Source organism: Streptomyces sp. NPDC046197 (genome assembly GCF_040646295.1).
GTDB lineage: Bacteria > Actinomycetota > Actinomycetes > Streptomycetales > Streptomycetaceae > Streptomyces.
Genome location: NZ_JBEYZY010000044.1, coordinates 1 through 53,553, shown reverse-complemented (window position 1 = coordinate 53,553; position 53,553 = coordinate 1). Strand labels below are relative to the sequence as shown.

Genomic DNA, 53,553 nt, shown 5'->3' with positions numbered 1-53,553 from the left:
TCGGTCTCGGCGTGGGCGCCCCAGACCCCCCGGGGCTCCCCCCGACCCTGATGCCGGTGGGCCGGACCGCGGGTGCGGTCCGGCCCACCGGCATCAGGGCCCCCCGGCGTCAGCCGCCTTCGGCTCTCACGCGGCCTGTACTGTCTCACAGCCTGTGGCTGTCACACGGCCTGTGGCTCTCACACAGCCTGTGGCTGTCACACGGCCTGCACCGGCTTTCCGTCGTGCAGGGCGATCGCCCGCTGCATGGCCTTGCGGGCGCGCGGTGTGTCGCGGGCGTCGTGATAGGCCACGGCGAGGCGGAACCAGGTGCGCCAGTCCTCGGGGGCGGCCTCCGTCTCGGCCTTGCGCTGGGCGAAGACCTCGTCGGCCGAGTCGCGGTCGATGCGCCCGCTGGGCGTGCGCTTCAGCTCGTCGACGGGCAGGCCGCCCTCGGCGTCGAGTTCGGCGGCGAGCTGGTTGGCCCTGCGGACGAACTGCGTGTTCTTCCAGAGGAACCACAGACCGATCGCCGGCAGGATCAGCACCGCGATCCCGAAGGTGACCGTCACGGGGGTACCGGACTGGATGAGCATCACGCCGCGGCTGCCGACCAGGACGAAGTAGAAGACCAGGACGGCGGCCGTGACGAGGTAGGTGATCTTCGCGCGCATGACGGGGCTCTGGCTCAGTTCAGGTCGAGGAAGTGCTCCAGGCCGAAGGTCAGGCCCGGAGTGGTCACCACGCGGCGCGCGCCGAGCAGGATGCCCGGCATGAAGCTGCTGTGGTGGAGCGAGTCGTGGCGGATGGTGAGCGTCTCGCCCTCGCCGCCCAGCAGGACCTCCTGGTGGGCGAGCAGGCCACGCAGCCGCACGGCGTGGACCGGGACACCGTCGACGTCGGCGCCGCGCGCGCCGTCGAGGGCGGTGACCGTGGCGTCCGGCGCCGGGGCCGAGCCGGCTCTGGACCGGGCCTCCGCGATGAGCTGCGCGGTGCGCGTGGCTGTGCCACTGGGGGCGTCCACCTTGTTCGGGTGATGCAGCTCGATGACCTCGACCGACTCGAAGTACGGCGCGGCGATCTGGGCGAACTTCATGGTGAGCACGGCGCCGATGGAGAAGTTCGGCGCGATGAGTACGCCCGTCTCCGGGGACAGGGTGAGCCAGCCCTTCAGCTGCGCCAGGCGCTCGTCGGTCCAGCCGGTGGTGCCGACGACGGCGTGGATGCCGTGACGCACGCAGAAGTCGAGGTTGCCCATGACCGAGGCCGGCGTGGTCAGCTCGACCGCCACCTCGGCGCCGGCCTCCACGAGCGTCTCCAGCTTGTCGCCCCGGCCGAGGGCGGCGACCAGCTCCATGTCCTCGGCGGCCTCGACCGCCCGGACCGCCTCGGACCCGATCCGGCCCTGGGCACCGAGGACCGCCACGCGCAGCTTGCTCATCTCTTGTTTCCTTACGACGACGGGTTACCGAAGACGGGTGTGTCGCAGAACGGGTGTCCTGAGGACCGCTGTCAGGCCACGGCGTCCTGCAGACGGGCGGCCTGCTTGTCCTTGAGCGGGCCGATCACCGACAGCGACGGACGCCGTCCCAGGATGTCGCGGGCGACCGAGCGGACCTCGTCCGGGGTCACGGCGGCGATCCGGGCCAGCATGTCGTCGACGGACATCTGCTCGCCCCAGCACAGCTCACTCTTGCCGATACGGTTCATCAGCGCACCCGTGTCCTCCAGACCGAGGACCGTGGAGCCCTGCAGCTGGCCGATGGCGCGGCCGATCTCCTCGTCCGTCAGCCCGTTGTCGGCGACGTGGTCGAGCTCGTCGCGGCAGATCTTCAGCACGTCGTGCACCTGGCTCGGGCGGCAGCCCGCGTAGACGCCGAAGAGACCGCAGTCGGCGAAGCCGGAGGTGTAGGAGTACACGCTGTAGGCCAGTCCGCGCTTCTCCCGGACCTCCTGGAACAGGCGCGAGGACATGCCGCCGCCGAGGGCGGTGTTCAGCACGCCGAGGGCCCAGCGCCGCTCGTCGGTGCGGGCCAGGCCGGGCATGCCGAGGACCACGTGCGCCTGCTCGGTCTTGCGGCCGAGCAGTTCGACCTTGCCCGCCGTGCGGAGGGCGCGGCTGCCCGCACGCGGGCCGATCGGCTCGGCCTCGGAGGTCTTGAAGGCGCCGGCCTTCTCGAAGGCGGCGCGCACCTGGCGTACGACCTTGTTGTGGTCGATGTTGCCCGCGCAGGCGACCACGAGGTGGGTCGGGTCGTAGTGCTTCTTGTAGAAGCGGCGGATGCGGTCGGCGGTGAGGGCGTTGACGGTGTCGACCGTGCCGAGCACCGGGCGGCCGAGCGGGTTGTCGCCGAACATGGTGTGCGCGAACAGGTCGTGCACGCAGTCGCCCGGGTCGTCCTCTGTCATCGCGATCTCTTCGAGGATCGCCCCGCGCTCGACGTCGACGTCCTCTTCCAGGATCAGCGAGCCGGTGAGCATGTCACAGACGATGTCGATGGCGAGCGGCAGGTCGGTGTCGAGCACGCGCGCGTAGTAGCACGTGTACTCCTTGGCCGTGAACGCGTTCATCTCGCCGCCGACCGCGTCGATGGCGGAGGAGATGTCCAGGGCGGACCTGTGGGAGGTGCCCTTGAAGAGCAGGTGCTCCAGGTAATGCGTGGCGCCGTTCAGCGACGGGGTCTCGTCGCGGGAGCCCACGTGCGCCCAGATCCCGAAGGTGGCCGAGCGCACGGAGGGCAGGGTCTCGGTGACGATGCGCAGACCGCCGGGGAGGGTGGTCTTGCGGACCGTGCCGATGCCGTTGGTGCCCTTGATCAGGGTTTGGGTACGGGCGACGGCCCGCGCCTCCGAGGAGGGGCGGGCCGTCGCCTTGAAGCCACGGGACGTCACTGGTCCGCGTCGTCCTTCTTGTCGTTGCTTTCGGCACCTTCCTCGCCCTCGATCACCGGAATGAGGGAGAGCTTGCCGCGGGAGTCGATCTCGGCGATCTCGACCTGGACCTTCTGGCCCACACCGAGGACGTCCTCGACGTTCTCCACGCGCCTGCCGCCGGCCAGCTTGCGGATCTGCGAGATGTGCAGCAGACCGTCCTTGCCCGGCAGCAGGGAGACGAACGCGCCGAAGGTGGTCGTCTTCACGACCGTGCCCAGGTAGCGCTCGCCGACCTCGGGCATCGTCGGGTTGGCGATGCCGTTGATCGTGGAGCGGGCGGCCTCGGCGGACGGGCCGTCGGCGGCACCGATGTAGATCGTGCCGTCGTCCTCGATGGTGATCTCGGCGCCCGTGTCCTCCTGGATCTGGTTGATCATCTTGCCCTTGGGGCCGATGACCTCGCCGATCTTGTCGACCGGGATCTTGACGGTGATGATCCGCGGGGCGTGCGGGGACATCTCGTCGGGCCGGTCGATGGCCTCCATCATCACGTCGAGGATGTGCAGGCGGGCGTCGCGGGCCTGCTTCAGGGCCGCGGCCAGGACGGAGGCGGGGATGCCGTCCAGCTTGGTGTCGAGCTGGAGGGCGGTCACGAACTCCTTGGTGCCGGCGACCTTGAAGTCCATGTCACCGAAGGCGTCCTCCGCACCGAGGATGTCGGTGAGGGTGACGTAGTGCGTCTCGCCGTCGATCTCCTGGGAGATCAGGCCCATGGCGATACCGGCGACCGGGGCCTTCAGCGGCACACCGGCGTTCAGCAGCGACATGGTGGAGGCGCAGACCGAGCCCATGGACGTCGAGCCGTTGGAGCCGAGGGCCTCGGACACCTGGCGGATCGCGTACGGGAACTCCTCGCGCGTGGGCAGCACCGGTACGAGCGCGCGCTCGGCGAGGGCGCCGTGGCCGATCTCGCGGCGCTTGGGGGAGCCGACGCGGCCGGTCTCGCCGGTGGAGTACGGCGGGAAGTTGTAGTTGTGCATGTAGCGCTTGCGGGTCACCGGCGAGAGGGTGTCCAGCTGCTGCTCCATGCGGAGCATGTTCAGGGTGGTGACGCCCAGGATCTGGGTCTCGCCACGCTCGAACAGCGCGGAGCCGTGCACCCGCGGGAGGGCCTCGACCTCGGCGGCCAGGGTGCGGATGTCGGTGACACCGCGGCCGTCGATGCGCTTCTTCTCCTTGATGACGCGCTCGCGGACCAGGGTCTTGGTCAGGGAGCGGTACGCGGCGGAGATCTCCTTCTCGCGGCCCTCGAACTCCGGCAGGAGCTTCTCGGCGGCGAGCTGCTTGACGCGGTCGAGCTCGCTCTCGCGCTCCTGCTTGCCGGCGATGGTGAGCGCCTGGGCGAGCTCGGGGCGGACGGCTGCGGTCAGCGCCTCCAGGACGTCGTCCTGGTAGTCCAGGAAGATCGGGAACTCGGCGGTCGGCTTGGCGGCCTTCGCGGCGAGGTCGGCCTGGGCCTTGCACAGGACCTTGATGAAGGGCTTGGCAGCATCCAGACCGGCGGCGACGACATCCTCGGTCGGGGCCTCGGCACCGCCCTTGACCAGCTGGATGGTCTTGTCGGTGGCCTCGGCCTCGACCATCATGATCGCGACATCGCCGTCCTCCAGGACACGACCGGCGACCACCATGTCGAAGACGGCGTCCTCGAGCTCGGTGTGCGTCGGGAACGCGACCCACTGGCCGTTGATCAGCGCGACGCGCACGCCGCCGATCGGGCCGGAGAAGGGCAGACCGGCCAGCTGCGTGGACGCGGACGCGGCGTTGATCGCGACGACGTCGTACAGGTGGTCGGGGTTGAGCGCCATGATGGTGGCGACGACCTGGATCTCGTTGCGCAGGCCCTTCTTGAAGGACGGGCGCAGCGGGCGGTCGATCAGGCGGCAGGTGAGGATGGCGTCCTCGCTCGGCCGGCCCTCGCGGCGGAAGAAGCTGCCCGGGATCTTGCCGGCGGCATACATCCGCTCCTCGACGTCGACCGTGAGCGGGAAGAAGTCGAGCTGGTCCTTGGGCTGCTTGGAGGCGGTGGTGGCCGACAGCACCATGGTGTCGTCGTCCAGGTAGGCCACGGCGGAACCGGCGGCCTGCTTGGCCAGGCGGCCCGTCTCGAAGCGGATGGTACGGGTGCCGAAGGAGCCGTTGTCGATAACGGCCTCGGCGTAGTGGGTCTCGTTCTCCACTAGCGTTTTCTCCTCGTCCTCGTCCCTCCTCGCCCGTGTGGCGGGGGGACGGTGGCGGAGAAGCGCTCCATCTGGTGCGGGCCGGTCTTCGATCGAAGCACCCGGGGCTCGATTCCCCCCGGGGGCCACTACCGAGGACCGGCGGCGGCGAGGTGCGCTTCTCCTCGTTCGTCGTACGTGATGGCGCCGTACCCGGAACGGGTGGCCCGTATCACGCTGTGTCATACGTAGTGCGTTGTGCTACCACACTACAAAGCGGCGGTGACACTCCGCACGTTCGCTGAACGTACGCCAGAGCTTTCCGCACGTACAGCAAAGGGAGCGGCCCCCTGTCTCCGGGAACCGCTCCCCTCACGGCGTCTTACCTGGCGCCCGCCGCACCACGGCGGATGCCGAGGCGGTCGACCAGCGTACGGAAGCGCTGGATGTCCTTCTTGGCCAGGTACTGCAGCAGCCGGCGGCGCTGACCGACCAGGATGAGCAGACCACGGCGGGAGTGGTGGTCGTGCTTGTGGGTCTTGAGGTGCTCCGTCAGGTCGGAGATCCGACGGGTGAGCATGGCGACCTGGACCTCGGGGGAGCCGGTGTCGCCCTCCTTGGTACCGAACTCGGTGATGATCTGCTTCTTCGTAGCGGCGTCGAGCGACACGCGTACTCCTCATAGTCTGTGAGTGCCCACCGAGCGCCCCGGTCTTCTTCTCGGGGGTACTTACGCAACTCGGAAGGCGGGTCCGCTGTGCGCGGCCTCCAGGGCGTGCAGTCACTGCTGCGGGGGCTCCGGGGGTGCGTACACAAACGGCCGTCACTCAGGGTACCAGGCAGTGGCGGTCCGGTTTCCCCCGGTCCTCGAAGCGCCCTGGTGGGGAGGCCCAGCCCACTAGGGTGAGCGCCGGGACCGTACTGAGTCCGTGACTACGTCGGGAAGGGGTCGCTGCGGCATGGCGGAGACGGAAGCGGAGATCAAGGCACGCAAGGAGCGGGAGCGCGACGAGCTGTACGCCCTCGACATCTCGGACGTGGAGTGGCACTGCGCGCCGGGCACGGAGGAGCACGAGGAGCGCGTGGAGATCGCCTACCTTCCGGGCGGCGCCGTGGCGATGCGCTCGTCCCTGGACCCCGCCACGGTGCTCCGCTACACGGAGGCGGAGTGGCGGGCGTTCGTGCTGGGCGCACGGGACGGCGAGTTCGACCTGGAGCCGGCGCCGCACAACGGGGGGCTTGCCGCGGAGTGAGGCGGGCGACGGACGGGGGCGGCACGCGTGCGTGCCGCCCCCGTCCGTCGCGCGTTGGTCGGTGTCAGTGGTTCAGGCCGGCGCTGCCGATGCCCAGGACCGCCAGCACCGGGTCGGTGGGGTACTTGTCGTAGGCCTCCAGCTCGCGCTTGGCGAAGAACACCCGTCCCTTTTCGACGAGGATGTCCGTCTGCCCGACGTCCCCCAGCTTCCCGACGTCGTCCGCCGGGAGGCCGAAGAGCAGGAACGGTCTCTGGCTGCCCGTCCGCGGATTCCAGCTGACCACCGCGGAGGGTTCCACCTCGCTGTAGCTGCGCCGGAAGACCAGCAGTTCGTCGCCGCTCATCCGGATCGGGGCGAGCGGCATCGTGGAACGTCCGTCGAGCTTGCGGCCCGTCCTTCCGGTCCGGAGATCGAATGCCACGATCCAGTTCTCCGCCTGGCCCACGGCTGTGTTGTCCTTGCTGACGACGTACGCCTGGGTCCGGCCGACGACCACGCCGTCGCAGTGCTCCACGACGCCGAAGTAGTCCAGTCCGAAGTCCCGGTCGCCGCACTTCGGGTCGTACCCGTTCATGGAGATGGTGGCGAGGTGCCTGCCGTCGCCGTCCAGGGTGATCAGGTCGGTCACCAGGCTGTCGCCCGCCGCGACGGCGAGCACGGGCGGATCGGACGACGGCAGGTAGACGTCCTGGACACCGGCGGCCAGTTTGTACGTCCATCGGCTCTTGCCGGTGCGCGGGTCCAGCTTCTCGACCCGGTAGGTCTTGTCGCCCGCCTCGACGCAGTTCTCGACGACGAGCAGCGCGCGTCCGCCGGCGAAGCCCTTGTCCTCGCACTGGGACGCGGTCGTGCTGTTCCAGAGCTGCTTGCCGGTCTTCATGTCGTACGCCACCGAGCCGTCGCCCCATGCCACGGCCACGGTTCCCTTGACCAGGGTCAGGTTCGTGTTGGTCACGGTGGCCGAGGTGGCGGCGGGCATCTTCGCCTGCCACAGCTTCCGGCCCGTGTCGACGTCGAAGAAGACCACCTCGCCGCAGACGCCCGGCGTGGCCCCCTGGGCCTTCCTGGTCTGCACGGCGACCGCTGTGCGGCCGTCGACGGTGATGTGGTTGCTGGTGGCGCATATCTTGCCGTCCAGCTTGAGCGTCCAGGCCTTCTCGGGCCCCTTTTCGGCGGTGGTGAGGCCCACGATCCGGTCGGTGATGCCCTTGGCGACGACCTTGTCCGTCGCCCATGTCCCGGGGGCGTAGACCGGATCGCCCTTGGCGGTCTTGGCGAGACCGCCTTCCTTGTAGTCGATCAGCATCTGGCCCTCGGGCGAGCTGGGGGTCTTCTCGGTGTCGACCCGGATGTCGTCCGGACTCGGCGGTGCGGCGGACGACTTCGTGCCGTCCGACGCACCGCCGTCCGTCACGGACGACAGGAGCCAGCCGCCCGCGCACAGGGCGACCGCCACGACGCCGGCCCCGGCACCGAGCAGCCAAGTACGGCGGCGTTGGCGGGCCTTGTCGGCGGCGAGGGTGGACTGGGTGTAGACGGACGGTGGTGGGCCGAAGCTCACGCGAGGGGATCCCTTCGTTGGTTGCCGACGCCTGGGCGGTCGCCTGCGCGGGTGCGCGCCGGGAAGAGAGCGTGCGCATGCGTCGTCCGGGAGTCACGCACGCGTGTGCCGGCCTTCGGGCCGGGCGCACGTGCCTGCCGACCGGGGGGGGACGCACGTGCCCGTGAGGTCTCCCCGGTCGGTGCGGCCTTGTCAGCTGGTCATCGACCGGACGGTCGCGTACACGTTGAAGACGGCCAGCGCCAGCGGCACCAGCGTCAGCAGGACGAAGCCCTCGGCGACCTCCATGAAGCGTCCCCAGAACGGGCTGAGGCCGCTGCGCGGGACGATGAGCCCGATGGCGGTGACCAGGGTGGCCGCCAGCGCGACGGCCGCGACCAGCCAGATGGTCCGGATGTCGAGGTCGCCCCGGCTGCCCTGCAGGGCCTCGCGGACGAACGACCGGGGCGGGTTGAGCGCCAGGCCGAGGCCGAGCAGCACCAGGGAGGCGAGGCCCGCCGCCAGGACGGGGGCGACCTGGGCGGTGTAGCGGAAGAGCTGGGCACGCATCAGGAGTGCGACGCCGGTCGCCAGGGCGAGCAGCTGCGCCCACAGACCGTCCGAGAAGCCGAGGACCGCGCAGGCCCCGACGGCGGTCACCGCACAGCCGCCGACCAGTCCGACGAGGAGTTCGTGGCCGCGGCGGGCCTGGGCCGCGATCCGCTCGGCGTCGACCGGCTCGGGGGCGGCGGACTCGGCACCGTACGCGGGGCGGGTGCCGGTGTTCGGGGGGTCGAAGCCGATCGGCAGGCGGGCGAAGCGCATCGACAGACCGGGCAGGAAGGCCAGGGCTCCCACGGCGACCGGGGCGCACAGCGCGGCGATCTCGGCGGGCCTCCAGTGCGCGAGGATCGCCGCGAACACCGCGAGCAGGCTGAGGGCGGACGCGAAGACGAAGGCCACGAAGGGGCCGTCGCCGCTCGGCGAGCACAGGGTGAGGACGACCGAGGCCAACAGCACCGCGCCGCATGCCAGAAGAAACTGCAGCTTGCCGATGCCCTGACCGTCGGCGAGCGGGAGCAGGCCCGACCCGGCCACGCCCACGTTGGGCAGGGCGCCCAGACCGAGGGCGACGGCCGAGGCCCGGTCGTCGTAGACCCGGGCCCGCACGCAGGCCAGGACGACCAGGAGCACGCCGGTGACGGCGGCGAGGATGCCGGGCAGGCCGTGCATGTCGTGCCGCGGGTCGGCGGTCCAGGCGACGAAGGCCAGCAGGGCGGGCAGGATGCCGCCGCCGGCCAGACCCGCGGCCCGGGTCAGGTCACCGCTCCACAGGGTGTGCTCCCGCGTCACCGCGGCGGCGACCGCATCGGACACGTCGTCGAACACGGCGGGCGGCAGCGACTCGGAGAAGGGCCGCAGAGTGAGCAGTTCGCCGTCGAGGATGCGCTGAGCCGCGAAGGAGCGCGAGCTGTCGAGGACGGTTCCGTCCCGGCGTACGAGGTGGTAGCCGACCGGGGCGCCCTCGGCGGGGGCCTGCTGGGAGAGCCTGAGGATCTCCGGGTAGATGTCGGCGACCGGGATGTCGTCGGGCAGCGCCACGTCGATCCGGCTGTCGGGCGCGACGATCGTGACCCGGCAGAAGCCGAGCCCCGGGCCGGCCCCGGAGGGCGCTCCGTTGCCGGGGCCACTCGCCCCGGTGGCCGCCGTGGAGGCCGTCATGCTCACCTGCTGCTCCCCCTCAGTGATGGTTCTGCGTCTGCGCTGTGAAGGTCCTGCGCCGCTTTCCCGGGCCCGGGCCGCCGACGGGGCGGCAGGGCGACGGAAAGGCCGCAGGAGGGCCGTCGCCTGGGCGCCGTACCGCCCCGCATCGCGCGGAATGCCCCGGTTCTCCGGCCTGTTCCGCGTGTGCTCACGCGAACATCCGGCACCCTACCGCCCCTTGGTCCCTGATGAAGTCAGTAGGATCACGCGGCGGCCTGCGTCCCCCCTCTCGGGGCGGCGGCGTCCGCCTGACACGGGGTGGCGGACGGTAACTCTCGGGGCCCGGCAAGGGAATTGGTGAGCAGTGAGCCACATCGTCGTGAAGCGTCCACCTCGGGCGCTGCCGTCCGAAGTGCCCACGGACGAGATCGTCCTGCAGCCTCCGCCCGAGTTGCCGCGGGGGCACCAGGAGAGCGTGCTGATGCAGTTGCTGCCCACGCTCGGCATGGGCGGCTCCGTGGTGTTCTTCTTCACCAACGGCCAGCCGTTCATGAAGATCATGGGCATGGTGATGATCGCCTCGACGGTGGCCATGTCCATCGCGATGGTGGTCCGCTTCCGCCGCGGCTCCCAGGGCCAGCTGGCGGACATGCGCCGTGACTACCTGAGTTACCTGACGCAGACGCGCGAGACCGCGCTGGACACCGCGAGGGCGCAGCGCGACGCGCAGTACTACCTCCACCCCTCCCCCGAGCAGCTGTGGGCGCTGGTCGCCGAGGGCAGCCGGGTGTGGGAACGGCGGCCGGGCGACGAGGACTTCGCCCAGGTCCGCATCGGCCTGGGCCCCCAGGCCCTGGCAACTCCCCTGGTCGCTCCCGAGACCGGTCCGGTCGACCAGCTGGAGCCACTGACGGCGGGCGCGATGCAGCGCTTCCTCGCCGTGCACGGCACCCTGGACGACCTTCCGATGGCGATCTCCCTGCGGGCCTTCTACCACGTCACCATCAGCGGCGAGCCCAAGTCCGTACGGTCCTCCGCGCGGGCGGTGGCCGGCTCGCTGGCCGCGATGCACTCCCCCGAGGACCTGGTCATCGTCGTGGGCGCGGGCCGGGACGCCCTGCCGCACTGGGAGTGGGCCAAGTGGCTGCCGCACGCACAGGCGTCCGGAGCCGTCGACGGAGCGGGTACCCGCCGCCTGATCGACGGTGACGGCCGCGAGTTGGAGAACCTGATCTCCGCCCGGCTCGCCGGCCGCCCGCGCTTCCACCCGAACGCGGCTCCGGTCTCCGACGAGCCGCACATCGTCGTCTTCCTCGACGGTCTGTCCCTGCCGCCCGACTCCGCGCTGGCCGGTGCGGAGGGCCTTCAGGGCGTGACGGTGATCGAGGTGGTGCCGGGCGAGCCGACCGGCGCGCGCGGCGACCTCTCCATCGTCGTACAACCCGACTCCCTGCACCTGGAGTCGGGGCACGGCGCCGTCTACGAAGGGGTCCCGGACGCGCTGTCGCAGGAGTCCGCCGAGGCGCTGGCCCGGCAACTGGCGCCCCTGCGCATGGCCTCCGGGGGCGACGACGGCGAACCGCTGCTCGCCAACCTGGAGTTCACGGATCTGCTCAACCTGGGCGACGCGGCGTCGGTGGACACCAAGCGCACCTGGCGGCCACGCGCACTGGCCGAGCGGCTGCGGGTGCCGATCGGCGTCGGCGAGGACGGCCGGCCCGTGATGCTGGACCTGAAGGAGGCCGCGCAGGAGGGCATGGGCCCGCACGGCCTGTGCGTGGGCGCCACCGGTTCCGGCAAGTCGGAGCTGCTGCGCACCCTCGTGCTGGGTCTGGCGGTCACCCACTCCTCGGAGACGCTGAACTTCGTCCTCGCGGACTTCAAGGGCGGCGCCACCTTCGCCGGCATGGCGCAGATGCCGCACGTCGCCGCCGTCATCACCAACCTCGCGGACGACCTCACCCTGGTCGACCGCATGGGTGACTCCATCCGCGGCGAGCTCAACCGCCGCCAGGAACTGCTGCGCGACGCCGGCAACTACGCGAACATCCACGACTACGAGAAGGCCCGCGCGGCAGGCGCCCCGCTGCAGCCGATCCCGTCGCTCGTCCTGGTGATCGACGAGTTCAGCGAACTGCTGACCGCCAAGCCGGACTTCATCGAGATGTTCGTGCAGATCGGCCGCATCGGCCGGTCCCTGGGGGTGCACCTGCTGCTGGCCTCGCAGCGCCTGGAGGAGGGCCGGTTGCGCGGCCTGGAGACGTATCTGTCCTACCGCATCGGTCTGCGCACCTTCTCGGCGGCCGAGTCGCGCGCGGCCCTGGGCGTGCCGGACGCCTACGAGCTGCCCAACGTCCCCGGCTCCGGCTTCCTGAAGTTCGGCACGGACGAGATGGTGCGGTTCAAGGCCGCGTACGTCTCCGGGGTGTACCGCTCGGGCCCGCAGCGCTCGGCCCTCGCGGGCGGGCCGCTGCCGGTGGACCGACGGCCGGTGCTGTTCACCGCCGCCGAGGTGCCGGTGCAGTACGCGCCGGTGCCGCGGCAGCGCACCGACAGCGGCTCCCAGGTCGACGACGCGCTCGCGGACACGGTGCTCGACGTGATCGTGCGCCGGCTGGAGGCACAGGGCCCGGCGGCCCACCAGGTGTGGCTGCCCCCGCTGGACAGCCCGCCGTCGCTGGACGGACTGCTGCCCGGACTCACGGCGGTGCAGGGACGCGGCCTGACCCAGCCGGGGTACGAGGGTGCGGGCCGGCTGGTGGTCCCCGTCGGCCTCGTCGACAAGCCGTACGAGCAGCGCCGCGACCCCCTGTGGGTGGACTTCTCCGGCGCGGCCGGTCATATGCAGATCATCGGCGGTCCCCAGTCGGGCAAGTCGACGCTGCTGAGGTCGCTCGTGTGCGCGTTCGCGCTCACCCACACCCCGCACGAGGTCCAGTTCTACGGCCTCGACTTCGGTGGCGGCGGCATGGCCGCGGTCTCCGGTCTGCCGCACGTGGGCGGGGTGGCGTCCCGGCTGGACCCGGAGAAGGTACGGCGGACGGTCGCCGAGGTGTACGGCGTGATGACGCGCCGCGAGGAGTACTTCCGTTCCGCCGGGATCCCGTCGATCGCGGACTTCCGGTCGCGGCGGGCCCGCGGGGAGATCTCGGTCACGGACCAACCGTGGGGTGACGTTTTCCTGGTCGTCGACGGCTGGGGCAACTTCCGGGCGGACTACGAGGCCCTGGAACCGGTGGTCCTGGACATGGCGGCCCGGGGCCTCGGCTACGGCATCCACGTGGTCCTCGCCGCGTCGCGGTCGATGGAGGTCCGGGCGAACATCAAGGACCACCTGATGAACCGTCTGGAGCTGCGTTTGGGTGACACGATGGACTCCGAGATCGACCGCAAGGTGGCGGCGAACGTCCCCGCGGGTGTGCCGGGCCGGGGTGTGTCGCCGCAGAAGCTGCACTTCATGGCGGCGGTGCCGCGCATCGACGGCCTGACGTCCGACACGGACCTGTCCGACGCCACCCAGGCGCTGGCGACCGAGGTGTCCCGGCACTGGCAGGCGCCGGGCGCACCCGAGGTCCGGCTGCTGCCGCGCGAACTGCCGGCGGCCCAGCTGCCCCCGGGTGACCGCTTCCCGCAGCGCGGCGTCGCCTTCGCCATCGACGAGAACAACCTGGAGCCGGTCTTCGTCGACTTCGAGCAGGACCCGTTCTTCCTGGTCTTCGGCGAGAGCGAGTCGGGCAAGTCGAACCTGCTGCGCCTGCTGGTCAAGCAGCTGACGGATCGCTACTCGGGCGACGAGTGCAAGCTGTTCGTCGTCGACAACCGCAGGTCGCTGCTGGACGCCACGCCGGCGTCGCACCTCGCCGAGTACATCCCGATGTCCAACAGCATGGACCACCACATGGCCGCCCTCGCCGACCTGATGCGGCGCCGTACGCCGACCGCGGACGTGACGGCCCAGCAGTTGCGTGACCGGAGCTGGTGGAGCGGGCCGACGGTGTACGTGGTCGTCGACGACTACGACCTGGTGGCGACGTCGAGCGGAAATCCGCTGAGCGGACTGACGGAGCTGCTCCCGTTCGCCCGGGACGTCGGCGTGCGGTTCATCATCGCGCGGTCGACGGCGGGTGCGGGTCGTTCCTCCTACGAGGCCTTCATGCAGCGGATGACGGAACTCGGCGCCCAGGGGGTCGTGCTGTCCGGTGATCCGGGCGAGGGTGACCTGCTGGGCGGGGTCCGGCCGCGGCCGATGCCCGCGGGGCGGGGAGTCTTCGTGTCACGACGCAGGGGGAAGCCGTTGGTGCAGACGGGGCTCATGCCGCAGGACGCCTGACGACGGCTGCCGGAAGACGTCTGACGGACGCTGGGAACGCTGGAAGCGGCCGCGTCGGCCGGGTGCGGCCGACGCGGCCCTTCTGCGCCGAGGCGGGCTTTCTGCGCCGAGGCGGGCTTTCTGCGCCGAGGCGGCCCTTCTCCGCCGAGGCGGGCTCTTCTCCGCCGAGGCGGGCTCTTCTCCGCCGAGGCGGGCTCTTCTCCGCCGAGGCGGGCCAACGCACACAACACACCGGGGTGGGCACCTCCCGCGCGTGCCCACCCCGGTGTCCGTGTTCGGGCGATGTCACTCGAAGTAGCTGGCCGCCTTCTTGTCGCCGCCGCGGTAGTCACCGCCGGCCTGGTGCACCTTGTGGGTGATGCTCACCAGTGCCTGGTGGATGGCGCTCGTGTGGTTGTCCCACTCCCGCGACTTGCGGTTGAAGGCCTCGTACGCCTCGCCGGCCCAGCCTTCCGCCGCGTCGTGCACGCCCTTCTTGAGCGCGGTCAGGTCGCTCTCCAGTTGCTTGGCCAGGTTGCCCAGTTCGGTGGCGAGCGCGTCCAGGGTGCCGTACTTGACGGCAAGGCCTTCGTAGTGTGGCGTGCCGGTCATGTTTCCTCTTTCCTTGACGATGTGAGAAGGACCTGGCGGTCCGGTGGGAACGGCTCGGAAACCGTCAGTAGTAGTTGAGCGCCGAGGTCTTCCCGCCGGCGTCCACTTCGATGCCGGAGATCGTCGAGTGGAGTTCCTGCTCCAGCTTGTCCTTGTCCGTCTTGGTGAGGTGGACTCCCTGCAGGAAGTCGTCGAGCATGCGCCCGATACCGGCCATGTGCTCGTTGATCTCGTGCTGCTTGCTCTTGAACGCGTTGGCGCCGTGGCCCTGCCAGTTGGCCTCGATCATGTCGATGCAACCCTGGAGCTTCTGGAGCTGCTTCTTGACCGAGTCGTACCGGTCGATGACGTTCGTCTGGAGTTTCTTTACATGCTCATCTTCAAGCTTGCGGCCGTCAGCCATCTCGGCATTCCCTTTCGTGAGCGGGTCTTGTCTTGCTGGGGGCGCAACACCGACTGGTGAGGCGCCGGTTGGTCGCACGGTCCGCCGGCCGTGACCGGCGGCGGTCGTGTCGGGTCATGCGCCTCGCCGGGAGCGGATCACCGCGAAGGCCCCGCCTGCGAGCACCACCGTGGCAGCCACGGTTCCGAGAACCACCCACAGCGTGGTGTCTCCGGACGACGTGGATGTCGATCCTTCCGCTGAAGTCCGGCCGCCCGAAGTGGATTTCGAGGCTTGTGACGAGTCTGATGCGGACGTGGACGGTGAGGCGCCGGCGACGGCGGACACGCCGATGGTCTTCTTGTTGGTGAGGGGGTCGATGTCGGCGGGTCCCGGATCACCCTTCCCCTTCAGCAGGACCTGTGCCGGCCGGATGGTGCCGTATCCGAGGTACTGGCTCGGCGTGTTCTTCGGCCAGTCCCGGCCGGCGGTGTCGATCATCACGCGCAGTACCTGGTTGGCGGTCCACTTGGGGTGGGCGGCCCAGATGAGGGCGGCGGCGCCGGAGGTGATGGCGGCGGCCTGGCTGGTACCCGTGCTCTTGGCGCAGTAGGTCTTGAACGTGTTGTCGCACCACACCGGCACGTCCACGCCCGGCGAGGCCAGATCGACGTAGGCGCCGTGCTCGGAGAACTTGCCCACCTCACCGTTCTCGTCGGTCGCGGCCACGCCGACCACGCCGGGGTACTTCGCGGGGTAGCCGATGTAGTTGGCGCCCTGGGCGTCGTTGCCCACGCTGGCGATGAGCAGCTTGCCCTTGCTCTGGGCGTACTGGACGGCTTCGAGCCCACCGGGGATGGGAGCGTCCGAGCCGAAGGACATGTTGATGATCTTCGCGTCCGAGTCGGCGGCGGCACGGATGGCCTTTGCCGTGGGGTCGCCGGCCTTTGCCGTCGCGGAATCGTCCGGAAGGCGAATGGGCATGATTTTGGCGCCCGGCGCGACTCCCTTGAGGCCGTTGTCGTCACCGGTTCCCGCGATCAGCTCCGCCATTGACGTCCCGTGACTCAGGGAGTCGCCTGCCGCACCGCCCGTCTTGCCGGAGAAGTCGACGCCCGGGAGAACCTGGCCCGACAACGCCTTCGTGCCGGAATTCACTCCGCTGTCGATGACCGCCACGGTGATGCCCTTGCCCGTGCTGACCTTCCACAGCCCCTGGGCGTTCATCGCGTTCAGGTACCACTGATGCGCCTGGACGTCGTCGGCCCACGCCGCCGGAGCCGGCCCCGCGAACAGAACGGCCAAGGCTCCGAGGGCCGCGCCCACGGTTGTGACCCGTCTCGGGGCACGCCCCGCAAGCAACGCAGCGCTCATGCGGCGTCCACCACTGCCTGGCTTCATGCTTCTGTACGTCCTAGCTCGTTTCGGTCAGTCGGTCGTCGACGGCGCGTCGCCACGCCGCGCGTCACGGCGCGAGCGCTTCTTGTCCTCGGCGGAGTTGCGCGGGCGCCCTGCTTGCCGTTCCACGGCACGCTCGGGGCCGTGCTCCCCCACGGAGCCACGTGTCAGGCCAGAGCTTCCCGACGTCGCTCCGTCGCCGCCGGCGCCTACCCGGCTGGTGGGCGCGCCGCCCGCACGGTCCGCAGTGCTCGGAGCACGACGTGCAGCCTGTCCCCGGCCCGCGCCCGCCGCCGGGGTGTTCGTGCCGATCACTCCGCGCTGCCCCGGCCTTTCACCGGCCGCGCGGGCGCCCGGCGCGTCTTCACCACCGATGACCGTGCCACGCGGAACCCTGGCCCCCTTGGCACTCGGACCGGCTTCCGCGCTGGGCCTGCCCCCGACCACACCGCCGGTGCGCGCGGCGCCCGTGGCACCGGGGCCGGTCCGCACCCCGGGCTGACCGGGCACACCGTTCACTCGCCCGCCGGGCACTGCGCCGGTGCGCGGACTCGCCACGTCGGTGGCCCTCGGCATGCCTCCGGTGACACCCCGTCCCATGAGTGACCTGCCCGTCGCCGCGGCAGGCCCACGGGCGCCCGGTTCGGCGACCGTCGAAGCGCGGCCCACCGGCCCCACCGGACCTCGGCCTCCACGTCCGCCCGCAGTGGGGCCCTCCGCAGCGGTGACCCGTCCCCGAGTCGATATGGGTGCCCTGGGGCCGGCCGTCCCGACCGGGCGCCCTGCCGGCCCGCCGAAGACGGGAGGTACCACCCCTGTCCCCAGGGGCGGGAATGGTCCCGCAGACGGTCCGTGGGGGGCCGGGCCGGGAGCCGTCGGTGGAGTCACGGGTACCGGATTGACGGTCTCCGGCGGCAGCGTGCCGACGGTGTTGATCTCCGTACCGACAGCGGGTGCGTGCCGCGCGACGCCCGTGTCCGCAGCCGGATGTGCACCGGGCAGAACGTCGTTACCGAAATGGCCGCCGGAAACGGCGACATGACGGTTCTCATGTGCGCTCGTGACGGCACGGTGGTCCGGAACCGCGGTGGAACCAACGGCTCCACCGCGTGCAGCCTCCTCGTAGTTCCGGGGAGGAGGGGGCATTCCCACACTCGGCATCGCCTCGAAAACCGGCGGTTGCGCGCTCTGCAGCCGCTCGCCGGAGACCGAGTAGAAGGAGGCCAGACGATTCATCTGGTTGATCGCCTCTTGGCGGTCCTTCTCGACCCGGACCGCCTCGGCGTACTCCTTGTTGCCCGCGACCTGTTTGGGGGCGGGCAGTTGGCCCGGGCTCTTCTGGTCTGCGTCGGGGCGGGTGTCACGCGGCGGCATGGACTTGCGCACGGACGCGAGGCCTGTCGCGGCGGCCGTGACCTGCACTCCGGCGCCGTCGGCGTAGGTGGCCAGGTCTTCGGTGTGCGTGGCGAGTTTCTCTCCCCATTTCTGGAAAGCGGTGCCGGCCTCGCCCTTCCAGTCCTCACCCGCGTGCTTCAGATGCCCTCTGAGCTCCTCGGCGGCCGCCTTGATCGCAGCGCTCGCCTTCGCCAGCGTCGCACCGGCGTGCTCCAGGTCGGCGGGGTTGGCGTGCTCGACCAAGTCGATCATGTCGTTGAGCCGGTGCTCCTCGAAATCCGTGACCTGGCCGAAGTAGAGGACGCGCGTACGCTTGAGCCCGAACGCGTCATGCATCACCTCGGTCGCCTGAGTGAGCGCGTCGACCTGACCGACCTGGGCGTCGACGCGCTGCTGGTCGGTCAGTTGCTTCGGCGCCTTGTCGTCCCCGCTCACTACTGGTATCCCTTCGTGGACTTCTTGGCGTCCTTCTGCTGCTTCTGGGCCTCACCGGACTTCTTGCGCTCTGCTTCGTCGTGCTGGCGGTCGATTTCGATCTGGATCTGCCAGAAACGGCGTCGCTGGTCGTCGTCGAGGCTGTCGAAGCCGTTCTGGGCGCCCTGGGTTGCGATGCCCATGGCCTCGATCTGCAGTCCCAGCCTCTTGGAGAGCTGTGTGATCTCCTGGTGTACGCGCTCGTACTCGCTGAAGAGGGCGTCCGCCTCGTGGAAGGTGCCGTGGCCGCTCAGGGAGGTCCGGGAGACGCGGTGCTCGCCCACCTTGGACGGGCCTCCGGCCGATTCCTCGAAGTCGGACAGCAGCTTGTCGATGCGCTGCTTGAACGTCATCAGCACACCGGCGCCGACCTTGAGGTCCGCGGCGGCCTCCGGCGACACCCCGCCCGTCATGTCCGCAGGAAGCACGACGCCTCCCCTCCCCGTTCTTCGTCGCCCGTTCCGGGGCAACGGCACTGCGCCTTTCAAGCGTTCATGTTCGCAACACGATCACTCTAGCCACTCCCCATGACAGTCCCAACTGCCATATGCAACAGGTGTGTCATCACTTCGCCAAGCTTCACGCGCCCCTCACGGCCGCCCCGTGATCACCGGTGGCGGCAGCGTGATCCGAGCCTAGGCGGGGCCTGCTCGCGGGGGATGAGTACGCGTACTCAGACCGCGTGAGCACCAGACGTTGCTGTGCCGCTATTGCACACGGCCGGCCCCGTGGGACGCCTCACTCCGCTCCGGCAACCTTCCGCGCCCTGCGCCGCGCGTCCCGCATCGCCACCGCCGTGCCGCCGAGGCCGGCCACCAGGACCGCGGCGCCCACGGTCGCGTAGGTGGCGAGGCGGGCGTTGCGTTCGTCGGGGGTTTCGCCGAGTTGGAGTCTGGCGGGGGTGGGGGCTTCGGCCCGGGTGAGGCCGTCCTGCGGGTTGGGGCTCTCGAGGGGGTGGTCGTCCTCCGTCAGTGCCCGTACCGGGTCCACCACGCCCCAGCCGACGAGACGGTCGTGCCCGGCGATGGTCCGCTCCGCGGTCTGCTCGATCTGGGCGACGACCTCGCGCGCGGTCCACTTCGGGTGCTTGGCCTTGACGAGGGCCGCCACGCCCGCCACGTACGGCGCCGAGAAACTGGTGCCGTTGTCCACGCAGTGGCCGCCCTGCGGCACGGTCGAGACCATGTCGACGCCCGGGGCGGCCACGCCGACGAAGTCGCCCGACTGGGAGAAGGACGCGCGCTCGTTGTTGCGGTCGGAGGCCGCCACGGCGAGGACTCCGGCGAAGGAAGCGGGGTACGTCTTCTTGACGTTGCCGTCGACACCGTCGTTGCCCGCGGACGCCACCACCACGATGCCCTTCGCCAGGGCCAGGTCGATCGCCTGCTCGAGCGAGGGGGCCGGCTCGACCGCGTTGGACGTGTCCTGGGAGATGTTGATGACGTCGGCTCCCGCGCGTACGGCGTACTGGATCGCGTCGGCCAGCCGCTGCGCGGTGCCGTGGCCCTCGGCGTCGTTCTGCTTGATCGGGATGATCGTGGCCTCGGGGGCCAGCCCGACGAATCCGCTGCCCTTCATGGGGCGGGCGGCGATGATGCCGGCCACCTTGGTGCCGTGGCCGACGGTGTCCGTCGTGGCAGGGGCGTCGCTGCCGTCGATCTTCTTGCCCTTGGCGTCCTTGGGCGGCAGGAAGTTCTTTCCGCTCTTCGCGTCCACCGCGTCGGTGAGTTGCCGGTTCTTCACGTCCACGCCGGTGTCGATCACCGCAACGCGGACGCCCTTGCCCTTGGACCGACTCCACAGCTCGTCCAGGTTGACGCGCTGCAGGGACCATGGGCGGCCGGAGTAGACCTGCTTGCTGGGAAACGTGCACTGGTCGGTGAACGAGTCGTCGGCCGCCGCGGGAGGCGTCAGAGCGGCGACCGTGGCGACCAGGGTCGCGGCCGTGACGGTCGCGGTGCGAAGGAGGGGGGAGGTGGGCGCGTGCGGCATGCTCTTCGCCTTCCTCCTACGAGCCCTGCGGCTGGCGCGCCGCTGCCGTCGACAGCCGGGGGCCGGTGGGGAGGAACTCGGACCAGGGGGCGGGAATGGGCGCCGGAGTCACGTTGGCGTAGCCGAGCCGGGTCTGGGCCTGCTGGGCCTCCTGGGCCAGTTCCTTGCGTTCCTTGGCCGTCATGCCGATGCCCGCGTCGTTGGTGGCGCTGTCCGAGTTGGACTGCAGGACGTAGCGCAGGCCCGTGTCGGTGACCAGGAAGACGGGGCCCACCTTGGTGGCGCCTCCCTGGAACTGACGGTAGAGCTGGCCCGAGCCGGGCGTGACGTAGGCGCTGGAGGAGCCGATGGGGAGCGGCGCGGGGAAGTCGGTGCCCGCCCAGGTCGCGAGGGTGGTGTCGCCGTTGCCGGAGACGCCCAGCAGGACGTTGCAGACGGTGCTGCGGCTGCCGGTGGCGTCCGACGCGTCGTTGACGGCGACGGGGGCGGCGGTAGGCCACTTGTACCTGGCCCCGAAGGGCTGGTCAGGGTTGTTCAGCGCTCCCGCGCTGATCTCACGGGCGTGGCCGGCCTGGCCGAGCCGGGCCAGGTCCTTGCTGAACAGCAGCAGTTGGGCGACGAAGTCGGAGACGGGCGCCACCCGGTGCGGCAGCACCACGTAGTACCGCTCCTTGTCCGCGTCGGGGGCCCTGAGGACCATGCCCACCCTGTTGACCGAGTCGTCCAGCTGGCCGGGGGCGTGTGCGGGCTCGCCCGGGACGCCGTCGACCGTCGGGAACCTGATCTCGTCGCCCTGGTGCAGGGTGGTGAGCCACTCCTTGGACACCCGCTCCGGCTCGCGCCCCGAGCCGACGACGGTGCGCAGCAGCAGTTCGTTGTTCGCCTCCACCGCGTAGGCCGTGCCGCTCGCGTCCACGACGTAGCGGTTCTTGTCCGGATCCACGACATAGAGCAACTCACCGCCGCTCAGCCGTTGCCTGCCCTCGGTCTTCTTCATGTCGCGGTTGGCGAGGACCAGTGCGGCCTTCTGGATGGAGCGGCCGCCCGCGCTCGGACGCTCGCACACCGCCCACTGCTTGGCGGCGCCGGCCTCCTGGTCCGAGGGGAGGCGGTCGGGAGCGTACGGAATTCCGATGGTGACGCCGTGCGGGATCTTGCCGCTGTCCAGGACGGACTCGGCAACGGTGACGACCTCGCCCTGCCCGGGGTCGAGGAGGAGCTTGGCGGAGGCCATGTTCAGGACCGGGTGCAGCTGGACCTTGCCGTCTGTCTTCAGGACGACGTACCGAGTGGTCGACTTGCTGGCGATGATCACCTTGTCGTTGGGTGTGTCCCAGCCCTGCGGTGCGGTGGGCCTGAACATGCCCCAGGCCCCGAAGACGGCCATGACGACCACGCCCGTGAGCACGCCGGGCAGCACCCCGCGCAGCGGTCGCGGTGCCCCTTCCTCCGAGCCGCCGGGGGACGACTGGACGAAGGACGCGAGCATGCGGCGCTTCGCAAAGGTGTAGGCGTTGAGCTGGTCCCGCCGAGATGCCATCTGTGCCTGTCTCTCCCCGTGTTTCGCCTGGGCGGCGCTCGGGGGCCCGCTGTCCCCCGCCCCCCGTTGTCGGACCGGGCCCCTACTATGCCTGGTATCCGCGGGGACTTGTGGACCGGGTAGGGTACCTGCGCCCTCAAGGGCCCTGTGTGGTGCTGGAATAGCGGTGAGTTGTGAGCAAAGCGGGGGGACGCAGTGATGGCTTCGGGGACGCGGACCCGGTCGCGTGACCGGGTGCGGGCGCGGGGCGGGTCCGCGCCCGCCGCGCGAGAGGCGGAGCGGCCGGTCACCAGGGGCGCCCAGGAGCAGGTGGTGGTCGCACCGCATCTGAGGGCGCGTCAGGGGCCGGGCGGGGCGTTCCGGCTGCAACGGCTCGTCCTGGTGGAACTGGCGGCCGCGGTGCTGCTGGTCGGCTGGGCGATCGGGACCGCCGCTCTGGTACCGGCGGCCGTCGTCGCCGCCTCGCTCCTCCTGCTGGCGTTCGTCCGGCGCCGCGGCCGTTCCCTGCCCGAGTGGCTGGCCACGGCACGGGCCCTGCGGTTGCGGCAGCGACGGGCGGCCGGCACACCCGTGCCGCCGGGCACCGAGCCGGGGCTGGCTCCCGCCGTCGAATGCGACCCCAGCCTGCGTACGTACTCCTACGGCGGCCGGGACCGGCGGCCGGTCGGGATGGTCGGGGACGGGACCTTCGTCAGTGCCGTGGTGCAGGTGGAGGCCGATGTGACGGCGCTGCGCGCCGAGCGGGGACGGCAGCCGCTGCCGGTCGGGCTGGTGCGGGACGCGCTGGAGGTGGACGGGATCCGGCTGGAGTCGGCGCAGATCGTGCTGCACACGCAGCCTGCGCCCGCGCTGCACCTGCCGCAGCACTCGGTGGCCGTGACCAACTATGCGCCGCTGCAGGAGCAGACCGGCGCCCCCGCGGTGCGCATCACGTGGATCGCGCTGAAGCTGGACCCCGAGCTGTGTCAGGAGGCCGTGGCCGCGCGCGGGGGTGGGCTGCTGGGCGCGCAGAAGTGTCTGGCCCGGGTCGCCGACCATCTCGCCAGCCGGCTGACGGGTGCGGGATTCCGTACGACCGTCCTCAACGAGGAGGAGCTGATCGCGGCCATCGCGACTTCCGCGTGCGCCAACCCGCTGGTGACGGCGGAGGCCGGGCGGACCGAGGCGCGGGAGCGGCGGACCGAGGAGTCCGGCCGCAGCTGGCGCTGCGACAACCGCAGGCACACCACCTACTGGGTGCGCCGCTGGCCCCAGCTGGGCGGCCGCGGACCGTCCCTGCCGCAGCTCGTGGCCCTGCTCACCGCCGTGCCGGCGCTCGCCACGACCTTCAGTCTCACGCTGGGGCGCGGCGAGCGGCAGGAGACGGCCCTGTGCGGGCACGTACGGGTGACCGGGCGCAGTGACGAGGAACTGGTCGCGGCCCGGCGCGCGTTGGAGGACGCAGCCCGGCAGGCGGGCGCGGGACTGGCCCGTCTCGACCGGGAGCAGGTGCCCGGAATGCTGGCCACGCTGCCCCTCGGAGGTGTCCGGTGACCGCCATGACCACACAGACGGCCGACCAGACGGGTGCGGCTGCGCGCTCCGTCGGCGAGCGGGTGCGGGGGCGGCTGCGCAGCGGCCTCGGGCTGATCGGACCGCGGCACGGACGGCACGCGCTGTCCGCGGAGCAGGTGGACGCGCTCGCGCTGCCCATCGGGGACGACGGCGTCGTGGTCGGCGTGGACGCCGAGGGACAGCCCGCGGTCCTGGGGCTCAACCGTCCGACGCCGTACGACGTGGTCCTCATCGGCGGCCTGTGGACGGCGCAGGTCCTCGCGCTGAGGGCGGCGGCGACCGGGGCGCGTGTCGCCGTGGAGACGGGCCGGGCGCAGGCCTGGATGCAGATGGTGCACGCCATGGGCGGCGGGCAGAACGGCCTGGCGGTGTACGACGTCGGCCGGGTACCGCCGCAGGGCGCCTCGGCCGGTACGCCGGTTCTGGTGGTGCGGGACTGCGGCATGCGGCCCCCTCGGGGGCGGGTGGTCTCGGGGCCCTGGCAGGCGGTGGTGACCCTGCTGCCGTATCTCAGCCCGGTGGCACCTCGGCTGATACGGCAGGCGCGGCTCGTCGGTGTCCAGCGGATCTCGCCGCAGGAGGCGGCCGATCTGGGCCGCACGATGGCGCTGCCGCGGGCGGATGTCGAGTCCCTGCCCACGCTTGCCGACGGTGTCACGCTCTGGTGCGCCGACCGCGACCGGCAGTACGTGATGACGCAGCCCACCGACGCCGAGATCGGATTGTTGGGTACCCCGCGCCGGATGGACTGAACAGGCCTGCTGTTGACCGGCATTGGGTGGTTGTGACCGGTTCGACCGCTTGGTGCGGCCCTTCCTGACCCCGTGTCGGCGCGGTAACGATCGGCCGTCCGACGGCTTATCGTCCGGTTTGGCCCGTTACTCGGCACGGTTAACCGGGAGTTGGGGGCCGGATGTGACGTGGTGGTCGGGCGCGGAGGGCTGGACGGGCCTGCCACAGGCGTGCCCGTGGTGATTAGGCTGGGACCGGGCGCCACATCAGAACCCGCGGCCGGGCCGTCGGCGGCCCGGGGGAGAGTTGGGCGGGCCGGATCGGTTCGGGTCGCCTGCCGACCGATTCCGACCGACCCCGTACGACATCAAGGGTCGCCCCAGCACGGCATGAGGGTGCTCGACCACACCAGGAGGAACTGTGAACAGCGATCGGGACGGGATCCGCGGGGGCTGGGCCACACCCGGCGATGACCAGTCCGACGCGGAGTCCGCCTTCGAGACGACGGGCGAGTTCACCATCGACTACGCGCCCCCTGCCTGGTACACGCAGAACGCGTCGGGCACTCCCGGCACGCCGGGGGCACCGGGTGCGCCGGGCCCGTCCGGCGAGGCCTCGCAGGCGCCCGCCATGCCCGCCGGCCCCAACCCGCCGGCCATGCCCGCGAGCCCTCCCCCGCCGGTCGGGCCCCCGGTCGACGTTCCGGACCTGCCGCCCGGCAGCGGCTTCCAGGCCGCCTGGGCGCCGACGCCTGCCGTCTCCCCCGTGCCGCACGAGGAGGAGGCCACCGGGAACGGTGACCTCGTGAGCGGTGCCACGATGCGGATCTCCGCGACCGCCCTCAAGCGGGAGATCGCTGAGCGGGCGGCCGCGGCCGAGGACGGCTCGGAGCCGGCCGAGAGCGCCGAGGCCTTTGCCGGTGGCGCTCCCGGTGACCACACGGCCGAGCAGGCCGGCGAGGGCCGGGAGGCGGCGGGTGCCGCCGACGGTGCGGACGCGGCCGGCAGTGGTGTCGGCGAGGGCGCGGACAACGACGGTGCCGGGGTGGGCGACGGGAGTGGGACAGAGCCCGCGGCCGGTGCGGCGGAGCAGGCGGACCCGTCCGCCGACGCTGTTCCGACCGACAACGAAGCGCCGAAGAGCGAGGAGTCCTCGGCGTCCGACGCGGCGCAGGCGGTCGCCGAGGACGGTGCCGCCTCCGGAGCCGAGTCCGCGGGCATGTCCGGTGCCGTGACCGGAGCCGAGTCCGCGGGCATGTCCGGTGCCGTGACCGGAGCCGAGTCCGCGGGCATGTCCGGTGCCGTGACCGGAGCCGAGTCCGAGGCTCCCGACGGTGCTGACGCGCTGCCCGCGGGCGCAGGCGCCGACGCAGACGCTTCCTCCGCCGGTGGTGTGAACGACGGCTCCGGCGACTCGCGTCCTGCTGAGCAGGAGCGCGCCGACGCCGAGGCGCAGGACGGCGCCGACGCCGAGGCCGCGAGCACGCAGTCCGGCGGGGACGACGACGTCCGGGATGCCGTGCCCGCGGGAGCCCACACCTCCGACGAGGTGTCGGACGCCGTTCCCCAGGAGGCGGGGCAGGCCGCGGCCGACGCCGTGTCGGACGCCATACCGCAGGATGCCGGTCAAACCGAGGGGGCAGTCGGCGGCGACGTCCAGGACGCGCCGCCCTCATGGACTCCCCCTCCGGCCCCGCAGAGCGCGGTGCCGCCGCTGCCGCCGTCCTACCAGCCCGCCGCCCCGGCCCCCGCGGCCCACTGGCCCGCCCAGCAGCCCCAGCCGCAGCCGCATCCGCATCCGATGCCCCAGCCGCAGGCAGCCGCCCCGGCAGCCCCGCAGGCGCCCCAACCGCCCGTGCCGCCGCAGCCGCCCGTCGCTGCCCCGGCCCAGCCGCCGTTCGGAGCCACGGCCCAGCCGCCATTCGGCGCTCCGGCCCAGCAGCCCGTGCCGCCGCAGCAGCCGTTCTTCCAGCCGCAGGCGCCCCGGCCCGCGCCCCAGGCCTGGAACGCGCCGGCCGACCCGGTGCAGCAGGGACCGGCACCGACTCCCCCGGCGCCTCCGACCGGTTACGGCTTCCCGCCGCCCGCCGACGGGACCGCGCCCGCGCCCGCGCCCGCGGCACCTCAACCGACGGCTCCCAACCCGGCGCAGGGCGGCTACGGCTTCCCCCAGCCGCCCGACCACCCGGGCCAGCCGGGACAGACGGGCCAGCCCGCGCCAAACGCCCAGAGCGGTTACGGCTTTCCGCAGCCGGGTGCGCAGCCGGGACAGCCCGCGCCCCAGGCCGCCCACGCGCCCAACGCCCAGGGCGGATACGGCTTCCCCCAGCCGCCCGCCCAGCCGGACCGGCACGGTCAACCGGCTCAGCCCGGTCAGCCGCAGGGGCAGGCAGGTGCGGTGCAGCAGCCCGTCGACCCCCGGCTCGGTGCCGCCTGGCCGCAGCCCATACAGCACGACCAGCGGCAGCCCACCAACCCCGGTGCCGCGCCGCTCGGTTACACCGCGGCCGTGGAGCTGTCCTCCGACCGGCTGCTCAACAACAAGAAGCAGAAGGCCCGCAGCGTGCGGCCGGCCGCGGCCGCGTCGCGCTTCAGGCTCGGCGGAAAGAAGGAGGAGGCCGAGCGGCAGCGGAAGCTGGAGCTGATCCGCACGCCGGTGCTCTCCTGCTACCGGATCGCCGTGATCAGCCTCAAGGGCGGCGTCGGCAAGACCACCACGACCACCGCGCTCGGCTCCACCCTGGCCACCGAACGGCAGGACAAGATCCTCGCCATCGACGCCAACCCGGACGCCGGTACGCTCGGCCGCCGCGTGCGCCGCGAGACCGGGGCCACCATCCGGGACCTGGTCCAGGCGATCCCGTTCCTCAACTCGTACATGGACATCCGGCGGTTCACCTCGCAGGCATCCTCCGGCCTGGAGATCATCGCCAACGACGTCGACCCGGCCGTGTCCACGACCTTCAACGACGAGGACTACCGGCGCGCGATCGACGTGCTGGGCAGGCAGTACCCGATCATCCTCACCGACTCGGGCACCGGCCTGCTCTACAGCGCCATGCGCGGCGTGCTCGACCTCGCCGACCAGCTCATCATCATCTCCACGCCGTCCGTGGACGGTGCGAGCAGCGCCAGTACGACGCTGGACTGGCTGTCGGCACACGGGTACGCGGACCTCGTCGCACGGTCCCTCACGGTCATCTCGGGTGTGCGCGAGACCGGCAAGATGATCAAGGTCGAGGACATCGTGGCGCACTTCGAGACGCGGTGCCGGGGCGTCGTCGTGGTGCCCTTCGACGAGCACCTGGCCGCCGGTGCCGAGGTCGACCTCGACATGATGCGGCCGAAGGTGCGGGAGGCGTACTTCAACCTCGCGGCGATGGTCGCCGAGGACTTCGTCCGGCACCAGCAGTCGCACGGGCTGTGGACCTCGGACGGCAACCCGCCACCGGTCGCGGCTCCCCCGATGCCGGGGCAGCCCGTCCAGTCGTTCCCCGGCCGGCCGGGCCACCCCATGCCCGGACAGCCTTTCCCCGGACAGCCGGGCCAACCGCAGCCGGGCCAGCCCGGGCCGGGCCAGTTCGCGCCCCAGCACCCGGGGCAGCAACCTGGCCAGCCGTACCCGCCGCAGCCCGGACAAGCCCACCCGGGCGGCCGGCCCCACCCGGACGGCCGGCCGTACCCCGGCCAGCCTCCCGTCGCGGGTGTCCAGCCCGGCCCGTTCGCACCCCCGCAGCAGCCCGCCCAGCCCTACCCGCAACAGCCCGGACACCCCGGGCAGCCGGGACAGCCGGGGCAGCCCGTACAGCCGGGACAGTTCGCACCCCCGCAGCACCCGGGCCAGCCGCAACCGCAGCCCGGCCAGCCCCTTCCGCAGCAGCCGCAGGGGCAGGTCCCGCAGACCCCGCCTCCGCCCGCACCACCGCAGCAGTGAGCCGCGGCCCCGCCCAGGGGCCGCCGCTCTCTCCCACCCCGGGCCCGCGCCGTCACCCACGGCGCGGGCCTTCGCGCGTTCGCATCCAGAACCGGTGGAATTCCGCCGTCACGCCCTCACCAGGAGGGCGTCAGTGGTCTCGACCAATGAGGGCGAGATCGCGGTCAACTCGTTATTTCCGCAGGCCACATGGGGTTTGACGGACCGTTGACGCGTGCAGACTGCCGCTGATAGACACTCACTTCCATCCCGCCGGCGCCACCCGATCAAGCCCGTTCAAGCCAGTTGCGCAGGAGCGCAAACCGTCCTGCGTGTGATGACGCGAGGTCACCGAGCCATGGACACACACGATCAGCACGGCACAGGACGCAGCGGCCCCCACTTCCACAGAACACGGCTCCTGACCGCCGCAGGCGCCGCGGCCTTGGTCCTGACGGCGGGGCTCGCGACCCCACTGACCCCGGCGTCACCGCGGGCGCAGGCCGCCGAGGGCAAGCAGAGCGGCAAGGTCCTCACCGTCGCGGTCGCGCAGAGCGTCGACTCGCTCAGCCCGTTCCTGGCGACCCGCCTGCTCAGCACGAGCATCCACCGGCTCATGTACGAGTACCTGACGAACTACGACCCGAAGGACGCCCATGTCATTCCGGGTCTGGCCACCAAGTGGGAGCCGTCCCCGGACAAACTGACCTGGACGTACACGATCCGCACCGGCTCCAGGTGGTCGGACGGACAGCAGGTCACCGCCGAGGACGCGGCATGGACGTTCAACAAGATGATGACCGACGAGGGCGCCGCCACCGCCAACGGCAGCTTCGTCACCAACTTCCGGAAGGTCACCGCGCCCAGCTCCACCCGGCTGGTGATCCAGCTGAAGAAGCCGCAGGCCACGATGACCGCGCTGGACGTGCCGATCGTGCCCCGGCACATCTGGGAGAAGGTCGGGGACTTCTCGAAGTTCAACAACGACAAGAGCTTCCCGATCGTCGGTGACGGGCCGTTCGTCCTCACCGACTACAAGCCCGACAGCTATGTGCGCCTGAAGGCCAACAGGAGCTTCTGGCGCGGGGCGCCGAAGTTCGACGAGCTGGTCTTCCGGTACTACAAGGACCAGGACGCGGCCGTCGCCGCCCTGCGCAAGGGCGAGGTCTCCTTCGTCGCCGGCTCACCGTCGCTGACGCCCGCGCAGGCCGCGTCGCTCAAGGGCGAACCGGACATCCACGTCAACGACGCCCCGGGCCGCCGCTTCTACGCCCTGGCCGCCAACCCCGGGGCGCAGGCGAGGAACGGTAAGAAGATCGGCGACGGCGACCCCTCCCTGCTGGACGAGCGGGTACGGCACGCGCTGTTCATGGCGGTCGACCGCCGGACCATCATCGACAAGGTCTTCCAGGGCCACGCGGTCGAGGGCCAGGGGTACGTCCCGCCCCGCTTCTCGGCGTACTTCTGGAAACCGTCGGCCGGCCGGCAGCTCGCGTACGACCCGGCCAGGGCCGCCCAGCTCCTCGACCAGGCGGGCTACCGGAAGAACGCCGACGGAGAACGCGTCGGCAAGACCGGCAAGCCGCTGAACTACCGGGTCCTGTGCCACGCCACCGACCCCAACGACAAGGCGGTCGGCAAGTACCTGCGGGAGTGGTGGGGCAAGCTCGGCATCTCGGTCACCCTCGACTGCCTGGACAACGTGACGGACCCCTGGCTCGCGGGCCACTACGACCTCGCCTTCGACGGCTGGTCGGTCAACCCGGACCCGGACTTCGTGCTGTCCATCCACACCTGCGCCGCGCGCCCGGCGACCCCCAAGGACACGGGCACCACGGACAACTTCATCTGCGACAGGACCTACGACGAGCTCTACGCCCGGCAGTTGGCCGAATACGACCCCGCCAAACGGGCGGACATCGTCAAGCAGATGGAGTCGCGGCTGTACGACCTCGGGTACATGAACGTCATGGCCTATCCGAACGCGGTGGAGGCCTACCGCACGGACCAGATCAAGTCGATCACCACCATGCCGGCGAAGGCGGGCAACATCTACGGCCAGGACGGCTACTGGAGCTGGTGGTCCGCCGTTCCGGCGAACTCCGGTGAGAACGACAGCAGTTCCCCGTCCACCGGCGTCATCATCGGGATCGTCGCGGGCGTCGTCGTCCTCGTCGGCCTCGTGACCTTCCTCGCCATGCGCCGCCGGGCCACGGCCGAGGACCGCGAGTAGGCCGATGGCACCGAACAGACCGTCGCCGGCCCGACCGGTTACCGACCGAGTGAGTACGCATGACCGCTGAAGCGACACCCGCGCTGGTCGAGGGTACCGCCGCCGACCCGGCGAAGTCCGGGCCGGCGGCGGGCCGCGGGCCACGGACGCGCACCGCCACCGTGTATCCGAGGTACATGGTGGGAAAGCTGGCCGGTGCGGCCGTCTCGCTGCTCGCCGTGCTCGTCACCAGCTTCTTCCTGTTCCGGCTGATCCCGGGCGACCCGGTGAAGTTCATGACCGGCGGCCGTCCGGTCTCCGCACAGCAGATCGCCGTCTACCGGCGGGAGTTCGGCCTCGACCTGCCGGTGTGGCGGCAGTTCACGGACTACTGCGGCAAGGCGCTCACCGGGGACCTCGGGACGTCGTACCAGTTCCGGGCGCCCGTCATCGACAAGATCACGGAAGCGCTGCCGAACACCCTTCTGCTGACCGGCACGGCCTTCGTCCTCTACACCGCTCTCGGCGTCCACCTCGGCACCCGCTCCGCCTGGCGGCACGGCGGGCCGGGCGACCGTCTCAACACCGGTCTGGCGCTGACTCTTTACTCCATTCCGTCGTTCTGGCTCGGGCTGCTGCTGATCATCGTGCTGTCGGTCGGTGTGGGGCCGGTTCCGGGCCTGTTCCCGACCGGTGGCATGGAGTCGGGCGGCAAGGAGGGCCTGGCGTACGTCGTCGACGTCGCCCACCACCTCGTCCTGCCGGTGGTCACCCTGGTCGCCGTGGAGTACGGGCAGACGCTGCTGGTCACCCGGTCCGCGCTGCTGGACGAGATGGGCAGCGACTATCTGACGACCGCGCGCGCCAAGGGACTCCGGGACGACCTCGTCCGACGCCGGCACGCCGTGCCGAACGCGCTGCTGCCGACCGTCACGCTGGTCTTCGTCAACCTCGGCCGGACCGTCGCCGGTGTCATCCTCGTCGAGACCGTCTTCTCCTGGCCCGGTCTGGGCGGGTTGTTCTACCAGGCGCTGAGCGTGCCCGATCTGCCGCTCGTGCAGGGCCTGTTCTTCGTCTTCGCGGCGGCGGTGATCGTGATGAACACCCTCGCCGACCTCCTCTATCCGCTGCTCGACCCGAGGGTGGGCCGATGACCGCCGAAACCGCCACGAGCCCGGGGCCGCGTGCGCTCGCCCGGCAGCGCCGCCGCGCCTCGGCCGCCCGCTTCTGGCGGCAGTACCGGACGCACCGTGCGGGGCTCCTCGGGCTCGCTGCCCTCGTGCTGTTCGCACTGGTCGCGCTGACCGCGCCGCTGACCGTCGGGGCGGACGTGCAGAGCGTGACCGAGGCGCCCGGAAAGCCACTGGAGAGCCCCAGCGCGCGCTTTCCGCTCGGTACGGACCAGTTCGGCCGCAGTCTGCTCGGTCTGGTGATCTGGGGCTCACGGGTCTCGCTGCTCGTCGGACTGCTCGCGGCCGTGCTGTCGGTGGCGATCGGGGCGCTGATCGGGGTCACCGCCGGACACTTCCGCGGCTGGTACGCCACCGTGATGATGCGGGTCACGGACTGGTTCCTGGTCATGCCGACGCTGGTGCTCGCCATCGCGCTCGCCACCGTGATGTCGCGCTCGCTCGGCACGGTCATCCTGGCGATCGGTGTCACGACCTGGCCGACGACCGCCCGACTGGTGCGCGCCCAGACGCTGGCGGTGGAGTCACGCCCGTACATCGAACGGGCCAGGGCGCTGGGGGGCGGCCACTGGCACATCATGACCCGCCATGTGCTGCCCAACGTGATGCCGCTGGTCCTCGCCCAGACCACGCTGATCATCTCCTCCGCGATCCTCGCCGAGGCGACGCTGGCGTTCCTCGGGCTCGGCGATCCGACGGTCGTCTCCTGGGGCGGGCTGCTGCAGGACGCGCGGGAGGCGGGAGCGGTCAGTTCGGGCGACTGGTGGTACCTGGTGCCGCCGGGGATCGCCATCGCGGTGGTGGCGCTGGCGTTCACGCTGTGCGGGCGTGCGGTGGAGTCGGTCCTCAACCCCAGGCTGGGGGTGTCCCGTTGAGCCTGCTCGACGTCAGGAACCTGGAGGTGACCTACCCCGCTGGAGCGGCCGCGGTACGCGGGGCCGGCCTCACCCTCGCGGCGGGCGAGAAGCTCGGCATCGCCGGGGAGTCCGGCTGCGGCAAGACGACACTGGCGCTGGCGCTGCTGCGGCTGCTGCCGTCGGGAACCCGGGTCACCGGGGAGATCCTGCTCGACGGCGAGGACGTGCTGAGAATGAAGTGGGGCCGGGTGCGGGCGGTGCGCTGGGCCGGGGCCTCCATCGTCTTCCAGGGCGCGATGCACTCCCTCAACCCGGTGCACCGGGTCGGCGACCAGATCGCCGAGCCGGTCCTGCTGCACCGCCGTGCCACCCCGGCGGGCGCCCGGAAGAAGGCCGGTGAGCTGCTGGAGCAGGTGGGACTGCCGGCGGCCCGGACGGGTGCGTACCCGCACGAGCTGTCCGGCGGCCAGCGGCAGCGCGTGATGATCGCCATGGCGCTGGCCTGCGACCCGCGCTTGATCGTCGCCGACGAGCCGACGACGGCGCTGGACGTGATGATCCAGGCCCAGATCCTGCGCCTGATCCAACGGCTGGTGAGCGAGCAGGACCTGGGCCTGATCATGATCAGCCATGACCTGGCCGTCCTGGCCGACACCTGCGACCGGCTGGCGGTGATGTACGCGGGCCGGGTGGTCGAGGAGGGCCCGGCCCGGCAGGTCTACGAGGACGCCCGGCACCCCTATGGCAAGGCCCTGTCGGAGGCGTTCCCCCGGATCGGCGACCCGGGGTCGCGGTTCGCGCCGCGCGGGTTGCCGGGCGATCCGCCGGACCCGGCAGCGCTGCCGCCCGGCTGCGCGTTCCATCCGCGCTGTCCGGTGGCGCTGGACGTCTGCGCCTCGCGGGACCAGTTGCTGCGTCCGGCGGGGGCGGACCGGAGGGCGGCCTGTGTGCATGTGACGGCCGGGGCCGGTCCGGGAGGGGCGGCGGCGCAGGAGGAACCGGAACCGAGGAGCGGCACCCCGTGACCACACCCACCCCGCCGCTGCTGAGTGCCGAGGGCCTCCACATCACCTTTCCGGGCCGGCACGGCGCGCCGCCCGCCCGAGCCGTGGACGGGGTGGACCTCGCCATCCGGCCCGGCGAGATCGTGGCCCTGGTCGGCGAGTCGGGCTGCGGCAAGACGACGCTGGCCCGCTCCCTGCTCGGCCTGGTCCGGCCGACCGAGGGGCAGATCGGCTTCGACGGCGTACCGCTCGACTACTCCTCCCGCGCGCTCAAGGCCTATCGCAAGCGGGTGCAGCTGGTGCTGCAGGACCCGAGCGGCTCGCTCAATCCGCGGCACACGGTGTACGACGCGGTGGCCGAGGGGCTGCGCATCCACGGACACGGCGGTGACGAGCGGGCGGCGGTCGCCGAGGCCCTCGCCCGGGCCGGGCTGCGGCCGCCGGAGCGGTTCTTCCTGCGCTACCCGCACGAGTTGTCCGGCGGTCAGCGGCAGCGGGTCGTCATCGCGGGAGCGCTGGTCCTGGAGCCGCAACTACTCGTCGCCGACGAGCCGGTGGCCTCCCTGGACGCCTCGGTGCGCGGCGAGATCCTCGCGCTGCTGCTGCGGCTGCGGACCGAGCTCGGCCTGTCCGCGCTGGTGGTGACCCATGACCTGGGCCTGGCCTGGAACATCGCCGACCGGGTGGCGGTGATGTACCTGGGCCGGATCGTGGAGTGCGGGGAGGTGGCGCAGGTCCTGACGGCACCGCGGCACCCGTACACCCGCGCCCTGCTCTCCGTCCTGCCCGAGGCCGCAGGAGATCCGGTCGTCCTGGGCGGCGAGCCGCCCGACCCCTCCCGGATCCCCTCCGGCTGCCGTTTCCACGCCCGCTGTCAGGTGCTGGCGAGCGGCGAGGCCGAGCGAGCGGGCGTCGCGGACGCCTGCCGCGGGGTGGAGCCGGCGGTTCTCGACGGCAGCGGCGAGGCCCAGGTGGCCTGCCACTGGGCCAGAGCGCAGGCGGCTGCCCCGCAGACGCAGTGACCTGAGGTGAGGTGAGGGACGTCGGCCGGGCGGGGCCAGGGGGTGTTCTAGCGCGGCTGCTTCTCGTGGGCCGCGATGATCTCCCGGCACTTCTCGACGTCCCCGGCCATCGTTTCGAGCAGCTCGTCAAGAGAGTCGAACCGGGCCTGGCCGCGGACGAAGGCCAGGAAGTCCACCGCGACGTGCAGGCCGTACAGGTCGAGTCCGACGCGGTCGATGGCGTACGCCTCGACCGTGCGCTCGGTGCCGTCGAACTGCGGGTTGGTGCCGACGGAGATCGCGGCGGGCATCGCTTCGCCCTGCGCGTGCAGGTATCCGGCGTAGACACCGTCGGCGGGGATCGCGGTGTGCGGCAGCGTCTCCACATTGGCCGTGGGGAAGCCCAGCTCACGGCCGCGCTGGGCGCCGCGGACCACGACGCCCTCCACCCGGTGCGGGCGGCCCAGGATCTCGCGGGCGCCTCCGACGTCGCCCTCGGCGACCAGGCGCCGGGTCAGCGTCGAGGAGAACGGCTCGCCGCCGCCCGCCTCACCGGTGACGTACAGGTCGACGACCTCGACCTCGAAGTCGTAGATCTTGCCCTGCTCGACGAGAAACTCCACGTTGCCCGCCGCCTTGTGGCCGAAACGGAAGTTCGGGCCCTCGACGACCGCCTTGGCGTGCAGCTTGTCGACCAGGACCTTCACCACGAAGTCGGCCGGCGACAGCTTCGAGAACTCGGTCGTGAACGGGAGGATCAGCACCGCGTCCACCCCCAGCTCCGCCATCAGCTCGGCGCGGCGGTGGTGCGCGGCGAGCAGCGGCGGGTGGCTGCCGGGGCGGACGACCTCGCTCGGGTGCGGGTCGAAGGTGACCACGACGGAGGGGACGCCGAGCTCCCGGGCGCGCTCCACGGCGTGCCTGATGATCAGCTGGTGCCCGCGGTGCACACCGTCGTAGGAGCCGATGGTGACGACGCTGCGCCCCCAGTCCTGGGGGATGTCCTCCAAGCCACGCCAGCGCTGCACTGTGACCGCTCCTCGTCGAACCCGTGTCCGTGATGCCTTGGTTGCCTTGTCCGCAGGTCTAAGGGTGCCATGCCCCGCGTCGCCGCCCCGCATCGGCATGGGGCGCTGTGACGTGGCGCACGTACCCGCCGGCCGTGGAGCGGGACGGCGCACGTACCGGCCCGCCGTCGCGCGGGACGACGCACGTACGGCGCTGCCTGTGGGACCGGTCGGACGCGACCGCCCGCTCACGCTCAGACCGGGACGCGGACGCCTGCCAGGTTCTCGATGGTCCGGCGGGCACTGGGCCCCACCACCGCGGCCCAGTCCTGCGGGGTGTCGGTCAGCCAGCCGACCACGCGGGCGGCGAAACCGGGGACGTGCCGGCCCAGTTCGACCAGACCCCGGTCGAAGACGGCCGCGCCCTCCGGAGTGCGGACCAGGAGCAGGCCGGTGCGGTGGACGAGGTGGCGGAGGTCCTCGTCGGCGCCGGGTGCGGCGGCGTGCAGCACCGCGTCCAGGACGGCGGGCTCACGTTCGCGGGCCAGGAGAGCGTCGAGGAGCTCCCGGCGCAGGGAGCGCGAGGCCGGGGCCCCGGGGCCGCCCAGCACACCGGCCAGGGCGGCCCGCACCTGTTCCGGACCGCCGTCCAGCACCCCGGTGACCAGAGGGACCAGCACGGCCCGGCAGCCCGGATCCCGGTCCAGGCGCCGGTCCACGTACTCCGCCACCTGCCCGGCGGTCTCCGGCCGCCGGGCCACCGCCTCGCGGAGGAGGACGGCGACCCGGCGCGCGAGGTCGGGCGTGGTGACGTCGGCGAGGGTGCGCAGCGTCTCGCCGGTGTCGCATCCCCGGCGCAGCCGGTCGGCGAAGGCTGCCAGGACCGCCTCGGGGTGGGTGGCCAGGGCCGGGACCAGTGCGCTCGGCGGCAGGTGCGGATCGGCCACCGTGAAGTGGCGCACCGCCTGTGGGAGATGGCGGGAGCGGGTCTGCGGGTCCCGGACCAGGAGGGCGAGCGCGCCGCCGTGCAGGGCGGCGTCGGCGGGGCGGGCGAGCACGGTGAGGGCGGCGTGGCGCAGCAGCTCGCGATCGGCCTCGGTCAGGACATGAGGTGCGGCGCGCAGCCCGTACGTCACGGCCGCGGTCCGTCGGGCCGGGCGTTCGTCGTGCGCCCACCGGTACACGGCCCGGCACAGCGCGGACGGCTCCTCCTCGGCCAGGGCGGCGAGCAGCTCGTCGGCGCGCCCGTGTGCACAATCGGCCAGCACCTCGGTGAGGTCGTCCGGGGCGCGGTGCCGGTGGGTGTGCAGCAGTGCCTGGGCGGCCGTGGCCACCGTCGCGTGCGGGGTCGCGGGCAGCAGCCGATCGTCGTTGAACCAGCGGGTCAGGTGGGGCTGGACGGCGGCGGGGTCGGCGGCGAGGAGCTGTGCGACCGCGTCGAGGTAGCGGGGCGCGCCGCCGGTGTGCGGGGCGCCGTCGGCGAGGACGAGGCGCCGGAGCAGGTCGCAGCGGTCGGCGTCCGGGATGGGCAGCGCGGTCCAGAAGCCGGGGCCGAAGGCGAGCGGCACGGGCAGCTCGCAGTGACGCCAGGCCACGATCCGGTCGGCGAGCAGCCGCAGCACACCGGTGTACGGCGTCGCGTCCGGGACGCTCAGCAGGACCGCGGTGAGCAGCCGGGAGGCCCACCAGGACTGCGTGTCGGTGTCCAGGGCGCACACCAACTCCTCCAGGCGGACGGCCAGTCGGCGGGTGCCGTGCTGGCGGGCCAGGAGCAGCAGAGCCTGCACGACGGGGCCGATGCGGTGGTGCGGGACCGGCACCGGGGGGTGCGGCTCGCCGGGGGTGCGGCGGCGGTGGACCAGGACGCGCAGCGCCTCGTCCAGGTCCAGGTGGGTGCCCTGGATCCAGTCGGCGAGCTCCTCGTGCGCGAAGCGGTAGCCGTTGCCCGCGGGGACGAGGAGGCCCTCGGCCAGGACGGCGGACGCCCATCCGGTGCCGCCACCGAGGCGGGCCGGGGCGGGGCCCCACGGGAAGACCTCCTCGAACGACGCCCGGTCCAGTTCGCTGCGGCCGGGGCCGAGGCTGCGGCGGGCGGCCTCGTGCACCTGACCGGAGACCTTCGCCGCGAGCCGCCGTACCGCGGTGCCGCGCAGACCGTTCCGGGCGGCGAGGCGGACGGCGATGCGCAGGCACATCAGGTCCAGATGGGCCGCGAGGACGTCGTCGCGCCCGAGGCCGGTCAGGTGCGCGCCGGGGAGGGCGGCGCGCACCTGGGAGAGCAGCCGGAGGGTGAGGGGGTGGCGGGCGTCGGCCTGCGCCAGGGCTCCGTCCGGGATGCCGTGACGCAGGCGGGCGTGCCGGGCCTCTTCGGGGGTGAGGTCGGCCAGGCGGAGGCAGGGCGGGAGCGGGGAGGCGGGGTGTGCCCGGGGCGGGGCGTGGAGTGGCGCGGCCGGGCCGTACAGCAGCTCGTCGGGGAACTGGGCCCCCGCCTCCTCCCAGTACTCCTCCCGGCACGCCACCACCAGCCGCGTTCCGTGCTCGCGCAGCCACTGGGCCGTCTCCCGGGTCCACTCGCGGAGGCGGTGGGCCAGGCCCGACGGCATCTCCTCCGGACCGTCGAGGAGGAGCAGCAGGGGGCGGCCGGTGGTGTCGGCGAGGTGGGCGAGGCGTTCCGGCGTGAGGTCGGTGAGGTCGGTGGGCAGGGGTGTCCGGGAGGCCGCGACGATGCGGGCCGCCCGGTCCAGCGCCCGCTGTGCCGCGTCCGCGACCGAGGTGTCGGTGTCGAGCAGGTCGGCGCCGCGCAGCCACAGAGTGGGCGCGGGTGCGGACCCACGGGTGCGGCGGGCGGCGAGCGCGGCGAGCTCCGTCGTACGCCCCGTACCGGGGGCACCGACGAGGCCGAGGACGACGGCCTCGCTGTTCACGAACCTCACGAACTCCCTTACGACATCGGCGCGTTCGACCGGGACCACGGCTGGTGCGAGGCCCGCGGCCGTGTCCTGCGCGGTGGGGTCGGCGGTCTGCTCGAAGCCCCCGGCCACCGTCTTCGGGCCCGGATGCGCCGACGGCCCGCCGCCCCTGGGCCGGCCAGGATCTGCCGACGGCTGGGTCACCAGTGCTTCCGGGGGGCCGTCCTGGGCCACCGAGGTGGCGGTGAGTTCGAGGAGGCCCGCCAGGTTCAGGTCGGGGCCGTAGGCGGGAGCGGTGGCCGCGTTGCGGGCGAGCAGCTCGGCGAGCGGGCCCTCGGCGTCGGCAGTCGTCGCTGCTCGCGCCAGGCCGAGACGGGGCAGCAGCGGTACGGCGAACCCGGTGTCCCGGTGGCCGGCCTGGAGAGCGGTGCCGAGGACGGCGACCACCGCTCCGGTCGCGGCGTCGAGCACCGGTCCCCCGGCCGCCCCGCCGCCCGGCCGGAGCGCGTCGCGGCCCGCCGTGCCGATCGCCAACTCCAGTACGCCGTCGACGAGATGGAAGCGGTCGGTGGCCGTGTACGTCACGCAGGTGGTGCCCAGCACCCGGGCCTCGCGCCAGCAGCCGGCCATGATCCGGACGTACGTCCCCGTCTCGACCCGGTCCCGCACGGTCAGCGGAAGCGGATCCAGTCCGAGTCCCGCGCTCCGCACCAGAGCCAGGCCGAGACCGGGCAGCCCGGTCACCTCGTCCGCGCTCACCACGCAGGTCCGGTCGGCGTCGCCGGGCGGGTGCAGCACGAGGCGGGAGAGTCCGTCGACGACCTCATGGCTGGTGATCACCGTGCCGTGGTGGTCGACGGCGAAGCCGGTGCCGCGGAGCCGTCCGGCCAGGTCGCGGATCGCCACCAGGGATGCGTCCAGGGCGCGGTCGCGGTCCTCGGCGGCCCGCTTCCGGGCCGTGTCGGCCGCATCCGGACCTCTCCGTACCGCCCGGACCGCGTGCCGGCCGGTACGGGGCCCGGGGGCCTGCCCGGCCTCAGGTGCCGCGCCGGCCTCGGTGGCCCCGAGGGCCGCTCCGGCTCCGCCGGTCCCGGCGGCAGGGCCGGCTTCGCCGTCCCCCTCGTCTGACCCACCACTCTCGTGGGCCTCGTCCGCGCCGTCCGGCATCCGGCGGTGGGTCCTGGTCGCCCGGGTGCTCCGTCCCGCCATGGTCGAACCTCCCCGCCGTACATCTGTGCCTGCCCCGACGGTAGGCGCACGATGATCAGCGGGACAGATCGCGCGGGGAAAGCGCCCCCTTGCACCCCCTCGGTTCACTCCGAGCGCCCGCACGGTCGGGTGAATAGGCCAGGGCGGCTGGATAGACCCTAGGGGTGGGGGAACCGAGGGGGGACCGTGGAGCGGCGGCTGAGAAACACCCCGTGACCGCCGCTCCACGGGCAGATGTGACGCGCTCCCGCGCCGCCCTGCCGCAGCCTTCCGCCTCCTGCCGCAGTTTCCCTCAGGCGAAGACGGCCAGGCTCCTGGCCTTGCCCCGGTGCTCCTCCACGAGTGCGAGGAAGCGCTGCTCGGGGTCGAAGACGGCCACCGGCCCGGCGCCCGCGTACTCCTCGGGCATGTCCAGCCGGACACCGTTGGTGAGCAGCCGGGCGCGCCGGGCATCCACGTCCCAGCGGGGGAACGCGGCCGCGGCCGCCTGCGCGATCGGCATCACGGTCAGCTCCTGCTGGAGCTGCTCCAACGACTTCGCGGAGTCCAGTTTGTACGGGCCGACGCGGGTGCGGCGCAGCGCCGTGAGATGACCGCCGACGCCGAGGTCGGCGCCGAGGTCGCGGGCCAGGGCACGGATGTAGGTGCCGGAGGAGCACACCACCGAGACCACCAGGTCGAGCACGGGGGTGCCGTCCTCGGCCACGGCGTCCCGGACGTCGTACACCTCGAAGGAGGAGACGGTGACGGGCCGGGCCGGGATCTCGAATTCCTCGCCCTCCCGGGCCCGCTTGTACGACCGTACGCCGTCGATCTTGATGGCGCTGACCTTGGACGGCACCTGCATGATGTCGCCGGTCAGCTTGGCGATACCGGTGTCGACGGCGTCGCGGGCGACCTTGGAGGCATCCGTGGAGGAAGTGATCTCCCCCTCGGCGTCGTCCGTGATCGTGGTCTGTCCGAGCCGGATGGTGCCGAGGTACTCCTTCTCGGTCAGCGCGAGGTGGCCGAGGAGCTTGGTGGCCTTCTCCACGCCGAGGACGAGGACGCCGGTCGCCATGGGGTCGAGGGTGCCGGCGTGGCCGACGCGGCGGGTCCTGGCGATCCCGCGCATCTTGGCGACCACGTCGTGCGAAGTGAAGCCCGACGGCTTGTCGACGATGACGAGGCCGTCGGGCGGGGTGGGCTTGCTGGTCATTCGGCGGTGTCGTCCGTCTCGTCGGCCTCGTCTTCGGAGCCCGGCTTGCGGTACGGGTCCGCGTCGCCGGCGTAGGCGGCGCCCGCGGACGCCTCACGCACCTTGGCGTCGGAGGCGCGCGCCTTGTCGAGGAGGTCCTCGATGTTCCGGGCGGTGTCCGGGAGGGCGTCCGCGACGAAGGTGAGGGTCGGCGTGAACTTCACGCCCGCCGCGCGGCCGACCTCGGAGCGCAGGATGCCCTTGGCGCTCTCCAGACCGGCGGCCGCGGCCTTCCGCTCCTCGTCGTCCCCGTAGACCGTGTAGAAGACGGTCGCCTCCCGCAGGTCACCCGTGACCCGGGTGTCCGTGATGGTGACGTGCGAGCCGAGCCGCGGGTCCTTGATCCCGCGCTGCAGCTTCTGGGCCACCACCTCTCGGATGAGGTCCGCCAGCTTTTTCGCCCGCGCGTTGTCGGCCACTGGTCCGTCTCCCGTTCTTTCTTCTTCTGCGTTCTGTGGCTATGGGTCGTCAGTCGTCTTCACCGTGGAAGCGCCGCCTGACGGACAGCAGCTCCACCTCCGGGCGGCCCGCGACCAGCCGCTCGCAGCGGTCCAGTACGTCGGTCAGGTGCGCCGCGTCGCCGGAGACCACGGCGAGGCCGATGAGGGCCCGCCGGTGGAGGTTCGTGTGGTCCACCTCGGCCGCGCTCACCGCAAATCTGCGCTGGAGCTCGGCGACGATCGGGCGGACGACGGAGCGCTTCTCCTTCAGCGAGTGGACGTCGCCGAGGAGGAGGTCGAAGGACAGAGTCCCCACGTACATGTGTGTAACCGGGTTGCCCGCCGGTGCGGGGTCGATGGCCCTGCCGTCGGTGTGGGGCAGGGACATCAAGAACGGTACCGCGAACCCTGCCGGTGGCTCGACGGGGTTTCCTGTGCCCGCCCACCACCCGACTCGGCAGGCCAAGAGGTGCCCAGCCCTGGGGCTCCGCCCCGGACCCCGGCGGGGGCTGCGCCCCCTGCACCCCTCACAGAGTCCACCCGGGGCCCGGACTTCGTTGCATCCCTCGCAGGCTCCGCCTCAGGCCCCTGCGGGGGCTGCACCCCTGCGGACCTCGGCGGATTCGGGCTGCAGCCGAAGGGGCCTCGCCCCGCGAGGTGCGGGGCGAGGCCCCTGCCGGAGGCGGACGCCGCCCTCCAGGCTTCTGGCGGCCGTCTCAGCCGACCCGTCCGGTGATCGAGGACGAGGGCGTTCGGGCCGACACGGGGGTCGGGGGCAGCGGCCCCCGGGAGGACGGCGAGCCGGCCGACGGGACGTGGTCCCGTCGGCCGGCGGCGGCCGTGGGCGTTACGCCCGCGGCTTCTCGCGCATCTCGTACGTCGCGATGACGTCGTCGACCTTGATGTCGTTGAAGTTTCCGAGGTTGATACCACCCTCGTAGCCTTCGCGGATCTCGGTGACGTCGTCCTTGAAGCGACGCAGACCCTCGATGTTGAGGTTCTCCGCGATGACCTTGCCGTCGCGGATGAGGCGCGCCTTGCTGTTGCGGCGGACCTCGCCGGAGCGGATGAGCACACCCGCGATGTTGCCCAGCTTGGACGAACGGAAGACCTCGCGGATTTCCGCCGTGCCGAGCTCGACCTCCTCGTACTCCGGCTTGAGCATGCCCTTGAGGGCCGCCTCGATCTCCTCGATCGCCTGGTAGATGACCGAGTAGTACCGGACGTCCACGCCCTCACGCTCGGCCATCTGCGCGGCACGCCCGGCGGCGCGCACGTTGAAGCCGATCACGATGGCGTCCGAGCCCATCGCCAGGTCGATGTCCGACTCCGTGACCGCACCGACGCCGCGGTGCAGGACGCGGATGTCGACCTCTTCGCCGACGTCCAGCTGGAGCAGGGAGGACTCGAGCGCCTCGACGGAACCAGAAGCGTCACCCTTGATGATGAGGTTGAGCTGCTGGACCTCGCCGGCCTTGAGCACCTTGTCCAGGTCCTCGAGGGAGACGCGGCGCGTGCGCTTGGCGAACGCGGCGTTGCGCTCGCGGGCGGCGCGCTTCTCGGCGATCTGACGGGCCGTACGGTCCTCGTCGACCACCAGGAAGTTGTCGCCCGCACCCGGGACGTTGGTCAGGCCCAGGACCTGGACCGGCGTCGACGGGCCGGCCTCGGCCACGTTGTTGCCGTTGTCGTCGAGCATGGCGCGGACGCGACCGTAGGCGTCGCCCACGACCATCGTGTCGCCGACCCGCAGCGTGCCTCGCTGGACGAGGACCGTCGCCACGGCACCACGGCCGCGGTCGAGACGGGACTCGATCGAGATGCCCTGCGCGTCCTGGTGCGGGTTGGCCCGCAGGTCGAGCGAGGCGTCGGCGGTCAGGATGACCGCTTCCAGCAGCGAGTCGATGTGCAGACCCTGCTTGGCGGAGATGTCGACGAACATCGTGTCGCCGCCGTACTCCTCGGCCACCAGGCCGTACTCGGTCAGCTGACCGCGCACCTTGGTCGGGTCGGCACCCTCGACGTCGATCTTGTTGACCGCGACCACGATCGGGACGTCGGCCGCCTTGGCGTGGTTGAGCGCCTCGACCGTCTGCGGCATGACGCCGTCGTTGGCCGCGACGACCAGGATCGCGATGTCGGTCGACTTCGCACCACGGGCACGCATGGCGGTGAACGCCTCGTGACCCGGGGTGTCGATGAAGGTGATCTTGCGCTCTTCGTCGTTGACCTCGGTCGCGACCTGGTAGGCACCGATGTGCTGGGTGATGCCGCCGGCCTCGCCCGCGATGACGTTGGTCTTGCGGATGGCGTCGAGCAGTCGGGTCTTTCCGTGGTCGACGTGACCCATGACGGTGACGACCGGCGGACGGACCACCAGGTCCTCCTCGTCGCCCTCGTCCTCGCCGAACTCGATGTCGAAGGACTCGAGCAGCTCGCGGTCCTCCTCCTCGGGGCTGACGATCTGAACCGCGTAGTTCATCTCGCCGGCGAGGAGCTGCAGCGTCTCGTCGGAGACGGACTGCGTGGCCGTGACCATCTCGCCCAGGTTCATCATGACCGCGACGAGGGACGCCGGGTTGGCGTTGATCTTCTCCGCGAAGTCGGTGAGCGACGCACCGCGCGACAGGCGAATGGTCTCGCCGTTGCCGCGAGGCAGCATCACACCGCCGACCGACGGGGCCTGCATGGCCTCGTACTCCTGACGGCGCTGCCGCTTCGACTTGCGGCCGCGACGCGCCGGACCGCCGGGACGGCCGAAGGCGCCCTGCGTGCCACCACGGCCACCGGGACCACCCGGACGGCCGCCGAAGCCGGGACGGCCACCGCCGCCACCGAAGCCGCCGCCACCGCCGCCGGGGCCGCCGCCACCGGGACGACCGGCGAAGCCGCCGCCGCCCGGACGACCGCCACCGCCGCCACCGGGACGACCGGCGAAGCCGCCGCCGCCCGGACGACCGCCACCGCCGCCACCGGGACGACCGGCGCCGGCCGGGCCTCGGCCGCCACCGCCGGGTCCGGGACGCGGACCGGCAGCGGGACGTTGCGGCATCATGCCGGGGTTGGGACGCGGACCGGCCGGGCCGGGACGCGGACCGCCCTGCGGACGGGGCATCGAGCCCGGGCTAGGACGCGAACCGCCCGGAGCCTGGGGACGCGGACCGCCGCCCTGGGCGCCGGGCGCCTGCGGACGGGGACCGGCGCCGGGAGCACCGGGACCGCCCGGACGGGCGCCCTGCGGGCGGGGCGCATGCGGGCGCGCCATGCCGGTGGAGCCACCGGAGGTGAAGGGGTTGTTGCCCGGACGCGGGCCGGCCGGACGGCCACCCGGACGCGCGGCCTGGCCGCCGGAGCGCGGAGCACCCTGGCCCGGACGCGAGGCCTGGCCCTGACCGGGACCGCCGGGGCGGCCGCCGGGCTTGGGGGCGCCGGGACGGACGCCGGGCTTCGGGGCGGCCGGAGACGGAGCCGACGGCGGAGCGGTGAACTCCGGCGTGGCGGGCGCCGCGGGGGCCGGACGCGGTGCGGGCTTCGGACCCGGCACCGGACGCGGGCCGGCGGCCGGAGCCGACGGAGCCGCGGGCTGCTGGGCCGCGGCAGGCTTGGGGGCGGCCGGCGGCTTCGGGGCAGCCGGACGAGCCGCCTGCACCGGGGAGGGCGCGGCGGGCTTGGGGGCGGCCTTCTTCGGGGCGGCCGGGCGCGCGGCGGACTTGCCGCTGCCGTTGCCCTGCTGGAAGGCGTCAGTCAGCTTGCGTACTACGGGCGCCTCGATCGTCGAGGACGCCGAACGGACGAATTCACCGAGTTCCTGGAGCTTGGCCATGACGACCTTGCTCTCGACACCGAACTCCTTGGCGAGTTCGTAGACCCGGACCTTAGCCACTTCGCTCCTTTGAGGTCCGGGTTGCGGCCGGACCGTCGCTAGTTCATGGGCGTACTCATCGCGTACTCATCGAGTGCTCATCGCAATCTCGACCTGCTTTCGACTCGCGAGGTACCAGGCCGCACGGGGGGGTTCCGTACGACATGTCTTGCTTACCGTGTTGCCTGCTCAGCACCGCCCGGCAAGCGGGCGGCGCTGCTTCGGCAACCATCTGCCTGCTCGACGTAGTGGCGCAACGCCTTTACGTCGAGCGGTCCCGGGACGCGGAGCGCCCGCGGAAACGCCCGGCGGCGCACCGCCTGGTCAAGACAGACCGGGGCGGGGTGCACATAGGCACCCCGGCCGGGCAGCGTACCGCGAGGATCGGGGACGCACTCGCCCTCGACCGCCACGGTCCGCAACAGTTCGATCTTGGCCGCTCGCTCCCGGCACCCCACACAGATGCGTTCAGGGCATACGCGGGCACGCGTCCGGCCAGACACTCCTAAGTCTACCTCCCCGTGTCGACCTCACCCCTTTGGGGCAAAGATCGAACACATGCTGGGCACAGAACTGTCGTGATCTGAGCGACCTGCGGCTCAGATCTATTCCCACTCCCGGGTGATCCCCCGGGTGGTCCTATTCTTCGGAGACCTGCTCGGTGTCCGGGCGGATGTCGATCCGCCAGCCGGTGAGCCTGGCCGCGAGGCGGGCGTTCTGGCCCTCCTTGCCGATCGCCAGTGACAGCTGGTAGTCCGGCACCGTCACCCGGGCCGACCGGGTCGCCATGTCCACGACCTCCACCTTGGAGACACGGGCCGGCGACAGCGCGTTGGCCACCATCTCCGCGGGGTCGTCCGACCAGTCGACGATGTCGATCTTCTCGCCGTTCAGCTCGCCCATGACGTTGCGCACCCGGCCGCCCATGGGGCCGATGCAGGCTCCCTTGGCGTTCAGGCCCGAACGGGTGGACCTCACGGCGATCTTGGTGCGGTGACCGGCCTCACGGGCGATCGCCGCGATCTCGACCGAGCCGTCGGCGATCTCGGGCACCTCCAGGGCGAAGAGCTTCTTCACCAGACTGGGGTGCGTCCGGGACAGCGTCACGGACGGTCCGCGGACGCCCTTGGCCACCCGTACGACGTACGAGCGAAGGCGCATGCCGTGCGGGTAGGTCTCGCCCGGAACCTGCTCCTGCACCGGCAGGATGGCCTCCAGCTTGCCGATGTCGACGAGCACGTTCTTCGGGTCACGGCCCTGCTGCACCACACCGGTGACGATGTCGCCCTCACGCCCGGCGTACTCGCCGAGCGTCGCGTCGTCCTCGGCGTCGCGCAGCCGCTGCAGGATGACCTGCTTGGCGGTGGTGGCGGCGATACGGCCGAAGCCGGACGGGGTGTCGTCGAACTCGCGGGGCTCCTGGCCCTCTTCGAGGTCCTCGGGGTCCTCCTTCGCCCACACGGTCACATGCCCGGTCTCCCGGTTGAGCTCCACGCGCGCGTGGCGGCGGCTTCCCTCGGTGCGGTGGTAGGCGATGAGGAGGGCCGACTCGATCGCCTCGACCAGCAGGTCGAAGGAGATCTCCTTCTCCCGAACCAAGCCCCGCAGGGCACTCATGTCGATGTCCACGGCTACGCCTCCTCCTCTTCCTTCATGCCTGTGTTGTCGTCGGCCTTGCGGCCGAACTCGACCTGCACGCGCGCCTTCACGACGTCCGGGAAGCCGAGTCTGCGGGTCGTGGCCTTGCGGCCCTTGACTCCGGGCACTTCGAGGTCGAGGCCTTCGTCGTCGACCTTCAGGATCCTGGCCACCAGCTCACCGCCCTCGGTCAGCTGGAACTTCACCAGCCGGCCCGTGGCGCGCACATAGTGCCGGTGTTCCTCGAGGAGGCGCTCGGCGCCCGGGGTGCCGACCTCCAGGGTGTACTCCCCCTCGCCCATCGCGTCCGTCTCGTCGAGCCTCGCCGAGAGCGCACGGCTCACATCGGCGATCCGGTCCAGGTCCGCTCCGGTGTCGGAGTCGACGACGACGCGCAGCACACGTTTGCGTCCGACCGAGTCCACGGCGATCTCTTCGAGATCCAGGCCCTGGGAGGCGACGAGCGGTTCCAGCAGTTCCCGCAGCCTCTCGCTCTGGGTGGTGCTCATCCGGGTGACTCCTCGGCCGCGTGTGCTGTTGTGGGATGGGTCGCGTGTCTGGTCAAAGGGTATCCGGTCCCAGGGGGTGTTGCCGTCCACCTGCGCAGAGGTGGTGCCGCTGAGTGATGCCCGGCGGGCGCGCGGGTACGGTGATCACCGCGAGCCGCGCTGCCGGCCCGCTGGTCTCGTTCGCACTCCGTCTCGTTCGCACTCCCCCCGAGGACGACTGCCGTGCCGTTCCCCCCGCCCCCGCGCGTCCCCGCGGGACCCCGCAGACGGAGCCTGCTCGCCTCGGCCGCGGGCGCCGCGCTGCTGGTGGGCTGCTCCGCCGGATCAGACGGATCAGGACGTTCCGACGACGCGGGTACCAGCGGCAGCCCGTCGCCGTCCGAGCGGGCACGCGCGCTTGCGGCCGGGGACAGCCAGGAGTTGCTGGAGCACTACGACGCGGTGATCGCCGCGCACCCGGCGCTCGCGCAGCGGCTGCGGCCGCTGCGGGCAGAGGTGGTGGCACATCGGGAGGCGTTCGGCAGCACTGTCGGTGTGCAGGCCGGGTCCGGTGCGCCCGCGGGGTCCGGGGCATCGCCGGGGGCGGGCGGGGTGCCGGCTGCCGGCGTGCCGTCCCTCGCCGTTCCCGGGGACGAGAAGGACGCCCTGGCCGGTCTCGCCGACGCCGAGCGGGCGCTCGCGGACCGGCGGATCGACGCGCTGCTCCAGGTGCCGGGCGAGCTGGCCCGGCTGCTGGCCTCGGTGGCGGCGGCCGGGGCGGCGCACGCCTACCTGCTGACGGGGGGCGACCAGTGAGCGGGGCGACGGAAGCGGCGACGGACCGGCGCCTCCAGGCCGTCCAGGCGGCGCTCGCGGCGGAGCACGCGGCCGTCTACGGCTACGGGGTCGTCGGTGGGCGGGTCGATGAGCGGCGGCGCGCCGAGGCACAGGCGGCGTACGACGCCCACCGGGCGCGGCGGGACGCGCTCGTCCGCGAGGTACGGGATCTGGGGGCCCGGCCGGTGGCCTCGGCGGCGGCGTACGCGCTGCCCTTCCCGGTGCCGGACTCCGCCGCTGCGGTCCGGTTCGCCGCGGAGCTGGAGGAACGCGTGGCCGGGGTGTACTCCGACCTGGTGCGGGCGACCGACGGCGGGCGGCGGCGCGAGGCCGCCGGGGCGCTGCGGGAGGCGGCGGTCCGCGCGGTGCGCTGGCGCGGGGAGAGCGTAGCCTTCCCTGGTCTCGCCGAGCGGGCCGGAACCGGCACTGCCTCGGCGGCGCCGACACCGGCTCCGACGACGTCACCGACAGCGACACTGACAGCGACATCAACACCGACAGCGTGAAGTGAGCGGAGGGACAGGACTCGTCACGGCGCAGGACGGACACAGGAGGCGCCCTCGGCGCACGGTGACAGCAAACACGTCCAGGAAGGAACCACTCGCGCATGGCTTTCGAACCGCCGCAACGTCTGGTGCGGGCACTCGGTGAGACGGCACCGGGCGGTGACGACTGGTTGGAGAAGCTGCCCGAGCTGGCGCAGCAGGCCGTCGCGCTACGCGAGTTGACCGTCGAGCGGGTGCAGGTGCCCGGCGGGCGCAGCAGCCTGGTCGTGCTGGTGCGGACGGCGGACGGGACCCCGGCCGTCCTGAAACTGGCCCCGCCGCGGGCCCGCCCGGAGAGCGAGCGGGCGGCGCTGGCGCACTGGGGCGGGCGAGGTGCCGTCCAGCTCCTGGAACCCCCGTCGATCGAGGGCGCGCTGCTGCTGGAGCGGCTGCATCCGGAGATGTCGGTACGGTCGCTGCCCGAGGCGAAGGCGCTGCTGGAGGCGGCGGGCACACTGCGGCGGCTGTGGGTCGAGCCGCCCGGTGACGACGACGCCCACCGGTTCGAAACCGTCGCCGAGCGGACCGGGCGGCAGGCCGAGGCGATGCGGGCGAGCGCCCGGACCGACGCCGAGGTGGCCCCGCTGGTGAACGCGGCGCTCGCGGCCCGCGAGGAGCTGCTGGCCGCGCCACCCGAGGAGCGGCTGCTGCACGGCACGTTCCGGCAGAGCAAGGTGCTGGCCGGGGACCGGATGCCGTGGCTGGCCGTGGGCCCCGACCCGGTGGTCGGCGAGGGTGCCTTCGACCTGGCCCGGCTGGTCCGCGACCGGGTGGAGGACCTGATCGCCTCGCCGTCCGGCGCCGCCACGACCCGTCGGCGGATCAAGCGCCTGGCGGAGTCGCTGGAGGTGGACCAGGAGCGGCTGCGCGGGTGGACGCTGTTCCGGGCCGTGGAGTCCGGGGTGCGGGCGCGCCGGGTGGGCCGGCCGCGGGACGCGGAACTGCTGCTGGAGTTCGCCACCTGGCTCTGACCTGCGGGTGCGGCAAACCGTCGCCGGCCGCCGGTCGGTGACCGGCGGCCGGACGGCTGGTGGTGAGAAGGGCGGATCAGGCGGTGGTGAGGCGGGTGATCGCCTCGTCCACCGTCAGCTCCTCGCGCTCGCCGGTCCTGCGGTCCTTCAGCTCGACCACGCCCTCGCCCGCGCGCCGCCCGGCGACCAGGATCTGCGGTACGCCGATGAGCTCGGCGTCCGTGAACTTCACCCCCGGTGAGACGCCGGCCCGGTCGTCCACCAGGACGCGGACCCCGGCCGCAGCGAGCTTCTGCGACAGGTCGAGGGCCAGCTCCGTCTGCAGCGCCTTGCCCGCGGCGACCACGTGCACGTCGGCCGGTGCGACCTCCTTGGGCCAGACCAGACCCTGCTCGTCCGCGTGCTGCTCGGCGAGGGCGGCGACCGCCCGCGAGACACCGATGCCGTAGGAGCCCATGGTCACGCGGACCGGCTTGCCGTTCTGGCCGAGGACGTCGAGCTTGAGGGCGTCGGTGTACTTCCGGCCGAGCTGGAAGATGTGGCCGATCTCAATGGCGCGGTCGAGCTTCAGGCCGGTGCCGCACTTCGGGCAGGGGTCGCCCTCCTGCACCACCACGACGTCCACGTACTCGTCGACCTCGAAGTCACGGCCGGCGACCACGTTCCTGGCGTGCGTGTGCTCCTTGTTCGCACCGGTGATCCAGGAGGTGCCGGGGGCCACCCGCGGGTCGGCGATGCAGCGGACCTTCTCCAGACCCTGCGGGCCGACGTAGCCGCGGACCAGGTCCGGCCGGGTGGCGAAGTCCTCCTCGGTGACCATCTCGACGGTGGCCGGTGCGAAGTGCGCCTCGACCTTGTCCATGTCGACCTCGCGGTCGCCGGGCACGCCGACGGCGACGATCTCGCCGTCGACCTTGACGAGGAGGTTCTTCAGCGTGGCGGAGGCCGGGACGCCGAGAGAGGCGGCGAGGGTCTCGATGGTGGGGGTGTCCGGGGTCGGGATCTCCTCGGCCGCCGGGACGGCGGAGGCGTCGACCGGCTTGAGCTCGTACGTGATCGCCTCCGTGTTGGCGGCGAAGTCGCAGTTCGGGCAGTCCGCGAAGGTGTCCTCGCCGGCACCCGCGGGGGCGAGGAACTCCTCGGACTTGGAGCCGCCCATCGCGCCCGCGGTGGCGGCGCAGATGCGGTAGTCGAGGCCGAGGCGGTCGAAGATGCGCTGGTAGGCCTGGCGATGCAGGGCGTAGGACTCGGCGAGGCCCTCGTCGGCGAGGTCGAAGGAGTAGGAGTCCTTCATCAGGAACTCGCGGCCGCGCAGGATGCCCGCGCGGGGCCGGGCCTCGTCACGGAACTTGGTCTGGATCTGGTAGAGGATGACCGGCAGGTCCTTGTAGGAGGACGCCTGGTCCTTCACCAGCAGGGTGAAGATCTCCTCGTGGGTGGGGCCGAGCAGGTAGTCGCCGCCCTTGCGGTCCTTGAGGCGGAACAGCTCGGGGCCGTACTCGTCCCAGCGGCCGGTGGCCTCGTAGGGCTCGCGCGGCAGCAGGGCGGGCAGCAGCACCTCCTGGGCGCCGATGGCGTCCATCTCCTCGCGGACGATCCGCTCCACGTTGGCGAGGACCCTCTTGCCGAGCGGCAGCCACGTCCACACACCGGCGGCGGTGCGGCGGACATAGCCGGCGCGGACGAGCAGCTTGTGGCTGAGGACCTCCGCGTCCGCCGGGTCGTCGCGCAGCGTCTTCGCCATCAACTGGGACATGCGCTGGACCGGTGCGTTCGCCATGGTTCTCGTACTCCTGCCGATGGGGGTCCCCCGCTCGAGCGAACCCGGGAGTGGGGGAGGGTGATGGCTAGGAGGTTAGCCGGGCTTGCCGTGCCGGTGGAAATCGGATATCGGCTATCGGCGACGCAGCGGGAGTGGGGCGCCCATCACGGCGTACGGCCTGGGCGCGCTGGGGAAGAGGACCTGCCGGGCCAGATCCTCGTATCCGAGGGAGTGGTACAGACCGCGGGCCGGGCTGTCGGTGTCGATGGCGGAGAGGATCGAGCGGGGCTCGGCGGCGCCGTCGGTGATGGTGGTGATCAGGGCGCGCCCGATGCCGCGGTTCTGGTAGTGGGGGTGGACGTGCAGTTCGGTGATCACGAAGGAGTCGTCGAGCCAGGCGTCCTGGCCGCGGGCGCGCAGGTAGGGCTCGACGACGGTCGACCACCAGTGGGTGCGGTCGTTGGGCATGCCGTAGACGAAGCCGACGAGCAGGCCGCGGGCCGTGGTGGCGCCCAGCGCCCGGGCCCCGGGGTAGGTCATGTGGCGCAGGACGATCTGACGCCTTACGGCGACCTCGTCGGCGCCGAGGCCGAATGCCACGGCCTGGACGGCGAGAGCCTCGTCGACGTGCGCCGGGAGGTCGAGCGGACCGATCACGACGTCGTCGGGGCGGCGGGGTCCGTGACCGGGGAAACTGGGCATGCCGGGGAGACTACCCGGCTCGCACCAGCCTCAGAACAGCACAGTGGAGCAGGGCTAGTGCCCCGGAAGGCAACGTTCGCCCGTCAAGGAGTGACGTCATGGGGGTCCCCCCTGCTCGGGCGAAGCCGAGAGCCTGGGGGAGCGTGCTCTCGGCGTGCCGGCCGGAAGTCCTCGTACTGGACGTACTTGGGCTTTCGGCCGGTGCGGCGAGTGGGGGTCCCCCCTGCTCGAAGAGCTTGGGGGAGTGCCGGGCGCCGCGACGGGGCGAACGCTGCCTGCCGGGGCACTAGAACAGCACGCTCATGAAGGCGCCGACCTCCTGGAAACCCACCCGCTGGTAGGTCCGCCGGGCCGGGGTGTTGAAGTCGTTCACGTACAGACTCACCATCGGGGCCACGTCGGCCAGCGCGTACCGCAGGACGGCCGCCATGCCCGGTGCCGCAAGTCCCGTGCCCCGGTACTCCGGTGCCACCCATACCCCCTGGATCTGGCAGGCCAGGGCGGTCGCCGCGCCGATCTCCGCCTTGAACATCACCTTGCCCTGCTCGTCGAGGCGGGCGAAGGAGCGGCCGGAGCCGACGAGTTCGGCGACGCGGGCCTGGTAGAGCAGGCCGCCGTCACCGGCGAGCGGGGAGACGCCGACCTCCTCGGTGAACATCGCCACGCAGGCCGGGATGATCGTCTCCATCTCGTCCTTGCGGATGCGGCGGACGAAGGGATCCGGGGCGATGTCGGCGGGCATGCGGTCGGTGACCATCAGCGGCTGGTGGGCGCGCACGTCGCGGGCGGGGCCCCAGCTGGGTTCGAGGAGTTGCCACAGCGCGGCGGTGGACTCGGCGGGGCCGACGATGGAGGAACAGCGACGGCCGCCACGCCGGGCCCGGTCGGCGAAGGCGCGCACCGCGCGGGGGGTGGCGCAGATCGGGACCAGGTTGGCGCCCGCGTAGCACAGGGACGTCAGCATGCCGCCCTCGTACCAGCCCCACATCTCGCCACCGAGCCGCCACGGGTCCAGACCGGCGACCTGCACCCGGGACGTCACGAAGGCGTTCGCGACCGGCTCGCGGTCGAGGACGGCGAGCGCGGCGTCCAGGTCGCTCGGTTCGAGCACCCGTGAGGTGGTCTGGGTCAACACGTGCGCGGCCTCACGCTGGGGGTTTCGCTGATCTCCGCACTGTACCTGCCCGATCCGGGCCGCGCCGCCCCCTGGGGAGCGGCTCGGTGGGACACCGGGGTCGGCCGTGGACGCGGGGACGGCTGTATCCGGCCTTTGTCGGCGCACGTGGTGAAGTCACTGTCGGTGAGGGCGCGTTCGACCGTGTTGCAGGGAGCCGTACACGCCCCGCACGGGCGGGAGATCGTCCCTGGGTCACTCCCCGACGGATACCGACGGCTCGCCGGAGGCCACGCCCTCGGCCTCCATCTGCGCGGCGAGCTTCATGGCCTCCTCGATCAGGGTCTCCACGATCTTCGACTCCGGGACGGTCTTGATGACCTCACCCTTGACGAAGATCTGCCCCTTGCCGTTGCCGGAGGCCACCCCCAGATCGGCCTCACGGGCCTCCCCCGGACCATTGACCACACAACCCATCACGGCCACCCGCAGCGGGACCTCCATCCCCGTCAGACCAGCCGTGACCTCCTCGGCCAGCTTGTACACATCCACCTGCGCCCGACCGCACGACGGGCACGAGACGATCTCCAGACCACGCTGTCGCAGATTCAGCGACTCCAGGATCTGGATACCGACCTTCACCTCCTCGGCCGGCGGCGCCGACAAGGAGACGCGGATGGTGTCGCCGATGCCCTG

40 protein-coding genes are annotated in these 53,553 nt (G+C 72.0%); 13 read left to right on the top strand and 27 right to left on the bottom strand.

Translation table 11 applies throughout. From position 1 onward, the window contains the following. Positions 1-197: 197 nt before the first annotated feature. The 5 genes from AB0A61_RS36115 to rpsO all read right to left on the bottom strand — a co-directional run bounded on the left by AB0A61_RS36115 (position 198) and on the right by rpsO (position 5,742). Entirely contained in the window at positions 198-653 is a 456-nt protein-coding gene (locus AB0A61_RS36115) for a hypothetical protein (RefSeq protein WP_361302249.1), read from the bottom strand. Positions 654-667: 14 nt separating this feature from the next. Next, entirely contained in the window at positions 668-1,420 is a 753-nt protein-coding gene (dapB, locus tag AB0A61_RS36110) for a 4-hydroxy-tetrahydrodipicolinate reductase (RefSeq protein WP_361302246.1), read from the bottom strand. Between the two features lie 71 nt (positions 1,421-1,491). Then, positions 1,492-2,871, bottom strand: coding sequence for a pitrilysin family protein (locus AB0A61_RS36105; protein WP_361302243.1), 1,380 nt, complete (start codon positions 2,869-2,871; stop codon positions 1,492-1,494). Next, a complete protein-coding gene (locus tag AB0A61_RS36100) occupies positions 2,868-5,093 on the bottom strand; it encodes a polyribonucleotide nucleotidyltransferase (RefSeq protein ID WP_361302240.1) in 2,226 nt (741 codons plus the stop codon). Before AB0A61_RS36100 ends, AB0A61_RS36105 begins: the two co-directional genes overlap by 4 nt. Positions 5,094-5,454: 361 nt before the next feature. Then, positions 5,455-5,742, bottom strand: coding sequence for a 30S ribosomal protein S15 (gene rpsO, locus AB0A61_RS36095; protein WP_361302237.1), 288 nt, complete (start codon positions 5,740-5,742; stop codon positions 5,455-5,457). A gap of 289 nt (positions 5,743-6,031) precedes the next feature. Here rpsO and AB0A61_RS36090 point away from each other — a divergent pair, with 289 nt between their 5' ends. After that, positions 6,032-6,325: a DUF397 domain-containing protein gene (locus tag AB0A61_RS36090; protein ID WP_361302234.1), complete on the top strand. Its 294-nt coding sequence runs from the start codon at positions 6,032-6,034 to the stop codon at positions 6,323-6,325. Positions 6,326-6,389: 64 nt separating this feature from the next. Here the strand turns inward: AB0A61_RS36090 and AB0A61_RS36085 are convergent, their stop codons facing one another. Beyond that, positions 6,390-7,889, bottom strand: coding sequence for a PQQ-binding-like beta-propeller repeat protein (locus AB0A61_RS36085; RefSeq protein ID WP_361302232.1), 1,500 nt, complete (start codon positions 7,887-7,889; stop codon positions 6,390-6,392). 192 nt (positions 7,890-8,081) lie between these two features. Continuing rightward, positions 8,082-9,596 (bottom strand): type VII secretion integral membrane protein EccD, encoded by a 1,515-nt coding sequence (eccD, locus tag AB0A61_RS36080; RefSeq protein WP_361302229.1) that lies wholly within the window; start codon positions 9,594-9,596, stop codon positions 8,082-8,084. Positions 9,597-9,936: 340 nt separating this feature from the next. Here eccD and eccCa point away from each other — a divergent pair, with 340 nt between their 5' ends. Next, the gene (gene eccCa, locus AB0A61_RS36075; RefSeq protein WP_361302227.1) at positions 9,937-13,902 is read left to right on the top strand and encodes a type VII secretion protein EccCa; all 3,966 of its coding nucleotides are present in this window, start codon (positions 9,937-9,939) and stop codon (positions 13,900-13,902) included. 285 nt (positions 13,903-14,187) lie between these two features. Here the strand turns inward: eccCa and AB0A61_RS36070 are convergent, their stop codons facing one another. The 7 genes from AB0A61_RS36070 to eccB all read right to left on the bottom strand — a co-directional run bounded on the left by AB0A61_RS36070 (position 14,188) and on the right by eccB (position 21,674). After that, positions 14,188-14,493, bottom strand: a complete 306-nt coding sequence (locus tag AB0A61_RS36070; protein WP_361302224.1) for a WXG100 family type VII secretion target — start codon at positions 14,491-14,493, stop codon at positions 14,188-14,190. A gap of 64 nt (positions 14,494-14,557) precedes the next feature. After that, complete coding sequence (locus AB0A61_RS36065) at positions 14,558-14,896, bottom strand: WXG100 family type VII secretion target (protein ID WP_361302221.1); 339 nt, start codon at positions 14,894-14,896, stop codon at positions 14,558-14,560. Positions 14,897-15,010: 114 nt separating this feature from the next. After that, positions 15,011-16,180, bottom strand: coding sequence for a S8 family serine peptidase (locus AB0A61_RS36060; RefSeq protein ID WP_361302218.1), 1,170 nt, complete (start codon positions 16,178-16,180; stop codon positions 15,011-15,013). A 123-nt stretch (positions 16,181-16,303) separates the two neighbouring features. Then, complete coding sequence (locus AB0A61_RS36055; RefSeq protein ID WP_361302215.1) at positions 16,304-18,103, bottom strand: WXG100 family type VII secretion target; 1,800 nt, start codon at positions 18,101-18,103, stop codon at positions 16,304-16,306. Next, positions 18,103-18,570 carry a hypothetical protein gene (locus AB0A61_RS36050; RefSeq protein ID WP_361302212.1) on the bottom strand — a complete coding sequence of 156 codons (468 nt, stop codon included), beginning with the start codon at positions 18,568-18,570 and terminating at the stop codon, positions 18,103-18,105. The genes AB0A61_RS36055 and AB0A61_RS36050 overlap by 1 nt, the downstream gene beginning before the upstream one ends. A gap of 310 nt (positions 18,571-18,880) precedes the next feature. After that, positions 18,881-20,134, bottom strand: coding sequence for a type VII secretion-associated serine protease mycosin (mycP, locus tag AB0A61_RS36045; protein ID WP_361302209.1), 1,254 nt, complete (start codon positions 20,132-20,134; stop codon positions 18,881-18,883). Positions 20,135-20,150: 16 nt separating this feature from the next. Continuing rightward, positions 20,151-21,674 carry a type VII secretion protein EccB gene (eccB, locus tag AB0A61_RS36040; protein ID WP_361302206.1) on the bottom strand — a complete coding sequence of 508 codons (1,524 nt, stop codon included), beginning with the start codon at positions 21,672-21,674 and terminating at the stop codon, positions 20,151-20,153. Between the two features lie 198 nt (positions 21,675-21,872). On the opposite strand from eccB, the gene eccE reads away from it, so the two are divergent. The 8 genes from eccE (at position 21,873) to AB0A61_RS36000 (ending at position 34,157) form a co-directional block, all read left to right on the top strand. Then, positions 21,873-23,207 carry a type VII secretion protein EccE gene (eccE, locus tag AB0A61_RS36035; protein ID WP_361302203.1) on the top strand — a complete coding sequence of 445 codons (1,335 nt, stop codon included), beginning with the start codon at positions 21,873-21,875 and terminating at the stop codon, positions 23,205-23,207. A 5-nt stretch (positions 23,208-23,212) separates the two neighbouring features. Continuing rightward, on the top strand, positions 23,213-23,980 hold the full coding sequence (locus tag AB0A61_RS36030; protein WP_361302200.1) for a hypothetical protein: 768 nt from the start codon (positions 23,213-23,215) through the stop codon (positions 23,978-23,980). 400 nt (positions 23,981-24,380) lie between these two features. Further along, the gene (locus AB0A61_RS36025) at positions 24,381-27,893 is read left to right on the top strand and encodes an SCO5717 family growth-regulating ATPase (protein ID WP_361302197.1); all 3,513 of its coding nucleotides are present in this window, start codon (positions 24,381-24,383) and stop codon (positions 27,891-27,893) included. 337 nt (positions 27,894-28,230) lie between these two features. Next, positions 28,231-30,105, top strand: coding sequence for an ABC transporter substrate-binding protein (locus AB0A61_RS36020; RefSeq protein ID WP_361302194.1), 1,875 nt, complete (start codon positions 28,231-28,233; stop codon positions 30,103-30,105). 59 nt (positions 30,106-30,164) lie between these two features. Next, positions 30,165-31,238, top strand: coding sequence for an ABC transporter permease (locus AB0A61_RS36015; protein WP_361302192.1), 1,074 nt, complete (start codon positions 30,165-30,167; stop codon positions 31,236-31,238). After that, positions 31,235-32,149 (top strand): ABC transporter permease, encoded by a 915-nt coding sequence (locus AB0A61_RS36010; protein ID WP_361302189.1) that lies wholly within the window; start codon positions 31,235-31,237, stop codon positions 32,147-32,149. The genes AB0A61_RS36015 and AB0A61_RS36010 overlap by 4 nt, the downstream gene beginning before the upstream one ends. After that, on the top strand, positions 32,146-33,156 hold the full coding sequence (locus tag AB0A61_RS36005; protein WP_361302186.1) for an ABC transporter ATP-binding protein: 1,011 nt from the start codon (positions 32,146-32,148) through the stop codon (positions 33,154-33,156). Before AB0A61_RS36010 ends, AB0A61_RS36005 begins: the two co-directional genes overlap by 4 nt. Further along, positions 33,153-34,157 carry an ABC transporter ATP-binding protein gene (locus tag AB0A61_RS36000; RefSeq protein ID WP_361302183.1) on the top strand — a complete coding sequence of 335 codons (1,005 nt, stop codon included), beginning with the start codon at positions 33,153-33,155 and terminating at the stop codon, positions 34,155-34,157. The genes AB0A61_RS36005 and AB0A61_RS36000 overlap by 4 nt, the downstream gene beginning before the upstream one ends. A 47-nt stretch (positions 34,158-34,204) precedes the next feature. Here AB0A61_RS36000 and AB0A61_RS35995 read toward each other — a convergent pair whose 3' ends face one another. The 9 genes from AB0A61_RS35995 to rimP form a co-directional block, all read right to left on the bottom strand. Continuing rightward, a complete protein-coding gene (locus AB0A61_RS35995) occupies positions 34,205-35,164 on the bottom strand; it encodes a bifunctional riboflavin kinase/FAD synthetase (RefSeq protein ID WP_361302180.1) in 960 nt (319 codons plus the stop codon). 233 nt (positions 35,165-35,397) lie between these two features. Then, the gene (locus AB0A61_RS35990) at positions 35,398-38,958 is read right to left on the bottom strand and encodes a trypsin-like peptidase domain-containing protein (RefSeq protein ID WP_361302255.1); all 3,561 of its coding nucleotides are present in this window, start codon (positions 38,956-38,958) and stop codon (positions 35,398-35,400) included. Between the two features lie 595 nt (positions 38,959-39,553). After that, on the bottom strand, positions 39,554-40,459 hold the full coding sequence (gene truB, locus AB0A61_RS35985) for a tRNA pseudouridine(55) synthase TruB (RefSeq protein ID WP_361302178.1): 906 nt from the start codon (positions 40,457-40,459) through the stop codon (positions 39,554-39,556). Beyond that, positions 40,456-40,917 (bottom strand): 30S ribosome-binding factor RbfA, encoded by a 462-nt coding sequence (gene rbfA, locus AB0A61_RS35980; RefSeq protein ID WP_361302175.1) that lies wholly within the window; start codon positions 40,915-40,917, stop codon positions 40,456-40,458. Before rbfA ends, truB begins: the two co-directional genes overlap by 4 nt. A gap of 49 nt (positions 40,918-40,966) precedes the next feature. Further along, positions 40,967-41,260: a DUF503 domain-containing protein gene (locus AB0A61_RS35975; protein WP_361302252.1), complete on the bottom strand. Its 294-nt coding sequence runs from the start codon at positions 41,258-41,260 to the stop codon at positions 40,967-40,969. Between the two features lie 525 nt (positions 41,261-41,785). Then, the gene (gene infB / locus AB0A61_RS35970; protein WP_361302172.1) at positions 41,786-44,821 is read right to left on the bottom strand and encodes a translation initiation factor IF-2; all 3,036 of its coding nucleotides are present in this window, start codon (positions 44,819-44,821) and stop codon (positions 41,786-41,788) included. Positions 44,822-44,973: 152 nt separating this feature from the next. Then, positions 44,974-45,303: a YlxR family RNase P modulator gene (locus tag AB0A61_RS35965; RefSeq protein ID WP_361302169.1), complete on the bottom strand. Its 330-nt coding sequence runs from the start codon at positions 45,301-45,303 to the stop codon at positions 44,974-44,976. A 136-nt stretch (positions 45,304-45,439) separates the two neighbouring features. Beyond that, on the bottom strand, positions 45,440-46,429 hold the full coding sequence (nusA, locus tag AB0A61_RS35960; RefSeq protein ID WP_361302166.1) for a transcription termination factor NusA: 990 nt from the start codon (positions 46,427-46,429) through the stop codon (positions 45,440-45,442). A gap of 2 nt (positions 46,430-46,431) precedes the next feature. Next, positions 46,432-46,947 carry a ribosome maturation factor RimP gene (gene rimP, locus AB0A61_RS35955; RefSeq protein ID WP_361302163.1) on the bottom strand — a complete coding sequence of 172 codons (516 nt, stop codon included), beginning with the start codon at positions 46,945-46,947 and terminating at the stop codon, positions 46,432-46,434. Positions 46,948-47,169: 222 nt separating this feature from the next. On the opposite strand from rimP, the gene AB0A61_RS35950 reads away from it, so the two are divergent. The 3 genes from AB0A61_RS35950 to AB0A61_RS35940 all read left to right on the top strand — a co-directional run bounded on the left by AB0A61_RS35950 (position 47,170) and on the right by AB0A61_RS35940 (position 49,279). After that, positions 47,170-47,742: a hypothetical protein gene (locus AB0A61_RS35950; RefSeq protein ID WP_361302160.1), complete on the top strand. Its 573-nt coding sequence runs from the start codon at positions 47,170-47,172 to the stop codon at positions 47,740-47,742. Continuing rightward, a complete protein-coding gene (locus AB0A61_RS35945; protein ID WP_361302158.1) occupies positions 47,739-48,269 on the top strand; it encodes a ferritin-like domain-containing protein in 531 nt (176 codons plus the stop codon). The genes AB0A61_RS35950 and AB0A61_RS35945 overlap by 4 nt, the downstream gene beginning before the upstream one ends. 101 nt (positions 48,270-48,370) lie before the next feature. After that, a complete protein-coding gene (locus AB0A61_RS35940; RefSeq protein WP_361302155.1) occupies positions 48,371-49,279 on the top strand; it encodes an aminoglycoside phosphotransferase family protein in 909 nt (302 codons plus the stop codon). Positions 49,280-49,355: 76 nt separating this feature from the next. On the opposite strand, the gene AB0A61_RS35935 is transcribed toward AB0A61_RS35940, so the two are convergent. The 4 genes from AB0A61_RS35935 to AB0A61_RS35920 all read right to left on the bottom strand — a co-directional run. Beyond that, a complete protein-coding gene (locus AB0A61_RS35935) occupies positions 49,356-51,059 on the bottom strand; it encodes a proline--tRNA ligase (RefSeq protein WP_361302152.1) in 1,704 nt (567 codons plus the stop codon). Between the two features lie 114 nt (positions 51,060-51,173). Then, complete coding sequence (locus tag AB0A61_RS35930; RefSeq protein WP_361302149.1) at positions 51,174-51,743, bottom strand: GNAT family N-acetyltransferase; 570 nt, start codon at positions 51,741-51,743, stop codon at positions 51,174-51,176. Between the two features lie 286 nt (positions 51,744-52,029). Then, on the bottom strand, positions 52,030-52,878 hold the full coding sequence (locus AB0A61_RS35925; protein ID WP_361302146.1) for a GNAT family N-acetyltransferase: 849 nt from the start codon (positions 52,876-52,878) through the stop codon (positions 52,030-52,032). A 234-nt stretch (positions 52,879-53,112) separates the two neighbouring features. Next, the coding region (locus tag AB0A61_RS35920; RefSeq protein WP_361302143.1) for a flavodoxin-dependent (E)-4-hydroxy-3-methylbut-2-enyl-diphosphate synthase at positions 53,113-53,553 on the bottom strand (441 nt) is incomplete at its 5' end.

What these genes read in the sequence shown, in the direction of transcription:
- rimP (WP_361302163.1), bottom strand. Translation starts at nt 46,947, where the DNA reads ATGAGCACCACCCAGAGCGAGAGGCTGCGGGAACTGCTGGAACCGCTC.
- AB0A61_RS35975 (WP_361302252.1), bottom strand. Translation starts at nt 41,260, where the DNA reads ATGTACGTGGGGACTCTGTCCTTCGACCTCCTCCTCGGCGACGTCCAC.
- AB0A61_RS36115 (WP_361302249.1), bottom strand. Translation starts at nt 653, where the DNA reads ATGCGCGCGAAGATCACCTACCTCGTCACGGCCGCCGTCCTGGTCTTC.
- AB0A61_RS36090 (WP_361302234.1), top strand. Translation starts at nt 6,032, where the DNA reads ATGGCGGAGACGGAAGCGGAGATCAAGGCACGCAAGGAGCGGGAGCGC.
- eccB (WP_361302206.1), bottom strand. Translation starts at nt 21,674, where the DNA reads ATGGCATCTCGGCGGGACCAGCTCAACGCCTACACCTTTGCGAAGCGC.
- AB0A61_RS35940 (WP_361302155.1), top strand. Translation starts at nt 48,371, where the DNA reads ATGGCTTTCGAACCGCCGCAACGTCTGGTGCGGGCACTCGGTGAGACG.
- AB0A61_RS35930 (WP_361302149.1), bottom strand. Translation starts at nt 51,743, where the DNA reads ATGCCCAGTTTCCCCGGTCACGGACCCCGCCGCCCCGACGACGTCGTG.
- AB0A61_RS35935 (WP_361302152.1), bottom strand. Translation starts at nt 51,059, where the DNA reads ATGGCGAACGCACCGGTCCAGCGCATGTCCCAGTTGATGGCGAAGACG.
- dapB (WP_361302246.1), bottom strand. Translation starts at nt 1,420, where the DNA reads ATGAGCAAGCTGCGCGTGGCGGTCCTCGGTGCCCAGGGCCGGATCGGG.
- mycP (WP_361302209.1), bottom strand. Translation starts at nt 20,134, where the DNA reads ATGCCGCACGCGCCCACCTCCCCCCTCCTTCGCACCGCGACCGTCACG.
- AB0A61_RS36010 (WP_361302189.1), top strand. Translation starts at nt 31,235, where the DNA reads ATGACCGCCGAAACCGCCACGAGCCCGGGGCCGCGTGCGCTCGCCCGG.
- AB0A61_RS36065 (WP_361302221.1), bottom strand. Translation starts at nt 14,896, where the DNA reads ATGGCTGACGGCCGCAAGCTTGAAGATGAGCATGTAAAGAAACTCCAG.
- AB0A61_RS36070 (WP_361302224.1), bottom strand. Translation starts at nt 14,493, where the DNA reads ATGACCGGCACGCCACACTACGAAGGCCTTGCCGTCAAGTACGGCACC.
- AB0A61_RS36030 (WP_361302200.1), top strand. Translation starts at nt 23,213, where the DNA reads ATGACCACACAGACGGCCGACCAGACGGGTGCGGCTGCGCGCTCCGTC.
- eccE (WP_361302203.1), top strand. Translation starts at nt 21,873, where the DNA reads ATGGCTTCGGGGACGCGGACCCGGTCGCGTGACCGGGTGCGGGCGCGG.
- AB0A61_RS36015 (WP_361302192.1), top strand. Translation starts at nt 30,165, where the DNA reads ATGACCGCTGAAGCGACACCCGCGCTGGTCGAGGGTACCGCCGCCGAC.
- AB0A61_RS36020 (WP_361302194.1), top strand. Translation starts at nt 28,231, where the DNA reads ATGGACACACACGATCAGCACGGCACAGGACGCAGCGGCCCCCACTTC.
- truB (WP_361302178.1), bottom strand. Translation starts at nt 40,459, where the DNA reads ATGACCAGCAAGCCCACCCCGCCCGACGGCCTCGTCATCGTCGACAAG.